A 57,671-nucleotide genomic window follows, 5' to 3' on the forward strand; every position below is an offset into this window, starting at 1 on the left:
TCCTTCGGCACCGTCCACAACCGTCCGACGACCGACGCGGGCAAGCCCCGCCCCTGCGCATGCGGCGAGAGCCACCCCCAGGACGCCCCCGAACTCGGCACCCCACTCCGTCCGACTAGCTATGACTACGCCGGAGCCGTGCTGTGGAACGCTCACGCCGGGGCCCTGTGGGCGCGCTTCACCACCTACCTGCGCCGCGCCCTCGCCGAGTACCTCGGCCTGACGCAGAAGGCACTCAACGCTGCTCTCCGCGTCTCCTTCGCCAAGGTCGCCGAATACCAACAACGCGGCCTCGTCCACTTCCACGCGGTCGTCCGTTTCGACGGGCCCGACGGCCACACCACCTCTCCCCCGGCCTGGGCGACCTTCGACGCCCTCCGGGTCGCCGTCGGACTGGCCGTCGAGCGTGCCCGGCTCACGGTCGAGTCGGACGCCGTCGGCGAACGCGTCATCCGGTGGGGCGACCGCTTCAAGGTGGACCAGATCTCCGCCCTGGGGGACGGCGAACTCACGGACGCCAAGGTCGCCGGATACGTGGCCAAGTACGCGACCAAGAACGCCGAAGGCGCGGGCACCGTGGACCGCACCCTCGTATGCCGCCCCTGTGCCGGACGCGGCTACGTACGCGGCCCGGACGGATTCCGTGACTTGTGCGCCGACTGCGACGGCACCGGCCAAGCCGAACCCCTCGCAGACCTCCCCGTCCAGCAGCACGCCCGGCAGATGATCCGCACCGCCTGGGCCCTCGGCCACCTCCCCGAGTTCGCCCACCTCAAGCTCTGGAAGTGGGCTCACATGCTCGGCTTCCGCGGCCACTTCTCCAGCAAGTCGCGTGCCTACTCGACCACTCTCGGCGCACTCCGCGACGTACGCCACGCCTGGCGCACAGCTCAGGCCGAAGCCGCCCGCATCCGGGCCGGCCTACCCGTCGACGACGAGAACACCACCCTCGTCACCGCTTCCTCCTGGACATACCTGAGCAGCGGCTACAGCCCCGGCGAAGAACTCCTCGCTGCCCAGGTCCGCCACGACATCGCCCACACCCAACGCGCCAAACAGGAAGGGCTCCTGCACGCATGACGACGGCCGTGCTCACCGTGGACCAGGTCGCCGAGCGTCTCGGCATCAGCCGCTGGAAGGTCCACGACCTGATCCGCTCCCGCGAACTCACCTCGTTCAAGATCGGCCGCTGCCGACGCATCAGCGAAGCCGCCGTGGACGCATACATCTCCCTCCGTACCGAACAGGAAGCCGCCTGATGGCCCAGTCGAAGAAGAATGCCAACAACGAGGGCACCATCTACCTGCGCAAGGACGGCCGTTGGGAGGGAAGCGCGTACGTCCTCACGACGGACGGCACGTACAAGCGGCGCAGCGTCTACGGCAAGACCTGGGATGACGCCCACGAGAAGCTCACCAAGCTCAAGGCGAACTCCCTCAGTGGCCTCCCGGTCGCCACCAACAAGATGACGATCGCCGAGTACCTGGCCTACTGGCTGACGAACGTTGCGCAGGGCAAGGTCCGCCGAACGACCTACGTCAACTACGAGTCCCTCGTTCGCAACTACGTCACCACAGAGTTCGGCCGGAAGAAGCTGGTCCGGCTGACCGCCCGCGACATCCGCGCCTTCCTCGCGAAGACGGCCGTCACCTGCCAGTGCTGCGCACAAGGCAAGGACAAGAAGCGTCCGGAGCACAAGCGGCGCTGCTGCGCCCTAGGTAAGTGCTGCAAGAAGCTCCCCTCAGACCGGACTGTGCGCTTCCTGCTGGTGATCATGCGTGCCGCTCTCCAGCACGCCGTACGAGAAGACGAGTTGCCCCGCAACGTGGCTCGGAACGTGGAGCTGAGCATGGGAACGAAGCGCGAGATCGAACCGCTCACGGTCAAGGAGGGCCGTCAGCTCCTGGCGGCGGCTCGTGACAACCGGCTGTGGGCCGCGTACGAGCTGGCGGTGCGCATCGGCCTACGGCGCGGTGAGCTGCTGGGGCTGCGCTGGTCGGACCTCGACCTTCACGACGGCATCCTCACGGTCCGGCAGGCTCTACAGCGGGTCGGCGGTGAGCTGCTGATCGTGGCTCCGAAGACTCAGCGCTCGGCGCGACGCGTGGCCCTGCCGTCCGAGTGCGTGACGGCGCTCCGTGCTCAGCGCGCTCAGCAAGTCGCCGATCGGAAGAGCGCGGGCGACAACTGGAAGGGGACGGGTCACGGTCTGGTCTTCACGACGAAGAACGGGACGCCGATCGAGCCGCGCAACCTGAACCGCTCCTTCGAGGCGCTGTCCATACGGGCCGGCGTCCGCAAGGTCCGCTTCCACGACCTTCGACACACCTGCGCCTCGCTCCTCCACGAGCAGGGAGCCGACGCCCGCATGATCATGGAAGTCCTCGGCCACAGTTCGATCCGCGTGACCATGGACATCTACACGTTCGTACGGCTCGACTCGCAACGCTCAGCGTTCGACCGCGTCGGCGACGCGTTGAGGGGTGACGGCAACGGCCCAGACGATGATGACGGTGCGGCCGCAGCCCCGGTGGCCGTCTGATCGACTCCCAAAGGCGGTTGCCGTCAAACACTGCCGTCAAGACATAAAGCAGAGGCCCTGTGGATCACTCCACAGGGCCTCTGACTTGCTGTGCACTCGGCAGGATTCGAACCTGCAACCTTCTGATCCGTAGTCAGATGCTCTATCCGTTAAGCTACGAGTGCTTGTTCTGTTTTTCGCCGTTCCTTGCCCTTTCGGGCCGCTCGCGGCGACAGGAAGAACATTACATGACTGCCGCTCGCATGTGAAATCCGTTTGCCATACCCCTTGTGACCTGCGGAAACACCCATCTGGGGGTGACGGACGACGACGAAGCCCCGGTCCTGGGGACCGGGGCTTCGGTGATCTTGCGCGGAGGCGGAGGGATTTGAACCCTCGATGGGATTTAAGTCCCAAACCGCATTAGCAGTGCGGCGCCATAGACCGGACTAGGCGACGCCTCCCGCACAGCCGCTCGCGCGAGCGCGAGTGGTGCGTGCAGATGATGACACAGTCGCAGGGTGTGTCACCAATCGGTTCCCACGGTACTAGGCGGGCGGCGCCCAGGGCAAAGTGCCTCCGCGCAACGTGCGGCGCCGGCCGGCGTTAGTCAGGGCATGTCACACGTCAGTCAGCGCACCTCACACGTCACCCGGTTCCGGCGGCTCGCCCGGTTGAGCCCGCTCCCCCTCTTCCTCGCCGCCCTCGCCCCCGCGCCCGCCTCGGCGGCCACCGGCGGCGACCACCTCACCGTCACCGTCCGGGACGCGGGGGACCGGAGCGCCACCTATGAGGTGCACTGTCATCCCGGCAGGGCCTCCGGGCAGGGCACCCACCCCGACCTCGCCGGCGCCTGCGCCGCCGTCGACCGCAACACCCGGTGGGGGCGCGACACCTTCGCGCCCGTCCCCGACGGCAGCGTCTGCACCATGCTCTACGGCGGCCCCGCGACCGCCCACGTCACGGGCACCTGGGCCGGCCGCCCCGTGGACGCCCGGTTCGACCGGAGCAACGGGTGCGAGACAGCCCGCTGGAACCGCTTCGTGCCGCTCCTCCCCGACATGGGCACCTAGCCCCGGCAGCAACCGGGACCGCGCCCAGCCCCCACATCCAAGCCCCCAGATCCAAGCTCCAAGCTCCAGCACCCAACCCCCGGCACCCACGCCCCGGCACCCGGCACCCAAGCCCCTGGCACCCACCCCCACCTCCCCCCTGCACGCAGCCCGACATGCCCTCCCCGGATGCGGTCACACGTTCTACTTCACTTCGTCGTGCGACCTCCCTCTCATCCGGCACCCCCGCACAACCGCTGCGCTTAGACTCCCTCGCGTGACACGTCGCGGGCCCCTTGGCAAGATGGCCCGAGCGGTCGGCAAGGTGCGGTAACAGGGAGGAAGCGTCTCGTGAGCAGCAGGCCATCCCGAGGCGCTGCTCGCCTCGCAGCCATACTCGACGCGCTTCCCGATGCGTTGGTGCTGGTCAACGCCAATGGGACCGTCGTCAACGCCAACACCATCGCGCTGGAGGCGTTCGAGGCGCCGGGTACTGCTCTGGTGGGGCGGGGGCTCCTCGATCTGCTGCCCGAGTTCGACTCGCGGCTCATCCCGGGCTCCATGCGCCGGCCCGACCACATGGACCCCCGCGGGCGCACCAAGCCGACCCGGATGGTGGCCAGGAGGACCGACGGGACCGAGTTCCCCGTCGAGGTCACCAGCGCCAACCTGGAGAACGGCCAGCAGGCCTACGACGGTTACGGCTACAGCGGCGACGAACTGCTCATGCTCGTCGTACGGGATCTGACCGGGACCGTCGACACCGAGGCCGAGCTGGCGCGGTCGCAGCGGCAGACCGAGATGATCCTGCGGGCCGCCGCCGAGGGGGTCGTAGGCACCGACACCGACGGGCGGATCGTGCTCGTCAATCCGGCCGCCGCCCAGATACTGGGTTACCGGGCCAGCGACCTCGGGGGCCGCGAACTCCACGACCTCATCCTGCACTCGCGCGCCGACGGCACCCCCTTCTCGTACGAGGAGTCCCCGCTCGCCGACACCCTGCGCTCCGGGCGCAAGCACCGGGTGCGCGGGCAGGTGCTGTGGTCCAAGAAGGGCGAGAAGGTCCCCGTCGACCTGACGACCGCACCCGTGCGCGACGGCGACCAGCTCGTCGGCGCCGTGCTCACCTTCACCGACCGCCGGCCCTACGACGCCCTCGCCGACGAGAAGTCCGCGGCCGAGCAGGCCCACGCCGAGGAACTGGAGCGGCTCGAGGAGGAGCACGCCTCCGAGCTGACCGCCCTGCGGCAGAAGCACATCACCGAGCTGGAGGAGCTCCAGGAGCGGCACGACGAGGAACTCGCCGCCGGTGAGGAGCGGTACGCCGCGCTCGGGGAGCGCGAGAAGGACCGTTACGAGGCCCTGGCCGGCCGGCACGACCAGTTGCTGACGCTGCTCGGGCGCTCGCTGCGCGGGCCCCTCGACGAACTGCGCCGCGAGCTGTCCACGCTCGCCGCCGACGACGCCGGACAGCTGTGGCCCGAGGCCAACCAGGTCCTGCACCACCTCTCGGCCGGCTACTCCCGTATCACCCACCTCATCGACAACGTCCTCGGCTACCAGCGCCTCGACGCGGGCGCCGACGCCGTCGTCCGTACGAACGTCATGCTGGACGCCGTCGTCGCCGCCGGTGTGGACGGCGCGGTCGAGCTGATCGGGCCGGGGCGGGTCCAGTTCGCCGTCCACGCTCCGCCCATCGAGGCCGAGGTCGACGCCCAGCGCCTCGCGACCGCCCTCGCGCACCTCATCGCGGACGTCGCCGGGGTCGACGCGACCGGGAACGCGCCCGTGTCCGCGGGCGGTTACATGGACAACACGGTCGTCGTAGCGGCCGCGCTGCGCGGTGAGAGCGTCCGTATCGAGGTGCGCGGGCCGTACGCCGGGGGCGACCCGGTGCACGAGCCGATCGTGCGCGGGATCGTGCGCGCCCACGGCGGTGTGCTCCAGACGCACGAGGTGCCGGGCATGAGCGGCAGCGCGTACGTCCTCGAAGTGCCCATCGGTGGTGGGGCGGGGGCCGTCGCGGTTCCCGGTCCGGCCGCGCTGGAGGCCGCGCCGGCCCCGGTGGACAACGCCCCCGCTCCCGTGGAGAACGCCCCCGTCGAGGGCGGCGGTCGGCGGCGGGCCCGGCGGTCCTCCACCGACTCCTTCCTGGACGGTGACGTCCCGGGCGAGACCGACGAGTCCTCCGCGCCCACCGGGCGGCGCAGGCGGCGGGCCGCCGGCGAACAGGAACAGGCCGTGGCCCTACCGGCGCAGGCCTCCGGTGAGGACGGGGACGGCGGCTCCGGTGGCACCGGGCGACGCCGCGGACGGTCCGCCGAGGGCGCCGAGGCGGGCGACGCCGGGGTGTCCGAGGGTGCCGTGGTGACGGCCGCCGAGCATGCCGCCGGGTCCGCGGCGGTCGGGAGCGGCCTCGGCGGGACCGTGCCGCCGCAGGGCGTGCCCGCGCCGGCCGGGCGCCGGGCCCGTCGCGACGGCGGCGAACAGCACGCGCTGCCGGCGGCGTTGCCCGCGGGCGGCTCCGCCGGAGCGGGCCAGCAGCCCCAGGGGCAGCTCCAGATCGCCGGTCCGGGCTCGCAGGGCGACGGCACACCGCAGCAGGACGGGCGCCGGCGGCGGGCGCTCGCCGCCGCGTCGGAGCGAGCGGCCGCGCAGGAGGCGGCGCCCCGCTCGGTGTTCGCCCTCCCACCCGCCGACGCGGACCGCCCGACCGATGCCAACGCCGACACCGGCGCCGGCGCCAACACCGGCGCGGTGGGGCCGGTTCAGGGACAGGTGCCGGTTCAGGGACAGGTGCCGGTTCAGGGACAGGTGCCGGTTCAGGGACAGGTGCCGGTTCAGGGACAGGTGCCGGTTCAGGGGCAGGTGCCGGGCCAGCTTCCCGGTCACGCTCAGGTGCCGGGTCAGCAGGGGCAGATCCCAGGTCAGCAGGGGCAGGTCCCTGGGCAGTCTCCGTTGCCCGGTCAGGGACTGGTCCCCGGACAGCTCCAGCCTCAGGGCCAGGTACCGGGCAGCCTGGGACCGGTCCCGGTTCAAGGGCAGCTGCCGGGACAGGTCCAGGCCCCCGGGCAGGTCCAGGCTCCGGGCCAGGCACAAACTCCGGTTCCGCCGCAGACCGCCGGGCAGCACCAGACCCCGGCGCAGGTCCAGGCACCGGTCCCCGGTCAGGTCCCCGCCGCCGCCCCCGTCCCGGCCAACGGGCTCCCGCAGGGACCCGGCCAGGGTCTCCTCGCCGGTCAGCCCGGCCCCTCCGACGGTCACGGTGACGACGGTCGACACGACGCCGTCCCGCACGACCAGGCCGACGACCACACGCCACCGCAGCCGCACCCCACCACCGCGCCGACGGGCCGACGCCGACGGGCCGTCGCCCAGCCGGCCGAGCCGGTCGGCACGCCCGCGCCGGGAGTTCCGGCCCAGGGCCCCGCACAGAGCCTTCCCGCACAGGGCGTTCCCGCACCGGCAGCCGCGCCCGGCCCGGTCGTTCCCGGTCAGCCGGCTCCAGGTCAGGCCGTGCCCGCAGGAGTTCCTACGGCCCCTGCGCCGCAGGTCTCCGCCGCGGTGCCGCCGGGTCAGTACCCGGGGGTCCCCGTGCAGAACGCCACCGGGCAGGCCGGCCTCGTCCCGCAGGCCGTCGCCGCCCCGACCTCACCCATGCAGGCCACTCCTCCGCAGCCCGCCCCGGCACAGCCCGCCCCGGCACAGCCCGTCCTCCCGCAAGGTGTCCCCGGACAGAACGGCGTCCCGGCCCAGCCCGCTCTCGCGCAGCCCGGCCAACCCCTCCCCGCCGAGGCAACCCAGTCGCAGGACCCGGCCCAGGGCACGCCCGCCGCCCAGCCCTGGCTCACCACCCAGGACACCCCCGCCGTACCGGCGAACGGCGCCGCCACCGCCGTACCCCCGCAGCAGGGGACCCCCCAGCCCGCGCAGGCGCCCGAAGCCGGGCCGGCCACTCCGGCGCCCGGCGTCCAGGTGCCCGCGGAGGCAGCGCAGGCGCAGGCCCGGGCGGCACAACCGCTGCCCGCGGAAACCGCGGCGGCAGCCGCGGCTGCCGCCCCCGCCCCCGTCGACCCCAACTCCACCCAGGGCCGCGCGTTCAGTGTGCGGACGCTCGGGCAGGGTGTGCCGTTCACCCGGCAGGCGGCGCAGGTGCAGCAGCCGGGGGCGGCCACGCCTCCGCCGCACCAGCCGGGCGGTTCGGGGCGGCGGCGCAAGCTCGGCACCCGGCCCGACCCCGCGGTCGCCACGGCGGCCCCGGAGCAGGCGGCACGTCCGCATCCCGCGGCCGAACAGTCCGCGGCGGGAGCGCAGGCACCGCAGCCGCAGCCCTCGTTGGCCGGGCAGTCGCGGCTCGCGCATGCCACCGAGGCGGCCGGGCGGTCGTACGCCATAGGGGCGCCGGACGAGAACGCCGCCGAGGGCCCCGAGCCGCTGGACGGTCCCGGTGGGGCCGTCGAGATCCCGGACACCCCGCGGCCGCAGCCGATGGACGACGAACTGCCCCCGGAGCCGCTGGACAACCCGCGGCGGCTGCTGGTGTGGCCGGCGCCGGACGTGACGACCCAGCAGGCGCTCAGCGACCGCGGGTACCGGCCCGTCATCGTGCAGTCGCGCGAGGAGGTCGACGCGCAGATCGCGGCCTTCCCCGCCGCGCTGTTCGTGGACCCGCTGACCGGGCCGATCACCCGGACCGCGCTCCAGTCGCTCCGGCAGGCGGCGGTGGCGTCCGAGGTGCCGATCATGGTGACCGCGGGGCTCGGACAGGCCTCGCGGGAGGCGGCCTACGGTGCCGATCCCGCCGTACTGCTGAAGGCGCTGGCGCCCCGGGACAGCGAGCAGCATCCGCCGCGGGTGCTGCTGATCGAGGAGCACGCGGAGATCGCGCTGGCGCTCACGGCGACGCTGGAGCGGCGGGGGATGCAGGTCGCTCGTGCGGCCAGTGACGCGGACGCGGTGACCCTGGCCGGTCAGCTCCGGCCGAACCTGGTCGTGATGGACCTCATGCAGGTGCATCGGCGCAGGGCCGGGATCGTGGACTGGCTGCGGGCGAACGGGCAGCTGAACCGGACGCCGCTGGTGGTGTACACGGCTGCCGTGGATCAGGCGGATCTGCCTCGGCTGGCTTCCGGGGAGACGGTTCTGTTCCTCGCGGAGCGGTCGACCAGTGCGGAGGTTCAGGCGCGGATCGTGGATCTGCTGGCCAGGATCGGGACGAACTAGGGGCGCGCGCCGTCGTCGTCCACCGGTGCGTCGTGGCTGGTCACGCAGTTCCCCGCGCCCCTGAAAGCCCTCCGCGCGCCCGTGAAAAACCTCCCCCTACTTGGCCACCAGCCGCCGTGCCGCCTCCCGCACCGACGCCCGTAGGCGGTCCCGGTCCGCGTCCTCGCCGCCCACCAGGATCCGTTTCATCTGCGGGACCACCGCCGCCCAGTTCGCGACCGCGATCAGCAGGAACAGCAGGTCGCGGGGTGGGATCGTGTCGGTGACGACGCCCCGCTGCTGGCCGTCCCGGAGCGTGGCGACCTTGCGGCGGTAGTGCTCCTGGCGCTCCGCCTCGTCCGGGAGCTCGGCCGTCGCGCCGTACTCCAGGCCCTCCCAGAAGAGCAGGCGCAGCACCTCGGGGTGGGCCTCGTGGTAGTCCATGAGGCGGTCGATCCAGTTCTCGATGTCGTCCGGGTCGACCGGGACGGCGATGGCGAGGTCGAGCATGGCCTTGCCGAGGACCTGGGTGAACAGCTCCGCCTTGTTGCCGAAGTAGGCGTAGATCAGCTGCTTGTTGGCCTTGGCCTCGGTCGCGATGCGGTCGATGCGGGCGCCCGCGATGCCGTGCCGGGCGAACTCCGCGACCGCCGCTTCGAAGATCCGGGCCTTGGTCGCCTCGGGGTCCCTTGCTGCTGCCATGGGGTTCAGGGTAGGGGTAGGAAGAGAAGTAACCAACTATTTGGTTGACAGGGAATCGACCGCCTCCCACACTGTTGGACTGTTCCAACCAACCAGTTAGTTGTGAGAGCCGACTCGAAGGAGTCCTCCGGTCATGCCGACAGCAACCGTCACCGCAGCAGGACGGTCCACCGCGGCCCCCGCCCAGCGTGCGGGCTCGCTGCTCCTCGTCCTCATCGCCGTCTGCACCGCCGTCACCGCCGCCAACATCTACCTCGCGGCCCCGCTGCTCCCCCTCATCGCCCACGACTACGGCTCCACCCCCGCCGCGGTGGCCTGGATCGCCTCGGTCGCGCAGTTCGGCTACGCCTTCGGGCTCCTCGTCTTCGCCCCGCTCGGCGACAGCGTGAACCGGCGCCGACTGGTCGCCGTCCTCTCGCTCGTCACCACCGCCGCCCTGACCGCCGGGGCCCTCGCGACCGGCACCACCGCCCTCGCGGCCGCCGTCCTGGTCGCCTCCGCGGCCACCGTCGTCCCCCAGCTGCTGGTCCCGCTGGTCGCCCAGCGCGCCCCCGCCCACCGCCGGGCCCGGCATGTGGCGGCCGTCATCGCGGGCCTGTTCACCGGGGTCGTCGCGGCCCGGGTGCTCGGCGGGCTGATCGGACAGGCCTTCGGCTGGCGGGTGGTGTTCGTGGGCGCGGCCGTGCTGACGGCCGCCCTCGGACTCGCGACGGCCTACGCCCTGCCCGCCGAGCGGCCCCGCCGCTCCGGCCCGCTCTTCTCCGGGCTGACCACCCTGCCGTCCGTCGTCCGCCGCTCGCCCGACCTGTGGCGCGCGTGCGTTCGGCAGGCGGGGATGTACGGCGCCTGGAGCGCGCTGTGGACCTCGCTGGCCCTGCTGCTGACCGGCCCGTCCTACGGCCTGTCGACCGCCACGGCCGGGCTGTTCGGCCTCTTCGGACTCGCCGCGAGCGTGGTGGCGCCGCTGGCCGGCGGGTTCGTGGACCGCTTCGGCGCCGCGAAGGTCGTACGGTCGGCGTATCTGCTGGCCGCGGTGTCCGTGCCGCTGTTCTGGCTGGGCGGGCACACGCTCGGGGCCCTGTTCGTGGCGGCGATCGCCGTCCACGCGGCCCTGGTCGCCTCCCACGTCGCCAACCAGACCCTCGCCCTGACCACGACCTCGACTCCGGCGACCGCCAACACGGCGTACGTGGTGGCGGGCTTCGCGGGCGGCGCGTCGGCCTCCGCGCTGGCGGGATCGGCGTTCGGCTGGTGGGGCTGGGGCGGCGTGTGCGCGGTCGCGGGGGTGTGGCTGGGGCTGGGGTGGCTCACCACGTCGGTGCGCCGGGGTGGCTCACCGCGTCGGTGCGGCGGTGACCAGGCCGCCGACCTCCGGTGAGGCTTGTGCCGTACGGCGGTCAGGGTGCCCCGGTCCTCGTCCGGGCGCCCTGACCGCCGTACCCCTCATGCCGCTCAGAGCTTGGTGACGTCCAGCTCGCCCTCGGCGTACTGCTTTCGCAGGACCTTTCTTCCGAACCTTCTCCGAACACACTGGTTTAGCGCTAGCTTCATGATCCGCGATCCGCGATCAGCGCAGGTCAGGCGCGGAGCGAGCCGCATGTGCGCCCGCCGGGGTGGGGAGAGGGGTCACGTTGGTTGTGCGAATCGGTGGGTACGCCCGGATCAGCCTGGACAAGAACGGCGAGGAACTGGGCGTGGAGAGGCAGCGTCGGGACTACCGGCAGGTTGCCGGGGTGCGGCCCGGCTGGGAGGTCGCGCGCGATTACATCGACAACGACGTGAGTGCCTTCAAGTGCAAGGTGGTTCGCCCCGAGTTCGAACGGCTGCTGGCGGATCTCCAGTCGGGTGTCATAGACGGCGTGATCGCCTACGACCTTGACCGGTTGGCCCGGCAACCGCGTGATCTTGAACGGCTCATCGATGTATTCGAGGAACGGCCGGAACTGGTCTTCTGCACGGTCACGAGCGACATTGACCTGTCGACGTCAGACGGGCGCACGATGGCGCGAGTCATGGTCGCCTTCGCCAACAAGGCCAGCGCCGACACCGGTAGGCGCGTGGCCCGTAAACATCGTGAGCTTGCGGACGCCGGCAAGAACGGCGGAGGATTCCCGCCGTTCGGCTGGAAAGAGGATCGGGTGACGATCGACCCGGAGAAAGCGGTCCTGATCACCAAGGCTCATGACGATCTGTTGGCGGGTACGCGACTTTCCACAATCGTGAAGGAGTGGCAGGACAAGAACGTGCAGACGTCTCGAAATACCGGAAAGCCGATTACCCGTGTGGCCGTGAAGGGAATCCTAAAAAATCCACGCCTCGCCGGCTTCCGCACCGTAAAGCACCAGAAACACATTGGGACGGATGGCAAGCCTGTCATGGGCGTTTGGGAGCCGATCTGCACCCCCGAGAAGCTGGATGCCGTGGTTACCGTAATGGAAGGCGTCCGGTCGCAGTACACGACGAGCAACCAGAGCAACAACCACAAGTACCTGTTGAGCGGAATTCTGCGCTGCGCCGAGTGCGGCGCGAGGATGGTCGCCAACATGCGTTCGTCATGGAAGGAGGGGAGCAAGGGGAGCCGCTTCGCCTACCGATGCCCTGCCGTCAGTGACGGTGGCTGCGGGAAGGTCTCTCGCGCCGGCGAACCGCTCGATAGGCACGTCATCAATCTGATTCACGACGCTGAGGCGAAGGTGAAGGAACCTCCAAGCGAGGCGGCCGAATGGTCCGGATCTGCGCGACTTGCCGGGGTGACCCAAGAAATCAGCGAACTGATCGCCGCCATGAACACCAAGCGCATCTCCGCCACTACCGCTATCGCCCTGCTGGAACCTCTGGAGCGCGAACGCGACGAATTGGAGTACGAGCGCAACAGGCACACGGTCGAGAAAATCAGGGCCACTGCCGCCACTGTGGACCTGTCGGATCATTTTGAACGCCTGCCCATTGAGCGGCAGCGCGCGGTAATCCTGAAGCACGTACGGGCCATTGTGGTGCACTCGGCAGGCCGGGGCTCCCGGAAGTTCAACCCCGAGTTGCTAGACGTTGTGTGGACCGCATAGCCGTCACAGCGAAACCAAGGGGCCGCGCGGCCGTCCGTCGCGACCTGGCGACGGAGGGCCCCAGAGCCCCCAGCGTCGCGCACTGGGGGCTCTGGGGCCTGGCTCAGTCCAGCTTGGTCACGTCCAACTGACCCAACCTGACTGATTCGCGAATCTTCTTTTTGTCGAACTTTCCGACGCTCGTCTTCGGGACCGACTCGATGATCGACCAGCGCTCCGGGAGCTGCCACTTGGCGATCTTGCACACGTCGCTCGCCAGGAAGGCGCGCAGGGACTCGAAGTCGGCGGTGGAGCCCTCCTTGAGGACGACCGTGGCCAGGGGGCGCTCGCCCCACTTGTCGTCGGGGACGGCGACGACCGCGGCCTCGGTGACGTCCGGGTGGGACATCAGGGCGTTCTCCAGGTCCACGGACGAGATCCACTCGCCGCCGGACTTGATGACGTCCTTGGCGCGGTCGGTGAGGGTGAGGAAGCCGTCGGGGGAGATGGTGCCGACGTCGCCGGTCTTCAGCCAGCCGTCCTCGCTGAACTTGTCGGCGGGGCGCAGGGGTTCGGCGTCGGGGCCGTTGTAGTAGGCGCCGGCGATCCAGGGGCCGCGGACCTCCAGCTCGCCCGCGGACTCGCCGTCCCAGGGCAGGCGCTCGCCGCCGGGGCCGGTGAGGCGGGCCTCGACGGAGGCCGGGAAGCGGCCCTGGGTGAGGCGGTAGGCGAACTCCTCGTCGGTGCCGACGACATGGGCCGGCGGGCGGGCGATGGTGCCGAGCGGGGAGGTCTCCGTCATGCCCCAGGCGTGGCACACCCGCATGCCCAGCGCGTCGAAGGCCTCCATCAGGGAGGGCGGACAGGCCGAGCCGCCGATGGTGACCTGGGTGAGCGAGGAGACGTCACGCGGCTTGGCGGTGAGCTCGGCGAGCAGGCCCTGCCAGATGGTGGGGACGGCCGCCGCGTGGGTCGGCCGCTCGCGCTCGATCATCTCGGCGAGGGGCGCGGGCTGGAGGAAGCGGTCCGGCATCAGCATGTTGACGCCGGTCATGAAGGTGGCGTGCGGCAGGCCCCAGGCGTTGACGTGGAACTGGGGGACGACCACGAGCGAGGTGTCCTGGTCGGTCAGGCCCATCGACTGGGCCATGTTGACCTGCATGGAGTGCAGGTAGATCGAACGGTGGCTGTAGACCACGCCCTTGGGGTCGCCCGTGGTGCCGGAGGTGTAGCACATGGCGGCGGCCTGGCGTTCGTCCAGCTCGGGCCAGTCGTAGGCGGTGGGCTTGCCCGCGATCAGGTCCTCGTACTCGTGCACGCGCGCGTGGCTGCCTTCGAGGGCGGTGCGGTCGCCGGGGCCCGAGACCACCACGTGCTCGACCGTCTTGAGGTGCGGGAGCAGCGGGGCGAGCAGGGGGAGCAGCGAGCCGTTGGCGATGACGACGCGGTCGGCCGCGTGGCCCACGATCCAGGCCAGTTGGTCCGGGGGGAGGCGGAGGTTCAGGGTGTGCAGGACCGCGCCCATGGAGGGGATCGCGAAGTAGGCCTCGACATGCTCGGCGTTGTTCCACATCAGGGTCGCCACGCGCTCGTCGGCGGTGACGCCGAGGTCCTCGCGCAGGGCGTGTGCCAGCTGGGCGGCACGGGCGCCGACCTCGGCGAAGGAGCGGCGGTGCGGCTCCGGCTCGCCGGTCCAGGTGGTCACCTGTGAGGTGCCGTGGATCGACGACCCGTGGGTCAGGATCCTGGAGATCAGCAGCGGTACGTCCTGCATGGTGCTCAGCACGGCGTCCTCCCGGGGCGACATTGCCTACGCGGTAGTAAGGGATGCGCCGATTCTGCGCACATACCGCGCGGTATGTCACTAGAGCCGGGCGATCGATCACGTCACGATGCCCTCACAACGGTCGGCCGTCACCGACGGTTCCCACAGTCCCTAGCGGGCGAGCACCAGCTCGGGGTCCTCGCGGAGCTTGCCCAGCGCCCGGGAGACCGCCGACTTCACGGTCCCGACGGAGACGCCGAGCACCTCGGCCGTCTGCACCTCGCTGAGGTCCTCGTAGTACCTGAGGACGACCATCGCGCGCTGCCGGGCGGGCAGTTTCATGATCGCCCGCCACATGGCGTCGTGCAGGGCCTGCTGCTCGGCGGGGTCGTCCTCGCCGGGCCCGGTCTCGGGCTCGGGGATCTCGTCGGTGGCGAACTCGTCGACCTTGCGCTTGCGCCACTGCGAGGTACGGGTGTTCAGCAGGGCGCGGCGCACATAGCCGTCGAGGGCCCGGTGGTCCTCGATGCGCTCCCAGGCGACGTAGGTCTTGGTCAGGGCGGTCTGCAGCAGGTCCTCCGCGTCGCTCGGGTTCGCGGTCAGCGACCGGGCGGTACGCAGCAGCACCGGCTGGCGGGCCTTCACGTACGAGGCGAACGAGGGGTACGCGAGGGTCTGCGTCGCCGGGACGGCGGCCTTCGAAGCGCTGGTGCAGACGGGTGTGGTCATGGCTCCACGCTAGGTTCGAGACCGCCTCCCCCTCATCGGCCACAGGTCCCGAAGACGACTCCGCCTCAGGTTGTAGAGGTGGGGCTGACTGCACCTCCTGTAGGTGGACGAGGACGGTCGGGGTACTGCGGGTTCACCCCTGCGGGCTCACCCCTCCGCGGTGAGCACGAGCCCGGAGGTCGGCACCCCGGTCCCCGCCGTCACCAGGACGCGTCCCGCCTGCGGCACCTGGTTCACCGCCGTCCCCCGCACCTGGCGTACGGCTTCCGCGATGCCGTTCATCCCGTGGAGGTACGCCTCGCCCAGCTGGCCGCCGTGCGTGTTGAGCGGGACGCGGTCCTCGCGGACGAACTCCGCCGCCTCCCCCTTCCCGCAGAAGCCGAACTCCTCCAGCTGCATCAGGATGAACGGGGTGAAGTGGTCGTAGAGGATCGCCACGTCGATGTCCTCGGCGGTGAGGCCGCTGGTGTGCCAGAGGCGGCGGGCGACCACGCTCATCTCGGGCAGGCCGGTGAGGTCGTCGCGGTAGAAGCTGGTCATCTGTTCCTGGGCCCGGCCGGCACCCTGGGCGGCGGCCGCGATCACGGCGGGCCGCTGCGCGAGGGCACGCGCGCGTGCGAGAGACGTGACGACGATCGCCTGGCCGCCGTCGGTCTCCTGGCAGCAGTCGAGGAGTCTGAGCGGCTCGACGATCCAGCGGGAGGCCGCGTGATCGGCGAGGGTGATGGGGCGGCCGTGGAACCAGGCCGCCGGGTTGGTGGCCGCGTACCGGCGGTCGGTCACGGCCACGTGCCCGAAGGCCTCCGGGGTGAGGCCGTAGGTGTGCAGATAACGCTGGGCCGCCATCGCCACCCAGGAGGCCGGGGTGAGCAGGCCGAAGGGGAGGGACCAGCCGAGGGCGACCCCCTCGGCGGAGGGTTCGCGGTGCTGCACGCCGGAACCGAAGCGGCGGCCCGAGCGCTCGTTGAACGCGCGGTAGCAGACGACCACCTCGGCCACGCCCGCCGCGATCGCCATGGCCGCCTGCTGGACGGTCGCGCAGGCCGCGCCGCCGCCGTAGTGGACCCGGGAGAAGAAGGACAGCTCACCGATCCCGCAGGCCTGGGCGACGGTGATCTCCGGGCTGGTGTCCATCGTGAAGGTCACCATGCCGTCCACGTCGGCGGGGGTGAGGCCGGCGTCGTCGAGGGCCGCGCGGACCGCCTCGGCGGCCAGCCGCAGCTCGCTGCGGCCGGAGTCCTTGGAGAACTCGGTGGCGCCGATGCCGGCGATCGCGGCCCGTCCGCCGAGCCGGTCACGCGCGCGTGTGCTCATTCGGCGCTCCCCAGGGTGAGGGTGACCGTGCCCGTCACGTGGTGGCCGAGGCCGTTGGCCCCTACGACCCGGACGGTCGCGGTGGTGCCTTCCACGGCTTCTACCGTCCCGGTCAACACCATGGTGTCCCCGGGGTAGTTGGGGGCGCCCAGTCTGATCGCCACCTTCCTGAGCACCGCGCGTGGCCCGAAGTGGTCGGTGAGGTAGCGGCCGACCAGGCCGTTCGTCGTCAGGATGTTCATGAAGACGTCCGGGGAGCCCTTCGCGCGGGCCGCCTCCGGGTCGTGGTGCACGTCCTGGTAGTCCCGGGAGGCGATGGCCCCGGCGACGATCAGGGTGCGGGTGATCGGGATCTCCAGGGGCGGCAGTTCGTCTCCGGGCCTCATGCGTCCTCCTCGGCGGCGCTGAAGACGGGGAGCACCAGGTCGTCGTCGTAGGACCGGAATTCCAGCCGCACCGGCATCCCGATCCGCACCTTGTCGTACGGCGTCCCGACCACGTTGCTGATCATCCGCACGCCCTCGGCGAGTTGGATCAGGGCGACGGCGTAAGGCGGGTCAAATGCCGGGAAGGGCGGGTGGTGCATGACGACGTACGAGTAGACCGTGCCCTCGCCGCCCGCCTCGACGGTGTCCCAGCCGGGGTCGCCGCAGTGGGCGCAGCCCGGGAGCCAGGGGAAGCGGAGGGTGGCGCAGGCGGTGCAGCGCTGGATGAGGAGCCGGTGGCGGGCTACGCCCTCCCAGAAGCCGGCGTTGTCGCGGTTGACGACGGGACGGGGGCGGGCGGGGCGGGGCGCGGTCTTCTTCCGGCCCGCGGGGGCGTACTTGAGGATGCGGAAGCGGTGGGTGCCGACGAGGGTGTCGCCCACGCGGACGTCGGTGCGGGTGGTGACGAAGTGGCCGGTGCCGAGCTTGGTGGTCTTCCTGGCCGAGACCGACTCGATGACGGTGTCGAAGGTGATCTCGTCGCCGGGGCGCAGCGGACGCAGGTACTCCTGCTCGCAGTCGGTGGCGACGACCGAGGTGCAGCCGGACTCGTCGAGGAGGGCGAGGAGTTCGTCGTACGCCCGCGCGCGGCCGGTGTGTCCGGTGAGACCGCCCATCGTCCAGGCCTGGAGCATGGTGGGAGGGGCGAGGGCGTCGGGGCCGGTGTAGGCGGGGTTGGTGTCGCCGAGGGCCTCGCACCAGTGGCGGATCATGGGGACGTTGACGGGGTCCTTGCCGGTGGCGGCCACGGCGGCGGGGTGTCCTTCGTAGGCCTCGAGCCGGGTCGTCAGGTCGTCTTCGTGCACGGGGTCCAGGGGGTCCACGGGGCGCACGCCTCCCTCGCTCACGGGTTTCTGACTGTCCGTCAGATGTGACGGGATGTCAAGGTCGTCTCGGAGCTGCGGGACACGTATGCGCGGGCCCGCCGGACGCGCCTGCGAGGCGCCACGGGTTACGGCTGCGCGGGGCGGCGCCACCGGTCACGGTTGCGCCGCCCCGCGGACACGCCTGCGCGGCGGCGCCGAAGCACCGCCGCGCGGACGTGTCACCTCCCCGAGGTCCCCCGAGGTCCCCCGAGGTCCCCCCGTAGCCCCTCCCGAAGCACCCCCGGAGCCCCCTCCCGAAGCCCCCCGTCGAGGGCCGTCAGCCCTCGCGGATCACCGTCACCACCACAGCGGGGAGAAGTTGACGGACGTGTTGTGGTTGCCCTGGTTGACGGCCGTGAACGCGGAGCCGTTGACCTGGGCGGTGTTGCTCTGGTTCGAGGCGCCCGAGCCGACGGCGTTCTGCTGTGTGGTGGACGAGTTGCCGTTGTTGTCGTGCCCCACGCCGCTGCCCACGATGCTCGCGACACCCGCGTTCGATCCGTTGTCCGCGAAGCCGCCGTTGTCCGCCGCCGCGACGCCGGTGAAGAGCGCGGCGGCGAGCGGGAGGGCGGAGACGGCGGCGAGGACGCGGGCGGTACGGATGCTTGCCATGGTGTTTCCTCCAGAACCCGGCCTGGTGCCGGTAGTACGTCAAGTAGGGCTGTTTCCGGGGCAGTTGGCCGACCGTCCCGGGCTGTGCACGACGTCGCGAGACCAGAGTTGCCCACCGAATCCCCGGCGAACCAGAGCGGAAGGGGTTATTCCCCCTGAAGCGTGAGGACAAGTCGATAAACCCCTTTCGCGACTTCACCGGGCAGTTCGGGGTAATGGGGGCGGTTGGTGATCAAGCGCGGCAAGAGGGAAAGCGTTCCGGCACATTTCCAGCCAATCGCCCGGGCCCGGCGAGTCGCGCTCGCTCACCCTTCCCTTTTTCGAACACTCGTACGAACATGGAGGCATGGCCACCACAGACCGGCAGGCCACGACGCTGGCCCTCGCACACGCCCTGTCAGCCGCCGAGCGCGGGCTGGCCGTCATCCCCCTGTCCCGCACCAAGCTCCCGGCCCTGCGCTCCCCCCACCGCGACGACCCCTTGGCCGCCCCCTGTCACGGCGAGTGCGGAGCGTTCGGACACGGGGTCTACGACGCCTCGACCGACCCCGTCCGCATCCGCGAGCTCTTCTCGGCGGCCCCCTGGGCAACCGGCTACGGCATCGCGTGCGGCCTCCCGCCCCATCACCTCATCGGCATCGACCTGGACACCAAGTCGGGCACGGACTCCTCGGCGGCCCTGCGCGAACTGGCCCTGCGCCATCTGTTCACGATCCCCGACACGGTCGTCGTCCTCACCCCGAGCGGCGGCCGCCACCTCTGGCTCACCGGACCGCCCGACGCCGCCGTCCCCAACTCGGCCGGCCGGCTGGCCCCGGGCATCGACATCCGGGGCGCCGGCGGCTATCTCGTCGGGCCCGGCTCCCGCACCGACCACGGCACCTACGGCACGGCACCGGGCACGGCCCACCTGGCGCCGGCGGCCTGCCCTCCCGCCCTGCTCCGCCTGCTGCTCCCGCCACCGCGCCCCACCCACCCCGCGACCCATCCCTCGGCCGGCGACCAGGGCCAGGGCCTCGTCCAGTTCGTCCTCGCCGCGCACGAGGGCCAGCGCAACACCCGTCTGTTCTGGGCGGCCTGCCGCGCGTACGAGAACGGCATCGGCCCGGCCCTGTTCGCCCCCCTGGTGGACGCGGCCCTCGACACGGGCCTCACAGAACGGGAAGCCCGGGCGACGATCGCTTCGGCGGCTCGGATGACGGGGAGGCGGGGGTGAGGGGGCGTCGGGGGGAGGGGCCCCGGGGTGCGGTGGTTGGGAGGTAGGGCCCTGTGAGTGAGGGGCCCCGGGGTGCGGTGGTTCGGAGGTGGGGGCCCCGAGGGTGAGGGCCCGGAGTGAGGCGCCCCGGGGTGGGGCCCCGAGGGTGAGGACCCGGAGTGAAGCGCCCCGGGGTGGGATCCCGAGGGTGAGGGCCCGGAGTGAGGCGCCCCGGGGTGGGGCCCCGAGGGTGAGGGCCCGGAGTGAGGCGCCCCGGAGGTGAGCCGTCCCGGAGGTAGACGCGAGGAGGGGGAGCTGCCCCGGGGGCGAGCCGCCCGGAGTGAGAGGCACCCGGCGGTGAGCCACCCGGGGCGAGAAGCGCCGGGGGGCGAGAAGCGCCGAGGTGTTGGGCCCGAAGGGGGAGCCGCCTGGCGATGAGGGGCCCCGGGGGCGAGCCGCCCAGAGTGAGAGGCACCCGGCGGTGAGCCACCCGGAGTGAGAAGCGCCGGGGGGGTGAGAAGCGCCGAGGTGATGGGCCCGAAGGGGGAGCCGCCCCCAGGCGGAGCCGCCTGGCGATGAGGGGCCCCGGGGGTGAGCCGCCCGTGGGGCGAGCCGCCCGAAGGTGAAGGGCCCGGGAGGTGAGGGGCCCCGGAGGCGAGGAGCACCGGACGCGAGGAGCACCGGAAGTCAGCCGCCCGGCAGCAAGCCGCCCCAGGGTGAGCCGTCCCGGGGGTGAGCCGTCCCGGGGACGAGGAGTCCCGGTGAGCTGCGCGAGGCCCTCAGGGGGCGGAAGTGCGCCGGGACAGGCGGGCGAGAGGCCGGTCGCTACTCCGTCGGTCTCCGTCCCGCCCGGTGTGCGGTCAGCCACTTCGCGGCGTAGGCCACCGCCGGGGCCAGGTCGAACAGGCGGGAGTCGGCGGCGCCGATCCGGCCCCGCGTGACCGGCCGTTCGGCGCGGGACTCGTACGCCTCGCCCAGCGCCGGGAAGTCGGAGGTGTCGAAGTCCACGTCACGGTAGCGGTGCCAGCGCCGTCCCGAACCGTCGTCGACCGCGCAGCCGTAGTCCCGGCTGCCCTGCCCCGGCACGCGGTACTCGGCCAGGTGGAAGGCCGTGCAGACGGAGTAGTCGACGCCGAGCAGCAGGACGCGGGCGTCCAGTTCCTCCAGCCGGGCCAGGGGGGACTCCTCGCCCAGGTGACAGTTCAGGTCGTGCCCGGCGGTGATCCGCGCCGCGGCCGGCCCCAGGGCGGCGAAGGAACTCTGCGGGTGGCCGCTGCGCAGCGCGCCCGGCCGGGTGCGGACCTCCTCCGGCAGTACGCCGACCCCCTGACTGGGGGTCCGCGCGGGATCGAACGCGGGCAGCGTCGCCCGCAGCCGGGGCCACTGCGCCGGCGGCACGGCACGGCCCCGGGTGACGGCCCAGCGGGACGGGTCGGAGTTGCCGGGGGTCTGGGTGTAGACGACCAGCGTGCCCTCCGCGCCGAGCGCCTCCAGGAGCGAGTCGACCACGGCCCGCGCACCGCCGGACACCGGCCCGACGGCCCGCAACGACGTGTGCACCAGCAGGGTGTCGCCGGGCCGGAGGCCCAACGCCCGCAGCTGGAGGGTGAGTTCCCCGGGCCGGAGGACGTCCGGGGTGGTCGGCTCGGTCAACTCCGCGCTCCCTGCAGGACGTCGGCGAAGCCCCGCGAGGGGTGCGCCGGGACCGCATCGGCCCGGTACGGGTCATCGCGCGGAGCGTCGGCCCGCCTCAGCCCCGCCGGCAGCGGCACGGACCACAGCAGTCGCAGGTCGTGGCGGACCGCGGAGGCCAGCGGCCTGCCCTGCGGGCTCCCGCCGTCGAGGAACTCGCGCAGCCCGACGTCCCCGCCCCTGGCCATGGTGTACGGCGGTACCGAGTGCCGGGACAGAACCAGCGCCCCGGGACCGGCGCCCGGCGCGGCACCGGCCGCGAACAGGTGTCGTACGGCGTGGAAGTGGCGTTCCTGGAGGCCGCCGACGTCGATCACCGTGGCGTCGTCCGGTACCGCGGTGCCCTGGCGCAGGGTGAGCGGGACCGCGGCGCGGTCGTGGACCAGGACGTGGGCGGCCGCGTAGCGCAGGGTCTGTTCGTCGGCGGTGGCGCCGCCCTTGCCGCCGAGGCGTTCGAGGACACGGGCCCGCCGGGCCGGGGTCAGGGTGCGCACCAGGTCGTCCAGCGCGGTGACGACCGAGGGCGCCGGCAGGGTGTCGTACAGCCCGAAACGGCCCGGCACCAGGGACGACAGCAGCAGACCGAGGCAGCGGGCCAGCAGGGTCGTCTCCTCGGCGACGGCGGCTCCGGACAGGCCGTTGACCCGGCAGCCGAGGGAGCCGGCCAGCACGATCTGCAGGTGCGGGGCGCGATGGCCGGCCTCGGTGAACCGGGACGCCATGCGGACGGCGGGCAGGACGTAACTGAGTGCCCGCAGCGGGACCGTGGTGCTGGCGCCGTACACGATCCGCAGCACCAGCGGGGCCCGCACGGCCTCGCCCGCGGCCCGCAGCAGCGCGGCGACGCCGTGCCGGGGCAGGCCCTGGACGTAGCCCGAGCGTCTGGCCTCGGGGCCGACGAGCGCGTTCAGCAGCCGGGGGCGCAGCCGGTTGACCTCACCGGTCTCCTGCGCGTCGGCGCACGGCGGCAGGGTGTCCAGGAGACCGCGGACGTCGGCGTCGGTGAGCGGACGGGATTCCTTGTCAGGTCCGAGGACAGGCACCCCCCGCATGATGGCAGTGAGCAGATTCGCCTGCTTCTTTCCCAGGGGTGGCACCCCTACGGACACATTGGGCATTGTACCTGACAATTCGCCAATAAACCCTGAATGGTTACGAGTTGATGGCCAGGATTGTGCCACGGCCGGTCGCCCGGCCTCGTGCGAAACTGGAAACGAGGTACGCAAGCCACAAACCGGGGGATGAGATGGTGCCCGTGTACCGCTATGCCGTCAGCTATGCGCACGGCAGGGACGAGGCCTGGGTCGCGCGGTTCCTGGACGAGCTGAGACGGCGTCTGGACACGGGGAGCGGGCCTCGGTTCCACCGCCTCGTGCCCCCGCCCGCCGCGGCCGGCGGACCGGAAGAGGGCTCGTACGGCGTCGGTACGGCGGACATCGTGCTGGCCCTGTGCAGTCCGGCGTACTTCAACGAGGGCCCGGCCCAGCGGGACTGGGCGGTACTGGCGTTGCGCCGGAGCCTGGGGCAGGCCCGGACCGGCGTCGCCCCGCAGCCGGTCCTGCCGCTGGTCTGGGAGCCGGTGGACCGGCGGCTGCCGGGGCCGGTCGAGACGGCCGACGTGTTCTCCGCGGGGCAGCCCACCGAGTACCGCTCGCTGGGGCTGGCGCTGCTGACCATGCAGGCCCCGCGGTACCGCGCGGTGCTGGACCGGGTGCTCGACGGGATCGCGGCCCGCATGCGCGCGATGGCCGCGGCCGGGGCGCCCGCGCCCGAACTGGACGACGGCTACGGCTTCGCCGGGGAGGCCCCCGACGCACTGTCGGCGGACGACGCGGCCTTCACGGAGCGCTTCCGCGCGGAGGTGACGGCACCGCCCCTGCCCGCACGACCGATCACCCGCACGCTGGTCCTCCGCGGCTCAGTGGGGGGCGAGGAGGTGGGCGGTGGGTACGTCGACGACGGACACGTGGACCGTGACGACTCCGGACCGGGCTCCGGCGCCCTGCCCCCTCCCTCCCCCCTGACCGTGGACCTCCTGCCTGACCTGGGGCGCCGCATCCTCCTGGTCGATCCCTCCGGCTCCGGCCACAGCACGGAACTCGCCCGGCTCGTCGCCGGGGCGCTGGCCGACGGGACGCCGGGGCGGGCACCGACCGCGCCGAGACCGAGCCTGGATGCCGTACGGAAGCGGGCCGGGGAGAGTGAATCGGCGGACTGGGAAGAGACGGACGGGCAGGACGTGGACGGGCAGGACGTGGACGGTGACCCGACTGAGTCGCCCGGCAGGGGGTGGCCGCTCGGCGAGGCGGCGCCCGTCCGACCGCCCTGGGGATGCCGGATCCCCTTCGTGCTGTCGGCGCGGTCCGGGGCGTTGCCCCGGCTGGACGGGATGGTGCCGACGCTCGCTCCGTCGGCCGCCGCGGCGGAACCGGCCGGGTGGGCCGCTCGGCAGCTGCGGTCCGGGCGTGCCTTCCTGGCCGTGGACGATCTGGACGCGGTGCCCGCGGGCAACCGTGCCGCCGTCTGGGAGTGGCTCCTGCGGCTGCTGGAGGCCCACCCCCGGGCGCCGTGCGTCATCGCCACGAACGGCACCGGGGTGCCCTGGTCCCGGCTCGGCGGCGACTTCCGGGTCGTAGGCCTGAAACCCCTGTCCCCGACCGACGTCAGGGCCCTCCTGAACTCCGGCGTGCAGGCCTCCGGGGACCGGGGAGACCTCGTGGACCGGGATGCCCTCCCCGTCCTGGTGCCGATGCTCGGCACAGATCCTCTGCTGGCCGGGGTCGCCGGGCGGCCGGCCGCCGCCGTGGCGATGCTGCGGGCGGCGGGCGCCTCGGTCACGCCCGGCCAGGGCCCCCGGCACCGCCTGCTGCGCGCCGGTGTCTCGGCGGTGTGGCGCAGACCGCGCGAGGACACGGCAGGACCGGCCGCCCTCCCCGCGCCCGCGCCCGCCGCCGACCAGGTGCCGGACAGCGTGCTGCGGGCGGCCTCCGGCAGGCTGGCCGTCGCCGCCCTCGGACTGGACGGCTCCCGCATCCCGCTGTCCACCGCGCTGAACGCCCTGCGCGACCCCCGCTCCACCGACTCCACCGCACCCGAACGCCTGCTGGCCGCGCTCGCCGACCGCGCGGGCGTGGTGTTCCGTCCCGGCCCGGACACCGTGGCCTTCCCGAGCCCCGGGGTCAGGACCTTCCTGGCCGCCCACCACCTGGTGCACACCCCCGGCACCGACACCGACGCGCTGCTGCGCCGCCACCCCTCGCCCGAACTCGCCGCGCTGCTGGCCCAGTTGCGGGCCGCCGAGACCGGCACCGGCACCGCGCGCAGTGTCTTGGCGGCACCGGGCGGCCCACCGCGACGGCTGTCGGCGGGCAGCCCGCCGCGTCCTGCCGTACGCGGTGCGGTCGTACGGCGTGTCGGCGTACGGTCGTCCGCCGAGGTGCGCGCCCTGCTGCGGGCCGGTACCGCCGTGCCGGAACTGCGCTGCTCCGGACCGGTCGACGGGCTGTCCGAGGCGCTGCCGAAACTGCCCGGGCTGCGCTCACTGGTCCTCGCGGACGACCCGTCGCTGGTCGCCCTGCCCGAACTGGCCGGCTGCCGGTCGCTGCGGTCGGTCCGGGTGCTGCGCTGCCCGAACCTGCGGGACCTGACGGCTCTGGAGTCCTCGGCGGTGATGTTCCTCGACGTCGACCCGTGGCCGGATCTGCCCGTACCGGAGTGCCTGCGCCGGGCGTTCTGGCTGAGCCGGGTGGACCTGGTGGCCGCCGGCCCGCGCACCCGCCCGGCCGTCGTACCGGCCGTGCCCGGCACGGCGTTCCCGGAGATCCGGATACGGCCCCGCCCGCACGGCTGACGACCTGGCTGTCGGCCATATTCACCGACGGTGTAGTGACGGCAGGCGCCATGGGGAAGAGTGCAACGAGGGCGGTCACCGGAGCCGTGGGCCGCCGATGGGGGGACAGTAGGCTTGATCAGGCTTTTCGACCCGGGCGAGGAGACGGACCGGCCCGCACCGGACCTCCGTGCACCCGCACCCGACGGCCGTGCGCCCGCACCGGACGGCGGTACATCCGCACCGGACGCCGGCACACCCGCGGACGTCGGTGCACCCGTGGCGGACAGCGGTACACCCGCGCCGCACCGCCCCACGCCCGCCCGCGGCACCGACCGTCTCGACGAGCAGGTCTACCTCTTCGACGACCCGACCGTCCTCGCCGTCAACGTCGCGCTGGCGTCCGGCCGTCCGCTGCTCGTGCTGGGCCCCCCGGGCTCCGGGAAGTCGGCGCTCGCGCCGAACGTGGCCCGGCTGATGCGCTTCCGCTACTACGCGGAGGTGGTCACCGCCCGCACCGAACCGCACGACCTGCTGTGGCGCGAGGAGGCCTTCCGCCAGCTCAACGACGCCACCCAGGGCACGCTCCAGGACCCCGGTGCGCGGGCCTACTTCCGGCCCGGCCCCCTGTGGAAGGCGCTCGATCCGGCCATGGACGAGGAAGGCGCGCCCGCACTGCGCGACCGGCCCGCGGTGGTGCTCATCGACGAGATCGACAAGGCCGATCCCGATGTCCCGGACGCCCTGCTCGATCCGCTCAACAACCTCCGTTTCGTGGGCCCGGACCGCCGCACGGTGACCGCGGCCGGGGACACCGGCGCCCCCCTCGTGGTGATCACGAGCAACGAGGAGAGGGAGCTGTCAGCCGCCTTCCTGCGTCGCTGCATCCTGCTGCGGTTGCGGCCGCCGGGCCGCGAACACCTGTTGAAGGTGGCCCGGTTGCACATGGGGGACGCCTACGACGAGGCCCTCACACAGGAGTTGGCCGATCTGTTCGAGAGCGAGTCGTTGGGCGCCCGGCCCGCGGCGAGCACCGCCGAGTTCCTGGACACCCTGCGCGCCTGCCGCCAGCTGGAGTTGACGGCCGAGTCGCCGGAGTGGCGGGCGGTCGCGGGGCTCGCCATGGTGAAGGCCTCCCCCGACCAGGTCTCCGCGGTATGACCTCGGGAGGCCCGGCCCGGCTGGGCGACCTGCTGCGCACGGCCCGGGCCCTGCGGATCTCCGACCCGGACGGCCTGGCGGCCCTCGCGGCGGCCCTGGGCCTCGACCTGCCCGGCGGCACCGGCGCCGCCACTGGGGGCACCCCGTCCGGCGGCCCGGTCCGACGTGCCGCGAGCACGGGACGGCCGTCCCGGGACGACCGTACGACCGCCCGCACGCCCCGCTCCCGCAACGGCGCCGGACCGGACCGGCGAGGTGACACCGGACCGGCACATCTGACGCGGCGGTCCGGCCCGGCAGACGGCGACTCGGCGCCGTACACCGGGGACCCGGCCGCCCTCAGCACCCACCGGACCGCCCTCCCGACCGGACCGAACGCCTTCCCGACCGACCGGACCGCCCTCCCGACCGGCCGGGGCACGTTCCCAACCGGCCGGGACGCCTTCCCAACCGGCCCGGCCACCGACCCTCCGGGCCGGGACGCCGTTCCGACCGGCCCGGACCCCGGCGGCTCAGCCCCCGGCGCCCCAACCCCCGCCGCCCCGATCCCCGGCGACCAGCCCCCCACCCCGCCCGCCCGCACGGCCACCGGCGGTTCGCTGCTCCTCCTGCGGGGGGCGCGGTCTGCGGTGGGCCGGGAGGCGGAGCCGCCGCTGTGGCACGAGCTCGCTTCCTCCGACCCGCTGGAGGACGGCACCGCGGAACTCCTCGGCCGGGCCGAGGCGTTCGAGCTGCCGTGGCCGGCGAGTCCGCCGCTGCCCGCCCCGCCGTGGGACCCGCGCACCGAACGGGCCCTCTTCCTCGCGGTGGCCAGTACGTACACGACCGGGCGGGTGGTCGACCACCCCCGGCTGGTGGAGCTGGTGGTGCGCGGTCTGGCCGGAGGCCGGGTCGGCCGGCCGCGGGTGCCCTACCGGCAGCGGTCCACCACCCGGGCCGGCGCGCTGCTGCTGCTCGACCGCGGCGAGTCGATGCGGCCCTTCCGGCACGACCAGGAGTGGATCACCCGGCTCGCCGCCCGCATCCTGCCGCCGGGCGGGCTGCGGGTGCTGGACCTGCGGATCGCCCAGGGTGTCAGCCAGGACCGCGGGCGCAGCTGGCGCCCCCATCCGGTGCCGCCGGCCGGGCAGCCCGTGCTGCTGCTGTCCGACCTCGGACACCTCCAGCCGCCGCTGCCCGGCCGCCACCACTCCTCGCCGGCGAGCTGGCTGCCGTATCTGCGACGGCTGCGGGAGGCGGGCTGCCCCGTCGTGTGTCTGACGCCCTATCCGGCCGAGGAGTACCCGGCGACCGTGCGGCGGACGGTCGCGCTGGTCCCGCTGGACCGCCGGGTGTCCGTACGGTTCGCGCAGACCACCGCCCGCCGGGACCCGCGGCGGGGCGGACAGCCGCGATGACGGCGGCACCCGACCGCGGCGCGCACCGGCTGATCCCCGACCGCGGCGCCCACCGGCTGATCGCGGAACAGCGCCGGCACCAGCCCGACGTGGTGCGGCTGGCCCGCTCGCTGTGCCTGGCCGCCCAGGCCGAGCCGTACTTCCTGCGCGGCGCCCGGCTCCGGTTCGCCCCCGACAGCGGCACCGGTTTGGAGGCCCGGCTGTCCTTCTCACCGCTGGTGGAGGCCGCCGACAGCCGCGCCCTGGTGCTGTACCCGGAGGTCAGCGCCGAACTGCGACGGCAGTTGTACGAGCACGACCCGGGCCTGCTGCACTCGGTCCGTGACTTCACCCGCGCCGCCCACCGCGGCGCACCGCCCCTCGTCCGCGGCTTCGAGGAACTGCTGTGGTCGGCGACCGTCGGGCCACCGCCCTCCGAAGCCGGGATCGAACGGACCCTGGCCCCGCTCTTCCGGCAGGTGCTCGCCGAGGGCGGCCCGGCGGCCGAGGCCAGCCGCTGGATCCTGCGCTTCCTCCCCCGGCTGCCGCAGGCCGTACGGCAGTCGCTGCCGGCCTGGCGGCTCCAGGTGATGGCGGCGGAGCGGCTGGGCATGGAACCGCCGCGCGCCCTGGTGACCCGGGCCGACGCCGACGCCGAGGAGATCCGGACGGTACGGGCCCTGGTCCACAGCGAGGTGGACATCGGGGTCCGGGCGACGGCGGACGGCCTGGTCCTCAGCCGGCCCCCGGAGCGGGGCGCGCTGGTCTGCGGAGCGAGCGGCGCGGGCCGGGTCCGGCTGCGCCTGCGCGGCGCGCTCCCGGGCGCCCAGTGGCACGAACTGGACCTGCACGACGGGGAACACACCGCGCTGAACCTGAGCGTGGCCGCCGAGGCCCGCGCGGACGGCACGCTCCTGGCCGCGCAGGCGGAGCTGGGCGGCACCCTGCTGTGCGCCCGGTCGGGCTCCCGGGCGGCGGCCGCGACGAGCTCCGACGGCCGGACCGTGCTGCGGATCGACGACGGCGAGTCCGTGCTCCCGGTCGAACTCCCCGACCAGCCACGGCTGCTCGCGGTCGCCGACGCGGGCCCCGCGGCCACGGCGGTGGTCAGCGGCAAGGGCCTGCACGTGGTGACGACGGCCGTCGACGGCACCGCCGACGCGGTCCTGCACCCCCTGTCCCTGCAACCGACGGCCGTGGGCTGGTCCCGCACGGCGGACCGCGCGGTCCTGTGCCTGGCCACCGGCGGTGACGTCCTCCTCGTCGACGACGGCGACCCCGACCGGATCCTGCGCGTCCTCCCGCACCCCGCCCCGGTGGTACGGCTGTGGTGCTCGGCCCGGGCGGGCCTGGTGGCCGCGGCGGACGCGGACGGCGGCGTGACCCTCCACGACCTGGTCTCGGGCACGGTCGCGGGCCGTTGGCGGACGGCGGCGGTCACCGCGCTGTCGGGCGACCCGGAGTCGGGAGCGTTGGTGTGGGGGGCGGCGGACGGGCGGCTCTACGGTGTGCGGGGCGGTACGGCGGACGCCGTGACCGATCCGCCCGCGCTGGGTTCGCTGCCCGCGCCGGCGTCCGCTGTCGCGGTGCTCCCCGAGGCAGGGCTGGTCGTGGCCGCGGACGGGGGTGACCGACTGCTGCGGCTGCCCTGGCCCGGGGGCGGGGCGGTCGACGTGCTGCCGATGCCCTTCCGGGTGCGGGAGGTCCACCGGGCCGGGGGCGGGCAGTTGCTGCTGTCGGGGCACGGCGGCGAGGTGGAGATCCGCGCGGAGGACGGCCGCAGCCGGCTGCTCACGCCGGGGCCCGTGCCGTCCCCGCCGGAGGAAGCGGGGCCGGGCTGGATCCGGGACAGCGTCGGAGTGCTGCTGCCGGCCCGGAACGCCGTGCTGCCGCCCGGGATCCGGCGCCTGGGCATCGGCCACGTCTGCCTGCCCGCCGCCCTGCCACCGGGCTCGGAGGAGTTCACCGCACTGCTGGCGCAGGCCCACGACCAGGGCCTGCGCGTGCTGGCGGAACTACCGCCCCCGGACGGGGACACCTCCTATGGCGAACTGCTCAAGCGGGCCCACGACGCGCTGGAGGAACCGGTCGACGGACTCCGGCTCGGCGACCCGACCCGGTGGCCGGCGCCCCTGCTGGCCCGCCTGCGCCATCTCCTGGAGGCCTACCCGGAGGCGGCGATCGTCACAACGGGCGCACACCCCTCCGACCCCCCGCTCACCACCGGCCACCTCCCCCTGGGCCCACCTCCGGACCCCGAAACCGCCGTAGCGCCGCCTCCCGGGACCGCGGTAACACCGCCTCCTGGGGCCGCCGTACCGCAGCCTCCCGGGACCGCCGCAGAACCACCCCCCTGGACCGGCCCAGCACCCCATCTCGGTGCCGCCCCAGAAAGGCCCCCCGAAACCGCCGTAACACCGCCTCCCGAAGCCGCCGTAGAACCACCCCCCGGCACCGCCGTACGGCTGCCTCCCGAGGCCTCCCCCCACGCGCCGCCCCCTTCCGGCGCCGCCGTCCCGCGCCGGCCGTATCAGGGATGGGCGCTGCCCGAGGGCCTCCCGTACCCCCGGGCGGCGCTGCTGCTGGCGCTTCCCGGTTGCCATGAGGTGCCCGCTTCCCTGCTGGTCTCGGACGACCGGGCGGCCACGGCGTTACGGCCGCTGCTCGCGGCGCGCGCCGAGCAGTTGGCGCTGCGCCACGGTGGGGTCGAAGCGGTGCCCACCGGTGTCGCGGGGGTGACCGGGCTCCGCAGGGACCACGCCGGTCAGAGCGTGCTGTGCCTCACGAGCACGGTCGACGGCCCGGTCACCGCCCGGGTCCCGCTGCCGGAGGCGCCCGCGGGGACCGAGCTGATCGAGATCGCCCACGAGGACCCGGGTGGTCCGTCCGGCACCGAGCCCCGCGTCCTGCACCCGGCCGCCGACGGCAGGATCACGGTCGGGATCGGTGCCGCCCGCGCCCGCTGGTTCCGGTTACGCCCGCGCTCCCACCCGCCCCCGGACGAGCCGGCGGATCCCTTCGCACCGCCCGCTCACTGACCCGACCAGGCCCCCACGAGGAGTCCCATGCCCGGCCCTCACGTCTTCCTCAGCCGCAGCGAGCCCCTCGGCTGCGACTGCAACTGCTGGCCGGCCCGCCGCGCCATGGAGGAACTGCTGCACCAGGAGGGCTGCGAACCGGTCGTCGTGGACCGGGAGTCCCTGGTGCCGGGCCAGGACTGGATGGCGGCCATCTCCGACGGCATGGGCAGCGCGCACGGCATGCTCCTGATCGTCTCCAGCCACGCCCTGCGCTCCGAGCACGTGCAGAACGAACTGGCCATGGCGGAACTGCGCAACCGGCACGACGGCTTCCCGGTGATCCTGCTGATGCTGCCGGAAGTCACCCTGGACGCCCTGGAGAAGAGCGGGCTGGGCTCCCTCAGCCCGCACCGGCGGCAGATGGTGGAGTGGCCGGGCAAGGACGACATCGAGGCCGTACGGCACGACATAAGACCCCAACTCGACCTGATGCGCGCCGAGTCGGGCGGGGCCAAGGTGCACCACCGGGTGGTCCACCATCTGCGGGAGGTGGACGCGCAGAGCCTGAGCCGGGCCGGTGCGACGCTGGGGGTGCCGCTGGAGACGCTGTCCCCGCTGATGCGTCACCGGCTCGCCTCCGGCCTGCTGGCGGAACGCCCGGGCGAGCCCGTCGCCGACCCGCTGCGCGCGGCCCTCACCGAACTGCTCCCGCTGTCCGCCCCGGACGCCTCCCGGGAACTCGTCCAGCTGAGCGTGACCCACGCCCGGGTGCCGGTGGACGAGGCGGCCCGGATGCGCGGGGTGCTGCGCTCCGGCTCCCCCAGGGTCGCGGTGCTGCCCGCGCTCTCCACGGACACCGCCCGCCGCTACATCCACCGGGCCAGTGAACAGCCGCTGCCCTGGGACCACTTCGTCGTCCCGCTCACGGCGGGCAGCGGCGTCCTGACCGACCTGGTCGAACGCATCGGTGAGGAGCTCCTGGAGGAGTTCGACATCCACGACGAGGAGACCCTGCGTGAACACGAGCACGACTTCGGCCCGGTGGTCGTGATCGTCCCGCATCCCCCGGACGCCGACCTGGTCAGAGCACTCGACACGGCGTACCCGGAGGGGCTGCTGTTCCTGTTCGTGGTGGACGGCGAACTCCTCGGCACCACCGGCCCCCACACCCGCCTGGAGGGCCTGCCCGCCTGGCGCGAGGAGGAGATGAACCGGACCGTCCGGCGTTTCGTACGGCGGTACGGGACACCGGCGAGCAACTGACCCGACCGCCACGGGGGCGGCCGGGTCGGACCCGCACACGGCCTCAGGTCGGCGGCATCTCCAGATCGAAGTCGATGCGCTTGCGCTCCCGCATCACGCGGACGGTGGGGTGGTCCCGCCCGAACTCCTGCTCGGCGGCGAGCGTCGCGGCGGTGAGGTTGCGTTCGGCGTCGTCGTGGCCCATCACGCTGCCGTCCAGGGCGACGTTGAACTCCGCGCAGAGCACCCGCGGGTGGTGGTTGCGGTAGAGCTCGCGGTAGGCCTCGCGGGCGCTCTCGTCCTCGGCCAGTGCCTCCTCGTACCGGCCCAGCGCGAACAGCACACCGGCCCGGTTGGCCCGGCAGGCCACGGTGGCCGGGTGGGAGTCACCGAGCCGCCGGACGAGCAGCGGGAGCGTCTCGTCGGCGAGCTCCATCGCCTGGTCGGTCTCTCCCTGGCTCCGGAAGATGGCCACCAGGTTGGTCGCGGCCGCGAAGGAGAACGGGTGCTCGGTGCCGAGGCGCTCGCGATAGCGCTTGAGGTTCTGCTTCCCGAGGTGCACCGCCTCCGCCCCGCGCGCCGGATCCGTCAGCGACAGGGCGAGCAGGTCGCAGGCCAGGTTGGCCGTGCACGACAGGGTCTCCGGATGGCCCTCGCCGTAGCGCTGCCGGTACACGTTCAGGGTGGAGCGCGTCAGGGCCTCCGCCTCCGCGTAGTTGCCGAGGCGGCGCTGGGTCACCGCGAGGGACGCGTCGGTGCGCAGCACGTCGTCGGCCTTGTCGCCGAGCAGGCCCACGAAGCGCTTGCGCACCTCGTAGAGCAGGTCGAGGGAGCCCTGGTAGTCACCCGTCTCCCGCCGGTCCAATGCCACACCACCGGCGAAGGCCCAGGTGAGCACGTGTTGCAGGCCCAGGGACTGACGGGACCTCTGATAGGTCTCGGTGGCCCGCTCCAGGGCTCCCGAGGGCTGACCGGCCAGCAGGAGCGAGACGCCCAGGTTGTGTGCGGCCCGCAGGGTGTCCTCGTGGTCGAGGCCGAAGTGCGGGCTGTTCAGATAGAGCTCGTAGGTCCTGCGGTCCTCGGCGTACGCCTCCTGGTAGCGGCCGAGGCCACGGAGGTCGGCGCCGTAGTTGCGGGCCGTCATCAGTGTGTAGCCGTCGTCCTCGCCGAGCTGCTCGCGCTGGCGCTGGAGCGTGTCGGCGTCGAGTTCGTGGGCCTCCCGGTAACGGCCCAGGGAGCGCAGCGGGTTGGCCACCTGGGCGGCCAGCCGCAGCCTGAGGTGGTGGTCGGCGCCCAGGGATCCCGTCCAGACGTCGAGCGCCTTCTGCCCGAGGGCGACGGCGGCCCGGTGGTCCCCGATCCGCCACTGGTTGCGGACCTGGCGAATGACCCACTCGCACACCCGGGCGTCGGTGTTGGACAGCGCCCCGGAGGGTTCCAGGTGCGGCAGCAGCTCCGCGAACCGCTGCCTGGCCTGCGGGCTGTCCTCCGCCGAGACGGCCGAGGGCAGCGCTCCCGCCAGCACCAGTTGCGCCTGGCGCCGGGTCCGCTCCTCGCGTTCGCTGTCCTCCTTCAGCCATTCGCGTACGGCGGCCTGGACCAGTCGGTGGACCTGGATGGAGCCGCTCTGCTGATCGACGGTGGCGAGCGCGTAGCGGCCGAGGTCCCGGATCAGGTAGCCCATCACCATGGGGTCGAGGACCGACTCGTCGCCGGTCTCCTCGGCGAGCCGGTTGCGCATGGCGTCGCTGTAGAGCAGGGAGTGCGCGATCGGCTCGGGGGACAGGAAGGCGCAGAGTTCGAGGAGCCGTACGGCCGCGGGGCGTTCGCTGCCGAGCCGGTCGACGGTCAGCCGCCAGACCGCGAGGAGGGATTCCTGCTGGCTGTCCCCGGTGTTGCCGGCCCCGTTCAGAACCGCGCTGACCTGGCTGTTGACCCGGTCGAGGTAGGTGTCCAGGGGCATCGCCGTCTGCCGCAGCCAGGCCGCCGCGATCTCCATGGCCATGGGGAAGTCACCGAGCGTCTCGGCGATCCGGTCCGCGTCCTCGGCCGACAGCCCGTCGACCCTGCGGCGCAGCAGGGCGATGCTCTCGGACCTGTTGAAGGCGTCGACCTCCACGGAGATCTGGTTCTCCTCATGGGGGGAACGCCGGGCGGTGAGAATGACGTGCCCCGGCCCCTCGGCGGGAAGGTACCGCTTCACCGTCGTGTCTCCCTCGTCCCTGAGTTGGTTCTCACCTTCCGTGTCCTGGCTTTCGGTGATGTTGTCGAAAACCAGCAACCAGCGACCATAATCATTGTTTTTCAGCGCCGTCATGGTTGCCTGGGCGCGTTCGTCGACCGTGTCGCCCGGAATTCCCAATTCCAGCCCAAGCTCCGCGAGGAGCTGGGGGATCCTGGTGGGCTGTTCGGCCGGGATCCAGTGCACGAGGTCGTACTGGGAACCGTACCGGTGGACGTACTCCTGCGCGATCTGAGTTTTGCCGATGCCTCCGAGGCCGTACAGGAAAACCCTGCCCACGGGCGTGTCCGGGCGGAGTGATTCGGCACCCAGTTCGGACCTCAAACGGTCCAATTGAATGTCGCGGCCGGTAAAGGCGTTGTTGCGGCGCGGCACGTTGAAAATACGGGGGACTCGGCCCGGATAGGTGAGGTCCTCGCTGACCGTGGGGGCCGCCGCCTCGAGTTCCAGCAGGCCGAAGAGTTTGCTCAGGACCTGCGCGGCCGAGGTGTCCACCAGGCTGAATCCCGGCAGCCCTCGCAGGGCGGACTCCGGTTGGTGCTCCCGGGTGCGCAGTCCGATGATCTTGGGCCCGTCGGGTGCCGCCGCGAGAGCGCGCACCTCGTCGGCGACCGGTGTGGTGGCGAAGTCGGGGGAGAGCAGGGCGATGACCACGTCGGCGGCGTCCGTGGGTCCGCCGGACAGCGGCATGGAGGGACTGCTTCCGCGCAGCCCCACGGCCACGCCGGCGACCTGGAGCTGGGCCTCGACCCACTCCGCCCAGGCTCCGTCGCGCAGCGCGTAGTCGATCCGCACCCGCGGCACCAGCCGCCCCCCGGGCACCGGGACCCGCTGGAAGCGGGCGAGCAGCTGCCTGCGCACCGGTTCCTCGACCGGCCGCAGGGCGGTGACCTGACCGTCCGTGATGACCGAGGTGAGGCGTTCGTAGGCGCCCAGCAGGGAGGCCGGCTGGCGGGGCGTGTCGGCGACGGTGGCCAGGACCTCCTCGTACGCGTAGAAGGGCTTGTAGGGGATCTCCACGGAGCCCCAGTAGCCGTCGGGGTCGGCCGCCCGGGGCGTGTCCTTCAGGAACTCCTGGAAGCGGTGGCGGGCGTGCCCGCGGCTGATAGCCAGTTTCTCCTGCTCGGCGTCCTCCACCCGCATGGGGACGGGGAAGATCTTGACGTGCGGGGCGGCCCGCCGGACGTCCGCGGCCACGCTGGCGCTGCCGTCCACCGACTGGGTGTTCAGCGTGAAGCAGTTGACCAGGACGTCCGGCATCAGCACCGTGGTGATGCCGGAGGTGTCGCTCCAGCCCGTGCGGCTGTCGATCAGGGCGTAGTCGTAGTTGGCGCGCATGTCCTCGCGCAGGGCACGCAGGAAGGCCGCTCCGTCGCGCTGCTCGTAGAACCCCTGCCAGTCGTAGGTGTTGATCTTCTCGGAGTACTCCGGAGTCCGCCGGCCGGGCGACACGAACAGGACGTAGCCGCCGCTGTCGAAGCTCCACGTCAGCGCGGAGGCGAAGCGCTCCACCCGGGCCTGCCGGCTGTAGTCGCCCCCGGCCGGCCTGGGCCTGGCCAGGTCGAACTCGCGGATCAGGTCGATGACACCGGGGGTGGAGCGCAGCTCCGGGTCGCCGAGGAAGGGGGCGAAGTAGCGGTGCAGCCCCGGCGCCTCCAGGTCCCAGTCCATGGCCAGTACACGTTTTCCGTTGCTGGCCAGGATCCAGGCCACGTTCGCCAGGGCCATGGTGCGACCGGTTCCACCCTTGAAGGAGTAGAACGTGACGATCGTGCCGGACTCGCGGGTGCCGGCGTCACCCGAGGCGAACGTCATGAGGAGTACCTTCCGAGCAGGGGAAACGTGTGAAGACCTTCGGTCGGCGTTGCCGGCGACTGAACGGCCTCCACTGACTTGAGCGCCTCGTTCTGGAGGCGGATGAGCACCTTGCGCAGGGACGAGGTGAAGCTCTCGGCGTCCAGCAGCCTCCAGCGCTCGTACTCGCTGTGCCGTCCCCGCATGCGGGGGAGCGTGCGGTCCAGGAGTTCGTCAAGGGTGCCGGCCCACTCGGCCGACTCGGTGTCGTCCCGGGCCCTCGGTTCCAGCGCCGTGGTCGCCTCGGGATTGCGCTCGTCGACGGCGGCCAGCAGCCGGTGCTCCTCCCGCCGCAGGGCCACCCACGCGTCCACCAGGAGCACGACGAGCTGCTCGGGGTCCTGCTCCCGGACGATCCGGTCGACGCTCTCCTCGTCCAGCGGCAGCACGTTGGCGGTGAAGTCCAGCGCGGTGGCGGTGTTCTTCACCAGCGCGACCAGGGCCTCGTGCTCCCCCGGGGCGTAGGGGGACCAGTCCAGGACCGTCTTTCCGTAGTACTGGCGGGAGTGCCGTTCTCCGGGCACGTCCTCCCTCGCCGAGGACGCGACGACGAAGCTGACCTCCTGGCTGCCCACGGGCTGGGGGGCGCCGACGGGCGAATGGCTGCCGCTCGCGTCGAACCCGTGCACCTCGGGCAGTTGCTCCGCGGCCGCGACGATCCGGTCGGCGACCGCCGTCAGCACTTCCTCGTACTCGGACCGGTAGCGCGCCTTCAGCCGCAGCAGGTGCAGCAGCCCGTCACGCCGGTAGGCCTCCGAGCGCGGGCCGAGGGGCGGATACGGGACGACACTCTCCAACGGGTGCGTGAAGTCGGGTTCCCACATCACGGGTACGACCGCGTCGGCGCTGCGGCCCGTGCGGGACCGCTGCATGTTCAGGCGCCGCTGGAAGTAGGACAGCTCGGCCCGGCAGTACGACTGACTGAAGTACCGCGGTGAGTGCAGCACGACGAGGACGGTGGACCGGCCCAGCAGCTCCACCGACACGTCGGACGACTGCGGTTTCCCGCGCACGCCCACGGCTTCGGGCGAGCGCCCGGTCCGCTGGGCCACCGCCCTGCAGAGGTCGTGAAAGAACGCCGCGACCCACTCCTCGTCGACCGTGCGAACGTGACTCAAGTAGAAGTGGCTCACGACTGCTCCCGTGCGACGCGGTCCGCAGACGGGCCGGGTCGGTCGACGCGCCGGGCGCAGGCGGAGCACATGCCACGCGACTCGTCACCACCAGCCCCACCACGTCGATGCTTGTTCCGGACATGGCGAAAATCTGATGGTGCCGCCGTACCGCGCGGTCTCGCCGCTCCCTGTGCGTTCGCGGCCGTCCGCCGCGCCGTCGCTTCTCCGCCGTGCCACCGCGTCCTCATATATCAGCCCGCCCCCGGTGTCGTCTCGTCGACAGTCGTGGCCCGGCAACCCGGTGAACGCACCGCGAAGGCCGCCACTTCCTGGGCGGACGTGGACGCTGCGCGCCGTCGCCCGAGGTCCAGCGTCTCCCGCAATGCCACCCGATGGTGTGATGCGCGGAGGGGGCGGGCGGAGGGCGGCGGGGGCAGGGAGAAGCCACAGCGCGCCGCCTCGGCCACCATGATCGAAACGAAGTGCCGGCCCATGGGCGGGAGCGGCCGATGAGCCTGGAGGAGCCGCAGGGCCTCGACGACCTGGGCGCCGTAGTGCCGCAACCGGCCCCGCGCCGCACGCGCCTGTCCGCCGCTCACCTCCTGCCCGCGCCGACGCCAGAACTCGAGGAGCGCCAAGTGGGCGTGGGTGCCCGTGAGGACGGACCCGATCGGCCTCAGGTCCTCCCGCCAGCCGACCGGAAGCAGGGTCGGGTCCTCGGGATCCCAGAGATCGGTCAGATCGGCGAGTGCTCCGAAGGCGATGTGCGCGCTCTCGTGCACCACGGTCTCCGCGAGCCGTACCGGATCGCTGGTGAAGGAGGCGGCGATCGCCCCGTACGCCTCCCGCGCCGAGGAACTCACGCCCTCACCGGTCTCCGGAGGCCGCAGGGGCACCAGTGACGACCAGAGGGAAGCACAGGCCGCGGCCCGGTCCGGGAGCAGCCGGGTCAGCACGTCCCAGGCCGAGGCGACCGACTCCTGCCAGGCACGCAGGTCCCCGGCCGTCCGGCCGGGCAGCACCCGGTGGCCGTGCGCGTCCCGGTACGGATCGGAGTCCTCCAGGACCACCGACAACGGCGGCGTGCCCTGCGGGCCGTGGACGACGAGACGACGCGGCGCGCACCAGGCCGTGTCGCGCGCCGCCGACTCGTCGCACTGCCGCGACTCGCCCCACCGTGGCGACCCGTCCCACTGTCCCGGGGCCGGCAGGCGCCCGCCCGGCTCCAGTACGTCACCACGCAAGCGCGCCTCGACCGCGTCCCCGGGTAACCGGACGACGCCGAGCGTGGGCAGCCACAGCAGCGAGTCCGGGGCCGGCAGGGCCAGCTGCGGGCGCAGCCCCGCGCGTAACGCCGCGGCTGCGGCCAGGCCGCCGAGCCGGGCGAGGTGCGTGCCCGCCCGCGCGGCGGGACGCGGACCGTCCAGGGCGCGCATGCAACGGCCCAACCACACACCCACGTGCGGATGGAGCAGTACGTCCTCGAAGGCCCGGACATCCGCTCTGCGCGCCCGGGAGCACAGCTCCCAGGCCGCCGCGCCCCGCGACTCCCAGAACTCCGGTGCTCTGCTCCGGGCCGCCGCGGTCACGTCCATCAGCATCAGCAGACGCCGGGAGATCTGACCGTCTCTCAGGACCCGCAGGGCGGTCGGGGAGGGCCGGCAGCCCGCCAGGCCCGCGAAGTCCTCCGCGGTCATCCGCAGGATCGCCGGGGCCGTCATGAGGCGCTCCCGAGCAGGGCGGTGGCGTCGGCCACCACGCGGTCGCGGATGTGCGTGGTCAGCACGCGCAGGTCCGCGCAGTAGACGCTCGGATTCGAGAAGCCGGTGCGGGGGTGGAAGCGGTGCGCGCGCAGTCCGCCACCGCACATCCGCACCACCTCGCAGCCCCGGCAGACGTCGGCGAGCGCGCTCAGGCCCCCGCGGCGGGCGTCGGCCACGACCGGGTGCCGTGCGACGGAGTCGAAGTCCTGCGCGAAGATGTCGAGCCCGGTGGCGGGACCGCCGTCCCTCGTCACCTTGAGCGAGTCGGCCAGCTCGATCGAGCCGTCGCTCTCCACGACGAGGAAGTCGGTGTCGGCCAGTCCGATGCTCTCCGAGTGGACGTGACCGCCGAGCGCGAGGTCCATCAGGTCCTCGAACAGCCGGATCCTGGTCTCCTGGCGAGGGGCCGAGTACCACTTCTCGAACACTTCCAGCAGCCAGTTCGCGTACGGCGTTCGACGCGGATCGTGGCCGGGCGGCGGGTGTTCCCATGTGGCGTGCGGGAGCAGGAAGTTGACGGCCGGGGGTTCGTGCGCGAGCAGCGCCTCGTAGACCTCGAGCGGCGGGTTGGCGAGGTCGACCGTGCACAACAGGCCCGCGAACAGCGCCTTGTTCTCAGGCCTCCGCAAGAGTTCCAACCCCCTCTGGACGGAGTCGTAGCTGCTCCGTCCGTTCTTGGCACGCCTGTGACGGTCGTTGGCCTCACGACCGCCGTCAAGACTGACGCCCACCGACACCCCGTGCCGGCGGAACAGGTCCATCCATGAGGGATTCAGAAGTGTCACATTGCTCTGCACGGAGATATCACAAACAGCTGTGCCGCGCAGCCCCTCGCTCAGGACTTCCAGAAGGTGTTCGATTCGGGGCCGGCCGGCCAGCAGCGGCTCACCCCCGTGCAGGACCACCCGGACCCGGGGCAGGGCGTGCCGCCGGGCGTGTTCGCCTATGCGGTGGGCGAGTTGGGCCGCGGTTGCGTTCGCCATCACCGCCGGCTTGTCCTGCCAGGAGTGGTCGAGCAGCTCGTAGACGTAGCAGTGGTCGCAGGCAAGGTTGCATGGCTGCGCCACCTTCACTATCCACTCGACGAAGGGGTTCGCATCACGCACGTGCCACCTCCTGCCACGCGGGCCCCGCTGCCTGGGAGCCCGCGTCAGAGCGCCGACTGGAACATGGACACGTTCAGTGCGCGGTGCTCCAGCGTGTCCCGCCGAACCCTGCGAATGGACCCGCCCAGGGCGCTTGTGGGCAACTCGTCCATATCTACGTCAGCGGAACCGCTGAGGTTCACCACGTCGAAGTCGAACTCCACTTCAGTCCCTGACGTCTCCATGAACCCCCCGTGTCGCTAGTCCCGCGAACTCCGGCCGTGGTTCCCGGACTCGCGCATGTCAACCTGCGTCGGGCCGCAACCGGGCACCCGGACGCCCGGTCGCGGAAGAGGTGGCGCTGTGCAGTTCTCATTCAGCTGGCGCTGTGCAGTTCTCATCTCAGGGAAGCACACAGATCAACCAAGGACCAGCGCGCGTGGGCCCGTTGGCTCGTGTGCGGCTTGATCTGGTCGTCCCTGGCCGCAAGTCCTCCCCTTCGAGGCGGTGTTGGCACCCGGTCAAGTCCAAGTCACCATGAGTCTTCCCCTCTTCATGGCGAGGTGACCCAATGGCGGCAACCTCACCCGGGCAGAACATCCCGGGGCCGCGCGCGACGATAGGGAACGACGATCTTCCGCCATTGTTCCGTTCCAACGACCAATGGGCACTGAACCGGCAGAGCGAGGCGTTCCGGGCCACCATGACCCAGCTGGCGCTTCTGCTCGTGGCGACCGTCTTCGCCACCCTGGCCGACCACTTCGGCAGCCATGTCCTGACCGCCGTGTCGGCCCTGCTCTACGGGCTCACCGTGGCCACGGGGGTGGTCATCCAGCGCCGCCGGGCCCGCGCCCACTGGCAGGCACACCGCGACGCCGCGGAGACCGTCAAGTCACTGGCCTGGCAATACATGGTGCACGGCGGTCCGTTCCACTCCGGGGTACGCGATCCGGACGGCCTGTTCAACCAGCAACTGGAGGAACACCTGCGGGCGCTGCGACGCGTGGGATGGAAGGAGCCGGCGCCAGGGTGGCTCTCGGGTGCGGGCGCTGCCCTTAATACAGGCCCTGGCCCTGTTTCTTCCAGGTACACCTTGTGGGATCCGGCCAGTCGGCACGAGCCGGACGATCCGCGGCACCCCCAGATAACGCGCGCCATGCGGGCGGTACGCGACAAGCCGTTCGCCGTCCGGAAGGACATCTACCTGCGGGACCGCGTGCTCGACCAGCTCAGTTGGTACGGCGGCCGCGCTGTGCAGGCACGGCGTTCCGCCGCTCTCTGGTCCGCGCTGACCGCACTGCTGACCCTGCTGGCCCTGACCGCCGCGGTGGTCAGGAGCGCCGGCCTCGGCTCCGGCTGGGACCTCAGCGGCCTGCTCGCCGCGTCGGCCGCGACCGGCGTCGCCTGGCTGGAGACCCGCCGCCACCACCCGCTCTCCTTCGCCCATGCCTTGGTCCGGGAGGGCCTGGAGACGCAACGGGCCGTCCTGGCCCAGAGCGTGACCGAGGACCGCTGGCCCCAGGCGGTCGCCGAGACGGAGCACTTGATGCTGCCTCAGCACACGGACTGGTTGGCGCGGTTCGGGGGGTGAGGGGTCGGCGGTGGGTGGTTCTTCGTGACCGACTGGACGGGATCTGGGTGACGGCCTGGACGGGGTCCGGGTGACCGACTGGACGGGGTCCGAGTGGTCGCCTGGCTGGGATCCGGGTGACCGACTGGACGGGATCCGAGTGGTCGCCTGGACGGGATCCGGGTGACCGACTGGACGGGGTCCGAGTGGTCGTCGACTCAGGGCCTCCGCGCCCCCGGCCGCCAGAGCACTCGCACAGGTACGCCCACGCGGCTCGCGTAGGCGACGATGTCGCCGGTGCCACCCACGCCCCGGGCCGGCTCACCGTCCCAGACGGCCACGAGTCGGTCCGTGTGATCGACGATCCAGCGACCGGCAGCCGCGTAGGCCTCCTCACGGGTGCGTTCGACCGGGAGGTCGACCCGGTCGGCGCAGGCGTCCAGCAGCCGACGGAAGGCGAGGCGGGTCTCCGGCCCGCCCAGGTGACGCTCGTAGTCCGTACCGGGGATGACGGCGGTGAGGCGGATCCCGCTGCGCAAGGCGAGGTCGGCGAAGAGCTGGTCGGCCCCGGCGGCCAGGGCACTGAACGCCTCGACGGGCCCGCTCGCGGCCTGCCGGGAGAACTCGTCGAGGATCCCCGTACTCACCCACTCCAACACCGGCTCGGGGAGGTCCCGGTGCCCGGTGACTCCGATCCGAGTCGTACGTTCCACGCTCGCCGCCACCCTCGGTAGAACCGCCCGGGACGCCCTCAGCCCTACCCAGTCCCACCACCGAAGCCACACACCGCCCCCATCCCCGGCGCACAAAGGGGGCGCCCCCTCGGGAGGGCGCCCCTTCCTCCAACCGTTCACGCGGCGGCATTTGAACAAGCCGTCGGGAGGACCACCGGGGCCGGGGCTCAAAAGTACGATGTCCTACCGATTACGGGGGGGGGAGCCATGGGAGAGCTGTCAGCATCATTACTGTCCCGCGCGGTGGGCACGGTGTCCTTGGTTGTGGACATGCTCGGCGTCCGAGACGGGATCAAGGGCGTCCGACGCGACAAGCGCCGGTAGCTGAGACGAGCAGGCGCGGCGGCCAACGACGACCGGCGTGCAACACAACGGCCCCCGACCGTCTCACCTGGTCAGGGGCCGTTCACCTGCGGTGGGTGTGGGATTTGAACCCACGGTGACTCGCGCCACGACGGTTTTCAAGACCGTTCCCTTAGGCCGCTCGGGCAACCCACCTGAGCCCCGGCCCACCTGGGGCGGAGCGGGTACAGACTACCGGGCGCGGGCCCTGGGCGCCGCAGCCGATCAGCACGGCTCCTCCCCGCGGATCGTGCCAGCACCTGAAAGCCGCTCCCTGTCGAGCGTGCAGCCGAGGCGAAGTGTTGAACTGACGGATCGAAGTCCTGTCGGAGTGCTACGCGCAGATGTGCTTGAAGTCGCTCGCACCCGGTCGGGCGCGGAAGTGGACCTCATGGCCGGCGTCGTCGGTGAAGACGGCTTCCGTCTGAGACTTCAAGGTCATCGTGCCCCGTTGGGTGGGGTTGTCCCAGCCCTCGGGCGGATTTCCTGAACCGTCGGAGAGCGGGATCTCCGCTTCGAAATACGTCGAGCCGATACGGGCCTCGTCGATTCCGCAGTGTGTGTAGAGGTCGAAGGGGATTTCCCGGCCGGGTGAGGTCTTCCGGGCGGTCGCTGTGTCTTCACCGGCGGCCGTACAGCCCGTGAGCAGCCCCGCAGCCATCGCGACTGCGACGATTGCCCGCCTCATCCCGTTCCCCTCGGCCATGGCCTTTCGACGCGCAGGCCGGGGCGGCGGTTCCGCGACTCGCTTGTTCCCCTGGAGGAGCAAGGAGTGGCCGAGGTCGCTCGGGCGGCCCGCCCCCGCGCCGTGGGTGTCCTCGGCGCGGGAAGCGGAGTTGCGGGCCCGAGGGTCAGCTGTCGCCCGTGCGGGAGCCCAGGGTCAGGTCGACCGTGTGGGTCTTGCCGTCGCGCTCGTAGGTGATCCTGACCTTGTCGCCGGGCTTGTGGGTCCAGATCTCGCCGATCAGGGTGGGCCCGGAGTCGATGACCGAGTCGTCGAGCTTGGTGATGACGTCACCGGGCTTGAGGCCGGCCTTCGCCGCGGGGCCGCCCGCCTCGACCGGGGCGGAGCCGCCCGCACCCTCGGTGGTGATCTTCGCGCCGCCCGAGGAGTCCTCCAGGGAGACGGACGCGCCGATCTTGGCGTAGACCGGCTTGCCGGTCCGGATCAGCTGCTGGGCGACGTACTTGGCCTGGTTGATCGGAATGGCGAAACCGAGGCCGATCGAGCCGGACTGGCTGGTGCCGCCCAGGCCGCCGCTGCCGGTGGACTGGATCGCGGAGTTGATGCCGATCACGTTGCCCTTGGCGTCCAGCAGGGGGCCGCCGGAGTTGCCCGGGTTGATCGACGCGTCGGTCTGGAGGGCGCTCATGTAGGACGCGTTCGAGCCGCTGCCGTCGCTCGACGCCACCGGGCGGTTCTTCGCGCTGATGATGCCGGTCGTGACCGTGTTCGAGAGACCGAAGGGGGCGCCGATCGCGATCGTGGAGTCGCCGACCGCCACCTGGTCGGAGTTGCCGAGGGTGAGCGGCTTGAGGTCGCTCGGCGCGTTCTTGAGCTTGATCACCGCCACGTCGTAGCCCTGGGCGTGACCGACCACCTCGGCGTCGTACTTCTTGCCGTTGGGGAAGGTCGCCGTGAGCTTGCCGCCGTCCACCGCGTCGGCCACCACGTGGTTGTTGGTGACGATGTGGCCCTCGGTGTCGAAGACGAACCCGGTGCCCGTGCCGCCCTCGCCGTTGGTGGACTCGGCCTCGATGGTGACCGTGCTGGGCAGCGCCCGCTGCGCCACGCCCGCGACGGTGCCGGCGTCCCGCTTCACGCTGCCGCCGCTGTCCGAGGCGGAGACGGTCGTCGAGGAGCCGTCGTCGTTGTTCTTGGCCAGGGTGTAGCCGAGCCCGCCGCCGAGGCCGCCGGCGACCAGCGCGGCCACCAGGATCGCGGCGACGAGACCGCCGCGGCCGTTCGACGGCTTCGGTGCCGGCTGCTGGTAGCCCGCACCCCACACACCCGTCGGACCGGCGCCACCCGCACCCGCGCCGCCCGCACCGGCACCGCCCGCACCCCCGTCGGCGTACAACGGCGTGCCCGGAGCCTGTGGCGGCGGCCAGGCGCCCTCGGGGCCGCCCTGGCCGGCGTGCTGCTGCCCCTCCGCCGAGGCGTACGCCGGAGCCGGTCCCGCGTGCACGAGTTCCGGACCCTGGGCGCCCCCGGAGGGGTGCGGCGGGATCGGGGTGGTGGGGGCACCCGCGTCGGAGGCCTGGGGCGCCGAAGCCGCGGGAGCGTCCACCGGCACGGGGGGTGCGGACGGGGCCGGGGGTACCGCGGTGCCCTCGTTCTCGGTGCTCACAGCTTCTTCTCCTCGGTCCACGGCTGTCTGTTGTCGGTCGCACTCGGTCACGCTCGGCCAGTGCCGCTCGGTGCCCGGCGTGCGTCAGCTGTGCATGTCCTTTTGTATGCCGTCAGCTTTTCCCACGAGCCGTCAGGGCACCATAAGCGGTGCCTGTGGGTCCGTGGCTGCTCTTTATATAGGCCATGTAAGACAAATGAGGCGCAATCCATATGCCTCCGTTCGCACGCGTACCCCCGTGCGGTGGCACCATGACGCGGTGACCCACGCACGGCAGCAGCTGACTCAAGTCGTCGCCCACCGCGGAGCCTCGGAAGACGCTCCCGAGCACACCCTCGCCGCCTACCGGAAGGCGATCGAGGACGGCGCCGACGCCCTCGAATGCGATGTACGCCTCACGGCGGACGGTCATCTCGTCTGTGTCCACGACCGACGGGTCAACCGTACGTCCAACGGCCGCGGAGCGGTCTCGGCCCTGGAGCTCGCCGAGCTCGCCACCCTGGACTTCGCCTCCCGCAGGACGCGGGAGTTCTGGCGCACCCGCGACGAGGAGCCGGACTGGGTGTACCGGCCCGAGGACCGGGAGGACACCTCCGTCCTCACTCTGGAACGGCTTCTGGAGCTCGTCGCCGACGCGGGCCGGCGTGTGGAGCTGGCCATCGAGACCAAGCACCCGACGCGCTGGGCGGGCCAGGTCGAGGAGCGGCTGCTGGTGCTCCTGAAGCGGTTCGGCCTGGACGCGCCCGCCTCGGCCGCCGAGTCGCCGGTCCGGGTCATGAGCTTCTCGGCCCGTTCGCTGCATCGCGTGCGTGCCGCCTCGCCGACGCTGCCGACGGTCTATCTGCTGCAGTTCGTCTCGCCCCGGCTGCGGGACGGCCGGCTGCCCGCGGGGGTGCGGATCGCCGGGCCCTCGATCCGGATCGTGCGCAACCAGCCCGGCTACATCGAGCGCCTCAAGCGCGCGGGCCACCAGGTGCACGTGTGGACCGTCAACGAGCCCGAGGACGTGGACCTCTGCGTCGAGCTGGGTGTCGACGCGATCATCACCAACCGCCCGCGCGCGGTGCTCGACCGACTGGGCCGCTGACGTCCGCTCCGTCACAGGGTGTGCCCCGGCGCGTTCGGTACGTGTTCGATCGTTCTGAATGCGTCAGCGGAACGGGATTGGCCGGTTTCCGGTACAGGCCAATGGGGCATCCACACCGTGGCGTGGGGCGAAGGAGGTCTCGGGGGTGGCGTTGGTGGTGGCACAGGAGGTGCCCACGTCGTCGAGCATGGCCGTACCCCATGGCCCTGCGGGCGTGGGGGAAGCGAGACACCGTATGCGCGTGCAGCTGCGCAGGGGTGGCGTGGCGGAATCGGTCATCGACGACGCCGTTCTGATTCTTTCCGAGCTCTTGAGCAACGCGTGCAAGCACGGTCGGCCGCTCGGCGACGCGCTGGCCGGTGACGGTGACGTCCGGGCCGCCTGGCGGGTGGACGGCACCGGCAGGCTCACGGTGGAAGTGACGGACGGCGGTGGGCCCACCCGCCCTGCTCCGGCGACGCCCTCGGTCACCGCGCACGGCGGCCGCGGGCTGAACATCATCACGGCGCTGGCCGACGACTGGGGTGTCCGGGACGACGCCCGGGGCGAGGTGACGGTCTGGGTGATCGTCCACGCGGACGTGCACGATCCGGACGCGGGGCGCCGGCGCGACGACTTCGCGTCGCGGGTCGCGGCCCCGTCGGTGTCCGCGATATCCGACCTGGGCTTCGTGGACGCGTTCAACGATCTCGACTGACGCGACCCGGACCGCGCGTCCGCGCACGGCCGTCCGCAGGACATCCCCGTGCTGGTCCGTGCGGGGACATCCGGAGGACATCCCCGTGCCGGTCCGTGCGGGACATCCGCAGGACACCCCCGTGGTTGTCCACAGGCTCCCGTCGGCCAAGTCGCAAGCGGCTAGGCTCGCGCCCGTACGAGACGAGCCGTAACCGGGAGACAGCCACGATGGCCAAGAAGCGACCCCAGACGAAGGCCAAGCGCCCGCAGATCACGGATGGCGAGGTCCCGGTCGTCGGCGCCCGCGAACCCTGCCCCTGCGGCAGCGGCCGCCGCTACAAGGCCTGCCACGGCCGGGCCGCCGCGCAGGCCGCGACCGAGCTGGTGCACCGTCCGTTCGAGGGCCTCGCGGGTGAGGGCGACTGGGTGGCCCTGCGTGAGCTGGTCCCCGCCGCCACCGTCGAACTGACCCTGAAGGACGGCCTCCCCGAAGGCGTCCCGTCGGTCACCCTGGCCACGGTGCTGCCGATGGCCTGGCCCGCCCTGCGCCGCGACGACGGCTCGGTCCTGCTCGGCCTGCAGAACGACACCGCGTCCGGCGACATCAGCCGCGACCTCGCCGACACCCTCCAGCGGGCCCTGGAAGCGGCCCCCGGCACTCCCGTGGAGGGTCGCCGCGCTCCCGCCGACGGTCCGCGGCTCCAGGATCTGCTCGATCCCGAAGGCGCGTTCGAGCCAGTTGTGCACGAGGGCTTCGAGTTCTGGGTCCCGGACGCGGAGAACGCCACCCCCGAGGTGACCGCCTCCCTGGAGCGGGCCAACGCCGCGGCCATCCCGACCGTCCGGCTGACCGGCGTCGACGCCGCCTACTGGTGCGAGACCCCGGACAAGAACCACCTGCGCTGGGTCATGCCGCACGCCGAGGAGCAGCTTCTGGACGCACTGGCGCGCCTGCACGCGGCCGGCCGCGCCGGCCTCGGCGAGGGCACCAGGCTCGTCGGTTCCTTCCGTGCTCACGGCCTCACCGTGCCGGTCTGGGACCTGCCGAGCGGGGTCACCGCGGAGGACGTGGAGAAGCCGGCCGCCGAGTTCGCCGAGCGGCTCGCGGGCGCCCTGGCCGTGGACGCGCCGCTGACCGCCGACGAGCGCCGGGCGCGCGGCGGTCTCACCAACCGCCAGGTCACGCTGAGTTGACACACGAGGTGCGGCTGACCGGTCGGTCAGCCGCACCGGTTCTTCGCACGGCGACCGGCTCCCCTCACAACTCCCCCCAGGGAGAGGTGAATCGGTGTCCGAATCAGCCACGGGGCGCCGCGGTCGAATTTGCGAACGGCGGATCTCTTGTTACGGTTCCAATAGCCCGGTTGCTGGTGCATCCCCCGTCGCCAGCAACCGGGTCTTTCTGTGTCCGGGCGCCTTTACGGAACGGCGCCGCGCGTCAACTGCCCGTGATTTTCCCGGAGTTGCTGCCGGACCGCAGAAGCAGCGGCCCGCTGCCCCGCCGCTCGGCGAACTCCGCGACCGCCGTGTAGTCGCCCGGTGATCCCTGGGTCCGCTCCCTGGGCGTCTCACAGCTGTCCGGCTCGTCCCCGGCGCCGACCGCGCAGTGCATCTGCACCGTGCGCGCGCCGGGTTCCATGAGAGTGAGCACGGCGTCCAGGGCCGCGCCGGTCGCGTTGCGGTAGTAGGTCCGCGCCCAGGTCTCCTCGCCCTGCGTGAGCACACAGGTCTGCGCCTCGATGCCCTCGGGGGAGCTGAGTGCGGGACCGCAGCGGGCGGCGGTGGCCAGCCCCAGGCCGAGCAGCAACGGGGAGCGGCCCGCGTCGGCGAGCGGCGCCTTGTAGTCGTCGGCCGCGGCAGGCGGTACGGGAGACGGCCGTACCGGAGACGGACGTGCCGGAGAGGGCCGTAGCGGAGACGGCCGTACATCAGAAGGCCGTGCCGGAGACTGCCGTACGGCGGAAGGCGGTGCGGACGGGCGCACGAGATCGCGTACGACCGTACGACCCCCGTCGCCCACCTGGCCCGCGGAGGCCACGGCCAGCGGCAGCGCGACGGCGGCGACCACGGCACCGGACAGGGCGAGCAGACGAAGGTTCATGAAGCGGACGATAACGACCGGGCACGGGCTGCCGGTCCGCCCGCGCCCGACACCCCTACAACTCGGGTGCGCTCACACCCGTACGAGTGAGGGCCTCGACCACGGCGTCCACCACGGCCTCGACGTCGGGGACCCAGGGGGAGGCGGAGCCGGGGAGCGGCGCGCGCTGCCAGGTGATGTCGCCGTGGCCGGTCTCGGAGGGGGGCAGGGCGAGGTAGCCGCCCTCGCCGTGGAAGCGGAGGGAGCCGGGGACGTGGTCCTGGGCGTACAGCAGTTCGCCCAACTGCTCCAGGGAGTACGGCTTCACGAGGATCGCCCAGCGGGTCGGCGAGGCGACCACCGGGCCCAGGCGCATGCCCTGCGCGTCGAGCGCGGCCAGGGCGCGGGCGGCCGGGAGGGCCGGCAGGCTGACCGCGCAGGGCGCCTTGCCGCCGGTGGCCAGGATGATCGGCGCGGCCGGACGGTTGGTCCACCACCAGCGCACCATGCGCTCGTCGGCGGTGGCCGCGAGCAGGCCGGGGTCGAAGGGGTGGGCGCCGGGGACCGTGCACTCCGGGTCCGGACAGCCGCAGCGGGCCCGGTTCTCCGGATCCGGCGCCACGCCCGGGAGTACGGGCCACTGCCATTCCTTCGCGAAGGTCAGGGCCGCGCTGAGCAATTCAGGCCTTCCGTCGCTGCGCTGGGACAGGAGCCTGCGTCGCCTTCCGAGGATCTCGCGCATGAGCGCTCGTTCCTTTCCGTTGCACCGCTGGCAACACCGTGGACCACATCACACCATGTGTCGATCACTTCACTGTGCGTACCTGTTGGCGCATCACACCCTTGTCCGAGACAAGGGGAACCCCATACTGCGTCGTCTATCAAAAGCCTGGGCGTGGCGGGGGGTGGCGAAGTATGGCGTTTTGCCGTCCCGCGTATTTCTCTCCGCCTCCGCCACGGGAGGATGGGGCTCGGTCGTCGGTGGCTAAGACGCCCGGGTCGGTCACCAGGTTCCGGGTGGCTGTCCACCACCCCTGGCCCTTACCGAGTACGTACCCATCACGACCGCTGTGACGCTCTGTGGAGCAAGGCCAGTCGACCTCAATACACCGTAACCCGAGGCAGTTTTAAGCCAACTTTGCCCTTCGACCCAGTCTCCACCGGTTACTCCTGGACACCAGGAATCCCGGCAGGACAATGCTGGACATCCCCTTACGAGTGCGTGTACATGTGGAGACACTGCTAGCGGCGCAGAATGACATGGGGGTTTGCGATGCTTTTGAGCAGTACGCACCGGTCGGAAAGCCGGACGCCATGAACGCCCCTCACCCTCCGAAAGTGGCTGGAATCGATTCAACGGTTCCCGCACCCGCACACACTGTCGCGCCCGCGCCTGCTGCCCCGGCCGTCCCGTCGGCCGCCTCGCCGAACGCCCTCGGCGCCCTGCTCCAGGACCGTCTCGCCGGCTGGGTCTCCGACCTCACCACCCTGCACGAACTCACCGAACGCCTGGCCCGCACGGACGCGCTGTCCGAGGCGCTCCAGGAACTCCTGCAGGCCGGAGCCGCACTCGTCGGCGCCCGCCGCGGACTCGTCGTCCTGGAACCCGACGACGGCCTCGGCCCCGACACCACCATCGGCCTCGGCCTCGCCCGCGCCGACCTCGGGCACATCGAGACGGTGCCGCGCAGCGCGATGTCGTACGGCAGGATCCTCGACGGACTGCCGGGCGGCGACGGCGAGATCGCCCAGCCCGACCTGCTCGCCGAGGACGGCCTGGACCCGCGCCACCGCGAGGTCGCCGCCCGCCTCGGCTACGCCGCCAGCTACGCGCTCCCCCTGGCCACCGACGACGCCGGCCGCCTCGGTGCCGCCGTGTGGCTCTACGACGAACCCGCCGAACCGTCCGAGCGCCAGCGCCACCTCGTCGGCCTGTACGTCCGCTACGCCACCGAGCACCTGGCCCGGCTCCTCGAAGTCGAGCGCACACGCGCGTGCATGGCGACGATGGCGGAGGAGCTGCTGCCGTCCCGGCTCCCCCGCGTCTCCGGCGTCCGCCTCGCCGCCCGGCACCGCACCGGACCGCGCGGCGGCGGCGACTGGTACGACGCGCTGCCGCTGCCGGACGCGGCACTGGGTCTCGCGGTCGGTTCGGTGACCGGCTCCGGCGCGAGCGCGATCGCCGCGATGGGCCGCCTCAGGGCGTCGCTGCGGGCGTACGCCGTGATGGAGGGCGAGGACCCGGTCGCGGTCCTGTCCGACCTGGAGCTGCTGCTCCGGCTGACCGAGCCGGCCCGCTCGGCCACCGCCCTGTTCGCCTACTGCGAGCCCGCGCTGCGCAAGATCACGCTGGCCGGTGCCGGGCACTGCCCGCCGCTGCTGATCGGCGAGCGGCGCACCGAGTTCGTGGAGACCTCGGTGTCCGCGCCGCTCGGGATGCTCGCCTGCTGGGAGGCGCCGAGCGTGGAGCTGAGCGCCGAGCCGGGAGAGACGGTTCTGCTGTACACCGACGGGCTGCTGCACCGCACCGGTGACCCCACCGACCGTGCTTTCGCGCGGCTGCACGCGGCGGCCGCCGGGGTGCCGAAGGCGCTGCGCCGCGACCCGGAGGCGGTCGCCGACCACGTGCTGCGGACCGTGCTGCCGGACGGCTTGGCCGAGGCGGACTCCGAGGAGGACGTCGTGTTGCTCGCCGCACACTTCGAGTAGCACGGTGTAGCAGGGTGTAACAGGTCCAAGGCCCCTGGGCCCCCTTCCGTACGACCGTACGATGGAGGGGGTCCAGTGCCGTTTCGTAGGAGGATGACCGTGGCCGAAGAACTCACCCCGGCGACCCCGGAAGATGAGTCCGAAGAGCCGATCAAGAAGCGGAAGAACGGCCTGTACCCGGGCGTCTCCGACGAGCTGGCCGAGAACATGAGGTCCGGCTGGGCCGACACCGAGCTCCACGACCTGGAGCCGATCGCGCAGGCCGCCGAGACCGCGGCCCGCCGTGCGGCGCTGTCCGCGCGCTTCCCCGGCGAGCGGCTGGTGATCCCCGCGGGCAACCTCAAGACGCGTTCCAACGACACGGAGTACCCCTTCCGGGCCTCCGTCGAGTACGCGTACCTCACCGGCAACCAGACCGAGGACGGCGTGCTCGTCCTGGAGCCCGTCTCCGGCGGCCACACCGCCACGCTGTACCTCCTGCCGCGCTCCGACCGCGAGAACGGCGAGTTCTGGCTCTCCGGACAGGGCGAGCTGTGGGTCGGACGGCGGCACTCGCTGACCGAGTCCGAGAAGCTGTACGGCGTCCCCGTGTCCGACGTGCGCGAGCTGGCGGACGCGCTGCGCGAGGCGACCGGGCCGGTGCGGGTCGTGCGCGGCTACGACGCCGGGATCGAGGCGGCGCTGACCGACAAGGTCACCGCCGAGCGGGACGAGGAGCTGCGGGTCTTCCTGTCCGAGGCGCGGCTGGTCAAGGACGACTTCGAGATCGGCGAGCTCCAGAAGGCCGTCGACTCCACGGTCCGCGGCTTCGAGGACGTGGTGAAGGTCCTCGACAGGGCCGAGGCCACCTCCGAGCGGTACATCGAGGGCACGTTCTTCCTGCGGGCGCGCGTCGAGGGCAACGACGTCGGCTACGGCACGATCGCCGCGGCCGGGCCGCACGCGTGCACCCTGCACTGGGTGCGCAACGACGGGCCGGTGCGGTCCGGTGATCTGCTGCTGCTCGACGCCGGCGTCGAGACGCACACGTACTACACCGCCGACGTGACGCGGACACTGCCGGTCAACGGGCGGTTCAGCGAGGTCCAGAAGAGGATCTACGACGCCGTGTACGACGCCCAGGAGGCCGGGATCGCGGCCGTGAAGCCGGGCGCCAAGTACCGGGACTTCCATGACGCGGCCCAGCGGGTGCTGGCCGAGCGGATCGTGGAGTGGGGCCTTGTCGAGGGGCCGGTGGAGCGGGTGCTGGAGCTGGGGCTCCAGCGGCGGTGGACGCTGCACGGGACCGGGCACATGCTGGGCATGGACGTCCACGACTGCGCTGCCGCGCGGGTGGAGTCGTACGTGGACGGGGTGCTCGAGGCGGGGATGGTGCTGACCGTCGAGCCCGGGCTGTACTTCCAGGCCGATGACCTGACCGTGCCGGAGGAGTACCGGGGGATCGGGGTGCGGATCGAGGACGACATCCTGGTGACGGACTCCGGTAACCGGAACCTGTCGTCCGGGTTGCCTCGGCGGTCTGATGAGGTCGAGGCGTGGATGGCTCAGATCAAGGGTTGAGTTTCGGCTGCGGGTGCGTGGGGGCTGGTCGGGCAGTTCCCCGCGCCCCTGGGTGGGTGCAGTGGACCTGCATCTAGACATCAGCGCCGGTGACGGGCTTCGGGCTGCGCTTGAACGGGCCCTTCGTGATGCCGTTCGTGAGGGACGGCTGGCTCCTGGGGCCCGGTTGCCCGCCACCCGACGGCTCGCCGAGGAACTGGGGGTTTCTCGCGGGACTGTGAAGGCGGCCTACGACCAGTTGGTCGCCGAAGGGTTTCTCACCGCTCGGCAGGGGGCCGGTACCGAGGTCGCGCCTTTGCCGCCTCTCGACAGCGCGCCCGTGAAGTCCGCCGCACGCGTGCGTGTGCCCGTGCACGACCTGCGGCCCGGCAGCCCGGACGTCGGTGGCTTTCCCGCTGCCGCCTGGGTCAAGGCCGTGCGGCGGGCTGTGGCGAGTGCGTCCGTCTCCGCGTACGACTACGGCGATCCCCTGGGGCGGATCGAGCTGCGGAGTGCCCTGTCCGAATATCTCGGGCGGGCCCGGGGGGTCGTCGCCCCGCCCGAGCGGATCGTCGTCACCTCCGGGGCCGTACAGGGGCTCGCGCTGCTCACGCGGGTCCTGGAGGGCGGGACCGTGGCCATGGAGGACCCCGGGCTGCCCTTCCACCGGGAGGTCGTACGGCACGCCGGTGGGCGGGTGGTGCCGGTGCGGGTCGACGAGCTCGGGGTCGAGGTCGACGGACTGGGGGACCCCGCGGCCGTCGTCGTCACTCCCGCGCATCAGTATCCGACCGGGGTGACCCTGCATCCCGCACGGCGGCGGGCGCTGACGGACTGGGCACGCGCGCGTGGGGCGCTGATCGTGGAGGACGACTACGACGGGGAGTTCCGGTACGACCGGCAGCCCGTGGGGGCGCTCCAGGGGATGGCGCCGGGGCAGGTCGTCTACCTGGGCACGGCGTCCAAGACGCTCGGGCCCGCGCTGCGGCTCGGCTGGATGGTGCTGCCGCCGCACCTCGTCGGCCCGGTCGCCGACGCCAAGCTGCACAGCGACCACAGCACCGAGACCATCGGGCAGCTGGCCCTCGCCGAGCTGATCCGCGGTCATGTGTACGACCGCCATGTGCGCGCGTGCCGGCTCAGGTACCGGCGGCGCAGGGACCGGCTTGTCGAGCGGCTCGGGGCGCGGTGGCGGGTGCGGGGGATCGCGGCCGGACTGCACGCGCTGATCGAGGTCGAGGACGAGGCGGCGGTGCTGGCGCGGGCGGCGGACGCGGGGCTCGCCGTGGGGTCGCTGCGGGAGCACTGGCACGCGGAGACGCCTCGCGAGGGGCTGGCCTTGGGGCACGGGGCGCCTCGGGAGGGGCTGGTCGTGGGGTACGGGACGCCTCGGGAGGGGGCGTATCCGGAGGCCCTGGAGGTACTGGTCCGGGTACTGGAATTGGGCCAGTCCTGAGCACCTTCATTGGGTCTGTCGAGCGGTCCACCGCGCTTCTAGTGTCGTAGGCATGAGGCACTCACTCGTCCCGCCCGCAGGACCGCAACGCGTCCTGGCACTGGCCCAGTTGAGCAACTCCGTCGGTGACGGCGCCTACTACGTGACGTCGGCGCTCTACTTCACGCACGTCGTCGGGCTCGACCCCGCGCGGGTGGGGCTCGGGCTGACCGTCGGCTGGGCGGTCGGGTCGGCGGTGGGGGTGCCGCTCGGCAAGCTCGCGGACCGGCGCGGGGCACGCGGTACGGCCGTGCTGCTGGCGCTGGCCACGGGGCTGGCGGTGGCGTCCTTCCTGGTGGTCCGGGACTTCGTGCCGTTCGTCCTGGCGGCCTGTGCCTACGCCTCCGCGCAGTCGGGGCTCGCCGCGGCCCGGCAGGCGCTGCTGGCGGGGCTGGTGTCCGCCGGGGAGCGGACCGGGCTGCTGGCCCACCTCCAGGCGACGCTGAACGCCGGTCTCGCCGTGGGTGCGGGGCTGGGCGGGCTCGCGCTGCACGCGGGGACGCGGGCGGCGTATCTCGGGGTGTTCGCGGTGGACGCGGTGAGCTTCGTGGGGTGTGCGCTGCTGTTGCTGCGGCTGCCGTCGGTGGCGCCTCGGGTGCCCCGGGCGCGGCGGCGGGGCCCCGGTGTGCTGCGCGACCGGCCGTACGCCGTGATCACGCTGCTGAACACCGTCCTGCTGCTGCGGATGCCCCTGCTGAGCCTCGGGATCCCGCTGTGGATCGCCGAGCGGACCGCGGCTCCCGCCTGGGTGGTGTCCGCGCTGTTCGTGCTCAACACCGGGGCCGTGATGGCCTTCCAGGTGCGGATGGCCCGCGGGGTGAGCGGGCTCGGGTCGGCCACGCGCGCGGTGCGGCGGTCGGGGTGGGTCATGCTGGCCGCGTGTGCGGTGTTCGCGCTGTCGGCGGGGGTCTCGCCGTGGGTGGCCGTGGGCGCGCTGGTCGTCGGGGCGGTGCTTCAGGTGGTCGCCGAGATGGGGCAGTCGGCGGGGTCCTGGCAGCTCTCCTTCGACCTGGCTCCGGCCGAGCGGGTGGGCGAGTACCAGGGGTTCTTCGGAACCGGGGTGACGGTGGCACGGACCCTCGGCCCGCTGGTCCTCACCACGCTGCTGGTGGAGTGGGGCACGCCCGGTTGGCTGCTGCTGGGAGCGGTGACGCTGGGAGCGTCGTACGCGATGGGACCGGCTACGCGGTGGGCGGCGGGTCGGGGTGAGATGGGTGGCGACGGTCGGGGTGAGGTGGGCGGCGACGGTCGGGGTGAGGTGGGTGGCGCGGGTCGGGTGGAGGCGGGTTGTGCGGGTCGGGTGGAGGCGGGTTGTGCGGGTCGGGTGGAGGCGGGTGCCCACGGTCAGGTGGAGACGGGTGCCGATGGCGGGGTGGAGGTAGGCGCCGCTGGCGGGAAGACGGACGCCGCCGACCAGGCCGAGGCAGGCGCCACCGGCCGGGTGGAGGCGGGCGCCACCGGCCGGGTGGAAACCCACGTCGGCGGCCGGGCCGGGGCACGCGTCAAGCGGCACGTCCTTGTGAACTGACCCTCGGCGTAAGGGCGTCCACGAACAGGGCCCCCGCGAGCAGCCCGGCGCTGCCGCGGGGGCTCCACGCGCGTGTGTGCAGGTCGGTGTCGAGGGCGAGGAGGGCCGTGCGGCCGGCGTCGGTCGTGGTGCCGCCCGCCTCCAGGACGCCCCGGGCACCCGCCTGGACGTGCCGCAGGCCCAAGGGGCCCGCCGTGTGCAGGAGTTCGGTGTCCTGGAGGGTGGACATCACGGTGAGCAGGGCGTCCAGGCGGGCCTCGGCCTCGGCGGCGCCCGCCGTGCGGGAGGCGGCCAGCGCGTCCAACGCCCGCCGTACGTGCGGGAATCCGGCGCGGGCCTCGCCACGGGCGCCCGCGGCACCGTACTTCGCGGAGACCGAGGACCCTCGGGAGGCCCGGCGCGGGGCCCCTCTGTCGGTGTGCGCGGCGATCCTCTTGGCGACCGCCGGCAGGTCCCCCGGCGCGGCCCCCGGGTCGAGGGCGGCCGCGGCGACCAGCAGACCCAGGGTCCACAGCGCGCCGCGGTGACCGCCGCCTGCCAAGCCCACGGAGTGCTCGGTGCAGCGCCCGATCGCGCCCAGTTCCGCGCGGAGTTGGGGCGTGGGTTCGCCCGTGCGGCGGGCGGCCGCGGCCATCGCCGCGAGGCCGGGCGCGAGCGCCTTGGCCGACCAGCGCAGCGAGCCGTGGTCCGTGCCGGTGGTGCGGGCGCCCAGGTCCCGCGGATCGGGCAGGCCCGGTTTGGGGGCCAGGGCCAGCTGACCGGTGAGCGCGTCCACGGCGGCCCGCGCCAGCGTCTCGTCCTCGCGGCTGCTCACGGCCGCCCCGAAGAGACGGCCGGGGCGGCGCTCGAGAGCGTGCCGGTCCGGGAGTCGCGCAGGCCGCGCCGGGTGAGGTTCGTGTTCCTGTGGTGTCCCGTCATGGCCAGGAAAATAGGACGAGTGTCCAGCAGTAGGTTGGGGGAAGGCTGTGCGGGGGCTGAGAACCGTGATCGACCCCGTCCCCGCCCGCCGTGTGATTGCATGTCAACCCACGATCCGTCGTCCGGGGTCTTTCACACTCACGAGCACTTCGCCGTGCGAGGTGCTCCAGATGCCCTTAGCATCCGCTCCGGTACTCCGACTCCTGTCCATTCGCCCAAGCAACGGGCGCACGGAAGATCGAGGTTCGTCCATGGATAAGCCCGTCACCATCCCGGCCGAAGAGTCCACGAAGAAGCCCGCCACCGACGAACGGGGCCTGCTGGTACGGCTGCTCGCGGCGCGGGCGCACAACCCCCGGTCCGACGTGCTCAAGCGGGTCGTATGGCAGGGCACCCCGGACCAGGCGGCCTCGCGCATCCCGGTGGCCGCCTTCCAGTCAGCCGTCTGACCAGGTCTTCCTCACGATGAATCGCGCCCCGCGCCGATGACCGGGTCGCCGCACCCGCTCAGCCAGTTCGTGCTGAAGATGCACAGCCGCTGCGATCTCGCCTGCGATCACTGCTACGTCTACGAGCACGCCGACCAGAGCTGGCGGGGCCGCCCCATGGTGGTCTCGGACGACGTGCTCGAGATCACCGCCAAGCGCATCGCCGAACACGCCCGCACCCACCGGCTCGACACCGTGCACGTCGTCCTGCACGGCGGGGAACCCCTCCTCGCCGGCCGGGACAAACTCCGTCTGGCGGCACAGAGCCTGGCCACCGCCCTGTCCGGTG

42 protein-coding genes, 3 tRNA genes and 1 pseudogene (2 of these 46 cut by a window edge) are annotated in these 57,671 nt (G+C 72.5%); 23 read left to right on the top strand and 23 right to left on the bottom strand.

Going from position 1 to position 57,671, the window contains the following annotated elements; all coding sequences use genetic code 11:
- The 3 genes in view from AC2XR2_RS22180 to AC2XR2_RS22190 are tightly spaced (each overlapping or abutting the next) and all read left to right on the top strand, a layout consistent with a single transcriptional unit that may run on beyond the window.
- Positions 1-1,080 carry the 3' portion of a replication initiator gene (locus AC2XR2_RS22180; RefSeq protein ID WP_491516091.1) on the top strand. The gene continues 384 nt to the left of window position 1, outside the view, so 1,080 of the gene's 1,464 nt are visible here — the last part of the coding sequence; its start codon lies off the left edge, out of view; its stop codon occupies positions 1,078-1,080.
- Positions 1,077-1,259 (top strand): helix-turn-helix domain-containing protein, encoded by a 183-nt coding sequence (locus tag AC2XR2_RS22185; RefSeq protein WP_491516092.1) that lies wholly within the window; start codon positions 1,077-1,079, stop codon positions 1,257-1,259. The genes AC2XR2_RS22180 and AC2XR2_RS22185 overlap by 4 nt, the downstream gene beginning before the upstream one ends.
- Complete coding sequence (locus AC2XR2_RS22190; RefSeq protein ID WP_491516093.1) at positions 1,259-2,542, top strand: site-specific integrase; 1,284 nt, start codon at positions 1,259-1,261, stop codon at positions 2,540-2,542. The genes AC2XR2_RS22185 and AC2XR2_RS22190 overlap by 1 nt, the downstream gene beginning before the upstream one ends.
- Before the next feature lie 91 nt (positions 2,543-2,633).
- Here the strand turns inward: AC2XR2_RS22190 and AC2XR2_RS22195 are convergent.
- Together AC2XR2_RS22195 and AC2XR2_RS22200 are read right to left on the bottom strand one after the other, a co-directional pair.
- Positions 2,634-2,706 (bottom strand) — tRNA-Arg (locus AC2XR2_RS22195).
- 188 nt (positions 2,707-2,894) lie between these two features.
- Positions 2,895-2,985 (bottom strand) — tRNA-Ser (locus AC2XR2_RS22200).
- Between the two features lie 153 nt (positions 2,986-3,138).
- On the opposite strand from AC2XR2_RS22200, the gene AC2XR2_RS22205 reads away from it, so the two are divergent.
- Positions 3,139-3,594 (top strand): SSI family serine proteinase inhibitor, encoded by a 456-nt coding sequence (locus AC2XR2_RS22205; protein ID WP_381303162.1) that lies wholly within the window; start codon positions 3,139-3,141, stop codon positions 3,592-3,594.
- Positions 3,595-3,924: 330 nt separating this feature from the next.
- The gene (locus AC2XR2_RS22210) at positions 3,925-8,796 is read left to right on the top strand and encodes a PAS domain-containing protein (RefSeq protein WP_491516094.1); all 4,872 of its coding nucleotides are present in this window, start codon (positions 3,925-3,927) and stop codon (positions 8,794-8,796) included.
- A 96-nt stretch (positions 8,797-8,892) separates the two neighbouring features.
- On the opposite strand, the gene AC2XR2_RS22215 is transcribed toward AC2XR2_RS22210, so the two are convergent.
- Complete coding sequence (locus AC2XR2_RS22215; protein ID WP_491516095.1) at positions 8,893-9,477, bottom strand: TetR/AcrR family transcriptional regulator; 585 nt, start codon at positions 9,475-9,477, stop codon at positions 8,893-8,895.
- Positions 9,478-9,610: 133 nt separating this feature from the next.
- On the opposite strand from AC2XR2_RS22215, the gene AC2XR2_RS22220 reads away from it, so the two are divergent.
- Together AC2XR2_RS22220 and AC2XR2_RS22225 are read left to right on the top strand one after the other, a co-directional pair.
- Complete coding sequence (locus AC2XR2_RS22220; protein ID WP_491516096.1) at positions 9,611-10,855, top strand: MFS transporter; 1,245 nt, start codon at positions 9,611-9,613, stop codon at positions 10,853-10,855.
- Between the two features lie 259 nt (positions 10,856-11,114).
- The gene (locus AC2XR2_RS22225; RefSeq protein WP_491518480.1) at positions 11,115-12,539 is read left to right on the top strand and encodes a recombinase family protein; all 1,425 of its coding nucleotides are present in this window, start codon (positions 11,115-11,117) and stop codon (positions 12,537-12,539) included.
- A 103-nt stretch (positions 12,540-12,642) separates the two neighbouring features.
- Here AC2XR2_RS22225 and AC2XR2_RS22230 read toward each other — a convergent pair whose 3' ends face one another.
- The 6 genes from AC2XR2_RS22230 to AC2XR2_RS22255 all read right to left on the bottom strand — a co-directional run bounded on the left by AC2XR2_RS22230 (position 12,643) and on the right by AC2XR2_RS22255 (position 18,289).
- The gene (locus tag AC2XR2_RS22230; RefSeq protein ID WP_491516097.1) at positions 12,643-14,304 is read right to left on the bottom strand and encodes a long-chain fatty acid--CoA ligase; all 1,662 of its coding nucleotides are present in this window, start codon (positions 14,302-14,304) and stop codon (positions 12,643-12,645) included.
- 150 nt (positions 14,305-14,454) lie between these two features.
- Entirely contained in the window at positions 14,455-15,012 is a 558-nt protein-coding gene (locus AC2XR2_RS22235) for a SigE family RNA polymerase sigma factor (RefSeq protein WP_330265833.1), read from the bottom strand.
- Positions 15,013-15,159: 147 nt separating this feature from the next.
- Positions 15,160-16,326 carry a lipid-transfer protein gene (locus AC2XR2_RS22240; protein WP_491516098.1) on the bottom strand — a complete coding sequence of 389 codons (1,167 nt, stop codon included), beginning with the start codon at positions 16,324-16,326 and terminating at the stop codon, positions 15,160-15,162.
- On the bottom strand, positions 16,323-16,712 hold the full coding sequence (locus AC2XR2_RS22245; protein ID WP_381303174.1) for a MaoC family dehydratase: 390 nt from the start codon (positions 16,710-16,712) through the stop codon (positions 16,323-16,325). Before AC2XR2_RS22245 ends, AC2XR2_RS22240 begins: the two co-directional genes overlap by 4 nt.
- On the bottom strand, positions 16,709-17,617 hold the full coding sequence (locus tag AC2XR2_RS22250; protein WP_491518481.1) for a bifunctional MaoC family dehydratase N-terminal/OB-fold nucleic acid binding domain-containing protein: 909 nt from the start codon (positions 17,615-17,617) through the stop codon (positions 16,709-16,711). Before AC2XR2_RS22250 ends, AC2XR2_RS22245 begins: the two co-directional genes overlap by 4 nt.
- A gap of 357 nt (positions 17,618-17,974) precedes the next feature.
- Positions 17,975-18,289: a hypothetical protein gene (locus AC2XR2_RS22255; RefSeq protein WP_381300352.1), complete on the bottom strand. Its 315-nt coding sequence runs from the start codon at positions 18,287-18,289 to the stop codon at positions 17,975-17,977.
- A gap of 346 nt (positions 18,290-18,635) precedes the next feature.
- Between AC2XR2_RS22255 and AC2XR2_RS22260 the strand changes: the two genes are divergently transcribed.
- Positions 18,636-19,505, top strand: coding sequence for a bifunctional DNA primase/polymerase (locus AC2XR2_RS22260; RefSeq protein ID WP_491516099.1), 870 nt, complete (start codon positions 18,636-18,638; stop codon positions 19,503-19,505).
- Between the two features lie 804 nt (positions 19,506-20,309).
- Here AC2XR2_RS22260 and AC2XR2_RS22265 read toward each other — a convergent pair.
- Complete coding sequence (locus tag AC2XR2_RS22265; RefSeq protein ID WP_491516100.1) at positions 20,310-21,137, bottom strand: AAC(3) family N-acetyltransferase; 828 nt, start codon at positions 21,135-21,137, stop codon at positions 20,310-20,312.
- Positions 21,134-22,228: a hypothetical protein gene (locus AC2XR2_RS22270; protein WP_491516101.1), complete on the bottom strand. Its 1,095-nt coding sequence runs from the start codon at positions 22,226-22,228 to the stop codon at positions 21,134-21,136. The genes AC2XR2_RS22265 and AC2XR2_RS22270 overlap by 4 nt, the downstream gene beginning before the upstream one ends.
- Before the next feature lie 194 nt (positions 22,229-22,422).
- Here AC2XR2_RS22270 and AC2XR2_RS22275 point away from each other — a divergent pair, with 194 nt between their 5' ends.
- From AC2XR2_RS22275 to AC2XR2_RS22295, 5 genes are all read left to right on the top strand, one after another.
- Positions 22,423-25,026 carry a large ATP-binding protein gene (locus AC2XR2_RS22275; protein WP_491516102.1) on the top strand — a complete coding sequence of 868 codons (2,604 nt, stop codon included), beginning with the start codon at positions 22,423-22,425 and terminating at the stop codon, positions 25,024-25,026.
- Between the two features lie 114 nt (positions 25,027-25,140).
- Positions 25,141-26,166, top strand: a complete 1,026-nt coding sequence (locus tag AC2XR2_RS22280; protein ID WP_491516103.1) for an AAA family ATPase — start codon at positions 25,141-25,143, stop codon at positions 26,164-26,166.
- A complete protein-coding gene (locus AC2XR2_RS22285; RefSeq protein ID WP_491516104.1) occupies positions 26,163-27,563 on the top strand; it encodes a hypothetical protein in 1,401 nt (466 codons plus the stop codon). The genes AC2XR2_RS22280 and AC2XR2_RS22285 overlap by 4 nt, the downstream gene beginning before the upstream one ends.
- Positions 27,560-30,580 carry a hypothetical protein gene (locus AC2XR2_RS22290; RefSeq protein ID WP_491516105.1) on the top strand — a complete coding sequence of 1,007 codons (3,021 nt, stop codon included), beginning with the start codon at positions 27,560-27,562 and terminating at the stop codon, positions 30,578-30,580. Before AC2XR2_RS22285 ends, AC2XR2_RS22290 begins: the two co-directional genes overlap by 4 nt.
- A gap of 27 nt (positions 30,581-30,607) precedes the next feature.
- Entirely contained in the window at positions 30,608-31,825 is a 1,218-nt protein-coding gene (locus AC2XR2_RS22295; protein WP_391195483.1) for a toll/interleukin-1 receptor domain-containing protein, read from the top strand.
- Between the two features lie 43 nt (positions 31,826-31,868).
- Here AC2XR2_RS22295 and fxsT read toward each other — a convergent pair whose 3' ends face one another.
- From fxsT to fxsA, 5 genes are all read right to left on the bottom strand, one after another.
- Positions 31,869-35,861 (bottom strand): FxSxx-COOH system tetratricopeptide repeat protein, encoded by a 3,993-nt coding sequence (gene fxsT, locus AC2XR2_RS22300; RefSeq protein ID WP_491516106.1) that lies wholly within the window; start codon positions 35,859-35,861, stop codon positions 31,869-31,871.
- Positions 35,858-37,033 carry an FxsC protein gene (gene fsxC / locus AC2XR2_RS22305; protein WP_491516107.1) on the bottom strand — a complete coding sequence of 392 codons (1,176 nt, stop codon included), beginning with the start codon at positions 37,031-37,033 and terminating at the stop codon, positions 35,858-35,860. The genes fxsT and fsxC overlap by 4 nt, the downstream gene beginning before the upstream one ends.
- A 233-nt stretch (positions 37,034-37,266) precedes the next feature.
- Complete coding sequence (locus AC2XR2_RS22310; protein WP_491516108.1) at positions 37,267-38,736, bottom strand: aKG-HExxH-type peptide beta-hydroxylase; 1,470 nt, start codon at positions 38,734-38,736, stop codon at positions 37,267-37,269.
- Positions 38,733-39,884: an FxsB family cyclophane-forming radical SAM/SPASM peptide maturase gene (locus tag AC2XR2_RS22315; RefSeq protein WP_491516109.1), complete on the bottom strand. Its 1,152-nt coding sequence runs from the start codon at positions 39,882-39,884 to the stop codon at positions 38,733-38,735. Before AC2XR2_RS22315 ends, AC2XR2_RS22310 begins: the two co-directional genes overlap by 4 nt.
- Before the next feature lie 44 nt (positions 39,885-39,928).
- Entirely contained in the window at positions 39,929-40,108 is a 180-nt protein-coding gene (gene fxsA / locus AC2XR2_RS22320; RefSeq protein ID WP_491516110.1) for an FxSxx-COOH cyclophane-containing RiPP peptide, read from the bottom strand.
- Between the two features lie 398 nt (positions 40,109-40,506).
- Between fxsA and AC2XR2_RS22325 the strand changes: the two genes are divergently transcribed.
- Positions 40,507-41,454, top strand: a complete 948-nt coding sequence (locus AC2XR2_RS22325) for a DUF4231 domain-containing protein (protein WP_491516111.1) — start codon at positions 40,507-40,509, stop codon at positions 41,452-41,454.
- 197 nt (positions 41,455-41,651) lie between these two features.
- Here the strand turns inward: AC2XR2_RS22325 and AC2XR2_RS22330 are convergent, their stop codons facing one another.
- The 4 genes from AC2XR2_RS22330 to AC2XR2_RS22345 all read right to left on the bottom strand — a co-directional run bounded on the left by AC2XR2_RS22330 (position 41,652) and on the right by AC2XR2_RS22345 (position 44,860).
- Positions 41,652-42,146: a hypothetical protein gene (locus AC2XR2_RS22330; RefSeq protein WP_491516112.1), complete on the bottom strand. Its 495-nt coding sequence runs from the start codon at positions 42,144-42,146 to the stop codon at positions 41,652-41,654.
- A gap of 434 nt (positions 42,147-42,580) precedes the next feature.
- A tRNA-Ser gene (locus AC2XR2_RS22335) sits at positions 42,581-42,665 on the bottom strand.
- 178 nt (positions 42,666-42,843) lie between these two features.
- Positions 42,844-43,215, bottom strand: a complete 372-nt coding sequence (locus AC2XR2_RS22340) for a hypothetical protein (RefSeq protein ID WP_491516113.1) — start codon at positions 43,213-43,215, stop codon at positions 42,844-42,846.
- A gap of 145 nt (positions 43,216-43,360) precedes the next feature.
- Positions 43,361-44,860 (bottom strand): S1C family serine protease, encoded by a 1,500-nt coding sequence (locus AC2XR2_RS22345; protein ID WP_381300347.1) that lies wholly within the window; start codon positions 44,858-44,860, stop codon positions 43,361-43,363.
- 259 nt (positions 44,861-45,119) lie between these two features.
- Between AC2XR2_RS22345 and AC2XR2_RS22350 the strand changes: the two genes are divergently transcribed.
- The 3 genes from AC2XR2_RS22350 (at position 45,120) to AC2XR2_RS22360 (ending at position 47,819) form a co-directional block, all read left to right on the top strand.
- Positions 45,120-45,947, top strand: coding sequence for a glycerophosphodiester phosphodiesterase (locus tag AC2XR2_RS22350; RefSeq protein WP_330265811.1), 828 nt, complete (start codon positions 45,120-45,122; stop codon positions 45,945-45,947).
- A gap of 58 nt (positions 45,948-46,005) precedes the next feature.
- A complete protein-coding gene (locus AC2XR2_RS22355; protein ID WP_330265810.1) occupies positions 46,006-46,644 on the top strand; it encodes an ATP-binding protein in 639 nt (212 codons plus the stop codon).
- 209 nt (positions 46,645-46,853) lie between these two features.
- Complete coding sequence (locus tag AC2XR2_RS22360; RefSeq protein WP_330265809.1) at positions 46,854-47,819, top strand: DUF5926 family protein; 966 nt, start codon at positions 46,854-46,856, stop codon at positions 47,817-47,819.
- 244 nt (positions 47,820-48,063) lie between these two features.
- On the opposite strand, the gene AC2XR2_RS22365 is transcribed toward AC2XR2_RS22360, so the two are convergent.
- Positions 48,064-48,726, bottom strand: a complete 663-nt coding sequence (locus AC2XR2_RS22365) for a hypothetical protein (protein WP_491516114.1) — start codon at positions 48,724-48,726, stop codon at positions 48,064-48,066.
- Between the two features lie 55 nt (positions 48,727-48,781).
- Positions 48,782-49,447: a bifunctional DNA primase/polymerase gene (locus tag AC2XR2_RS22370; RefSeq protein ID WP_381300345.1), complete on the bottom strand. Its 666-nt coding sequence runs from the start codon at positions 49,445-49,447 to the stop codon at positions 48,782-48,784.
- 455 nt (positions 49,448-49,902) lie between these two features.
- On the opposite strand from AC2XR2_RS22370, the gene AC2XR2_RS22375 reads away from it, so the two are divergent.
- From AC2XR2_RS22375 to AC2XR2_RS22390, 4 genes and pseudogenes are all read left to right on the top strand, one after another.
- A complete protein-coding gene (locus tag AC2XR2_RS22375; RefSeq protein ID WP_381300344.1) occupies positions 49,903-51,414 on the top strand; it encodes a PP2C family protein-serine/threonine phosphatase in 1,512 nt (503 codons plus the stop codon).
- Between the two features lie 93 nt (positions 51,415-51,507).
- Positions 51,508-52,974: an aminopeptidase P family protein gene (locus AC2XR2_RS22380; protein WP_391195493.1), complete on the top strand. Its 1,467-nt coding sequence runs from the start codon at positions 51,508-51,510 to the stop codon at positions 52,972-52,974.
- Between the two features lie 61 nt (positions 52,975-53,035).
- On the top strand, positions 53,036-54,409 hold the full coding sequence (gene pdxR, locus AC2XR2_RS22385) for a MocR-like pyridoxine biosynthesis transcription factor PdxR (protein WP_491516115.1): 1,374 nt from the start codon (positions 53,036-53,038) through the stop codon (positions 54,407-54,409).
- A gap of 52 nt (positions 54,410-54,461) precedes the next feature.
- Positions 54,462-55,655: pseudogene (locus tag AC2XR2_RS22390) on the top strand (MFS transporter); the annotation flags it as partial.
- A gap of 295 nt (positions 55,656-55,950) precedes the next feature.
- On the opposite strand, the gene AC2XR2_RS22395 reads toward AC2XR2_RS22390, so the two are convergent.
- Positions 55,951-56,790, bottom strand: a complete 840-nt coding sequence (locus tag AC2XR2_RS22395; RefSeq protein ID WP_491516116.1) for a triphosphoribosyl-dephospho-CoA synthase — start codon at positions 56,788-56,790, stop codon at positions 55,951-55,953.
- A gap of 355 nt (positions 56,791-57,145) precedes the next feature.
- Between AC2XR2_RS22395 and AC2XR2_RS22400 the strand changes: the two genes are divergently transcribed.
- Together AC2XR2_RS22400 and AC2XR2_RS22405 are read left to right on the top strand one after the other, a co-directional pair.
- Positions 57,146-57,343, top strand: coding sequence for an FXSXX-COOH protein (locus tag AC2XR2_RS22400; RefSeq protein ID WP_491516117.1), 198 nt, complete (start codon positions 57,146-57,148; stop codon positions 57,341-57,343).
- Between the two features lie 36 nt (positions 57,344-57,379).
- Positions 57,380-57,671, top strand: partial view of an FxsB family cyclophane-forming radical SAM/SPASM peptide maturase gene (locus AC2XR2_RS22405; RefSeq protein ID WP_491516118.1) — the beginning only. It continues 2,114 nt past the right edge of the window; 292 of the gene's 2,406 nt are visible here — the first part of the coding sequence; the start codon lies at positions 57,380-57,382; its stop codon lies beyond the right edge, outside the window.

It is taken from the genome of Streptomyces sp. LS-MS-L19, from assembly GCF_058382285.1.

Excerpts from the sequence above, each read along its gene's own strand:
- AC2XR2_RS22185 (WP_491516092.1), top strand. The coding sequence starts at position 1,077 with ATGACGACGGCCGTGCTCACCGTGGACCAGGTCGCCGAGCGTCTCGGC.
- AC2XR2_RS22190 (WP_491516093.1), top strand. The coding sequence starts at position 1,259 with ATGGCCCAGTCGAAGAAGAATGCCAACAACGAGGGCACCATCTACCTG.
- AC2XR2_RS22205 (WP_381303162.1), top strand. The coding sequence starts at position 3,139 with ATGTCACACGTCAGTCAGCGCACCTCACACGTCACCCGGTTCCGGCGG.
- AC2XR2_RS22215 (WP_491516095.1), bottom strand. The coding sequence starts at position 9,477 with ATGGCAGCAGCAAGGGACCCCGAGGCGACCAAGGCCCGGATCTTCGAA.
- AC2XR2_RS22220 (WP_491516096.1), top strand. The coding sequence starts at position 9,611 with ATGCCGACAGCAACCGTCACCGCAGCAGGACGGTCCACCGCGGCCCCC.
- AC2XR2_RS22235 (WP_330265833.1), bottom strand. The coding sequence starts at position 15,012 with ATGACCACACCCGTCTGCACCAGCGCTTCGAAGGCCGCCGTCCCGGCG.
- AC2XR2_RS22240 (WP_491516098.1), bottom strand. The coding sequence starts at position 16,326 with ATGAGCACACGCGCGCGTGACCGGCTCGGCGGACGGGCCGCGATCGCC.
- AC2XR2_RS22245 (WP_381303174.1), bottom strand. The coding sequence starts at position 16,712 with ATGAGGCCCGGAGACGAACTGCCGCCCCTGGAGATCCCGATCACCCGC.
- AC2XR2_RS22255 (WP_381300352.1), bottom strand. The coding sequence starts at position 18,289 with ATGGCAAGCATCCGTACCGCCCGCGTCCTCGCCGCCGTCTCCGCCCTC.
- AC2XR2_RS22260 (WP_491516099.1), top strand. The coding sequence starts at position 18,636 with ATGGCCACCACAGACCGGCAGGCCACGACGCTGGCCCTCGCACACGCC.
- AC2XR2_RS22270 (WP_491516101.1), bottom strand. The coding sequence starts at position 22,228 with ATGCGGGGGGTGCCTGTCCTCGGACCTGACAAGGAATCCCGTCCGCTC.
- AC2XR2_RS22275 (WP_491516102.1), top strand. The coding sequence starts at position 22,423 with ATGGTGCCCGTGTACCGCTATGCCGTCAGCTATGCGCACGGCAGGGAC.
- AC2XR2_RS22285 (WP_491516104.1), top strand. The coding sequence starts at position 26,163 with ATGACCTCGGGAGGCCCGGCCCGGCTGGGCGACCTGCTGCGCACGGCC.
- AC2XR2_RS22290 (WP_491516105.1), top strand. The coding sequence starts at position 27,560 with ATGACGGCGGCACCCGACCGCGGCGCGCACCGGCTGATCCCCGACCGC.
- AC2XR2_RS22295 (WP_391195483.1), top strand. The coding sequence starts at position 30,608 with ATGCCCGGCCCTCACGTCTTCCTCAGCCGCAGCGAGCCCCTCGGCTGC.
- fxsT (WP_491516106.1), bottom strand. The coding sequence starts at position 35,861 with ATGACGTTCGCCTCGGGTGACGCCGGCACCCGCGAGTCCGGCACGATC.
- AC2XR2_RS22310 (WP_491516108.1), bottom strand. The coding sequence starts at position 38,736 with ATGACGGCCCCGGCGATCCTGCGGATGACCGCGGAGGACTTCGCGGGC.
- fxsA (WP_491516110.1), bottom strand. The coding sequence starts at position 40,108 with ATGGAGACGTCAGGGACTGAAGTGGAGTTCGACTTCGACGTGGTGAAC.
- AC2XR2_RS22340 (WP_491516113.1), bottom strand. The coding sequence starts at position 43,215 with ATGGCCGAGGGGAACGGGATGAGGCGGGCAATCGTCGCAGTCGCGATG.
- AC2XR2_RS22355 (WP_330265810.1), top strand. The coding sequence starts at position 46,006 with ATGCGTCAGCGGAACGGGATTGGCCGGTTTCCGGTACAGGCCAATGGG.
- AC2XR2_RS22360 (WP_330265809.1), top strand. The coding sequence starts at position 46,854 with ATGGCCAAGAAGCGACCCCAGACGAAGGCCAAGCGCCCGCAGATCACG.
- AC2XR2_RS22365 (WP_491516114.1), bottom strand. The coding sequence starts at position 48,726 with ATGAACCTTCGTCTGCTCGCCCTGTCCGGTGCCGTGGTCGCCGCCGTC.
- AC2XR2_RS22370 (WP_381300345.1), bottom strand. The coding sequence starts at position 49,447 with ATGCGCGAGATCCTCGGAAGGCGACGCAGGCTCCTGTCCCAGCGCAGC.
- AC2XR2_RS22375 (WP_381300344.1), top strand. The coding sequence starts at position 49,903 with ATGCTGGACATCCCCTTACGAGTGCGTGTACATGTGGAGACACTGCTA.
- AC2XR2_RS22380 (WP_391195493.1), top strand. The coding sequence starts at position 51,508 with ATGACCGTGGCCGAAGAACTCACCCCGGCGACCCCGGAAGATGAGTCC.
- AC2XR2_RS22400 (WP_491516117.1), top strand. The coding sequence starts at position 57,146 with ATGGATAAGCCCGTCACCATCCCGGCCGAAGAGTCCACGAAGAAGCCC.